Genomic DNA, 57,671 nt, shown 5'->3' on the forward strand with positions numbered 1-57,671 from the left:
GATCATTCTGCGTCGCGCTGCATTGATGCTCAGAAATATGACAGGCGTGCCGCTGGAACCGGCAACTCATGACGGCTCTGAAGTCCATTGCTGCTGAAATGAGAGTCGGCGGATCAGACCTACTTCAGGTCATCTTGTGCGAGTGGCTCGAAACAAGGATGCGTTGACCGAGGGACTACGGGCAGCCGGAGACGCCCGCGGAGTGGGTAACCCAGAAGGGCCGATGCCGCTGGTTGTGCTGAGCGCCGACCACCCCTGGGGACCGCTCGTGGCGGGATTCATCGCCGAAGGCCGGATGGCTGCCGACCATTCCTCCGGACGTCGGCTACGTCACCGGGCCCAAAAGGGGCGGAGCTCGCGGCGGCCGTGCCTGGCGCGAAACACCTCGTCAACACCGACAGCGGCCACGACATCCACAAGGACCAGCGGCAACTCGTCCTCGACTCGATCCGCGAAGTCGTCGACGCCGTGCGCACCGGAAGACAAGCCTGGAGCCGTAGCGGCCTCGCCTGTCCCGCCCCGGTGTCATCGCTTCGCTGGCGTTAACGGTGAGACCGCATAGATCTGGTCCAGTATTTTCAGCATCAGAGCGTTGGCGGTCGGCTTGCCATCACGCGAGAGCGTCAGGCTGGTCCAGACGATCAGCGTGACGTCGTTGTCCGGGTCATGGCCCATGAAGGAGTTGTAGCCGGGCATCTCGCCGCCGTGGAAATAGATCTTGCTCGGCCCGAAGGCGATCAGGGCGATACCGTAGCCATATTTCTGGCCCTCAGGCTTGCTGGGATCTTCCGCTTCGGGACTATCCGGCCATTGGCGCTGGTAGTCGGCGTTGAAGACCTGGCCCCCGACCAGCGCGCGCATCCAGGTCGCGAGGTCATCCGCCGTGGAGATGACGCCGCCTGCCGCAGAGTAAGCGGACGGGTTCTGCCACGTCTCGTCATCGGGCTTGAGCGTTCCCGCCTTGGCCGCCGCCTGAAGATCGTCCGGATAGGGCGCATCGACCAGGGCATATGACGCGCCGCCGTAAATGTAGCCATGCGCATAAGGCTCGGGGATGGTGTTGGGCGTGCTGACGGGCAGCAACGTGTTTTTCATCCCCAGGGGCCCGAATAAGCGCTCCTGAAAGATGGTCGCCAACGGCTTGCCGTCGATCTTCTCGGCAACGAGGCCGAGCAGATAATAGTTGTTGTATTCGAATTCAGCACCCGGCGCGAAGTGCGGCGGCCGTTTGAAAGCCATGGCGAGGACCTCCTCCGAGGTCCACGCCTTGTCCGGATTGTTATCGAGGCTTTCCCAAGTTCCGGTGCATTGGTGAAATTGTAAAGGCCGCTCCGCATCTTTGTGAGCTGGCGAATGGTGATCTGGTCGCCGTTCGGAACACCATCAACGTATTTCGAGATCAGATCGTCGAAACTCAGCTTCCCTTCCTGGATCAATTGCATGATCACCGCGGCCGTCATAGTCTTGATGTTCGATGCGGGCCGGAAATGAATATCGGCGCGCGGCGGGTTCGTGACGCCGAGTTCGGTCGTTCCATACCCGAAGGCGAAATTGCCCTGCGGAGTCTTGAGGAGAACCATTGCGCCCGGCAGCAGGAGTTCCTTTGCCGTGCCTTCCACCATTGCCTGAAGCGCGACCGGGTCGATCGGCTTGAGCGCCGGCGCAGAAGCGCCCATGGCGCGCACACCGCGACAACCACGGCGCCCAGTGTTCTCGCTACCATTGTTTCACTCCCTGGCCAGATCGATGGGACGAACTCCACCGGAAACGCAGGCTTCCGCCTGTGGCCGGAATATCAGCAATGGAGGGATGTCGCAGTTTGTGCTTCGTCCGCGGTCGAGCCGATGCGGACCTCGCCTACTCAGCAGCTGCGAGCGCGGGCAAACGGCTTGGTTAGGTGGTGAGCCAATGTTGGCGCAAGCACGATCGCCATTATGGGACCGACAGTTTTACGATGCGGCGTCGTCCATCGGTCTCCGCCTCGACCGAAAGTCCTTCTCGCTCATAAATTTCTGCGCTGGATTGGTCGTTTAGGACGCTCAGCTTGGTAGGCAACCCACGCTTGGCTGCCTTACTCTCGGCCGGGCACGAATCTAACAAAGCATCGTCGGCTCTGCAGCCAACGGCGGTCATAGAACTGGCAAGCGAGGTTGTCCGACTATCGTTGCGCCTTCAGCAGACGCTCTAGCGTTGAAAAGTCACTCATGTCGCGGTAGGGCGTCAGGTCAAGATCCTTGGGGATCTTCTTGAGCTTCTCTTCGGAGATCGGTTTTTCGTGCCTTTTGTTGCCGGCCTGGTAAGCGGACCAGCTAACACCCGCCGCCTTCACGGCGTCGCGTTCGGCCCGAAGGGCGATTTGATGCGCGTGCAGATAATGAAGCCCGAGTTTGTCTATGAGCGCCTTTTCAACGATCTCGTGCGTTAGCAGAAATGGGGCAAGCCGGACCTTGGCCGATTTCCAATCCATAGTGCGAGGCATATGGCGATCGATATAAATCGTCCTACCATCTTTGCTGTAGCCAGCAATGTAAGGGATATCGAAATCATGAACGATCTTCACCCGACGATGCAGCGCCCGCACAGCGTCACCCAGTACATCATCGTCCAAGTCTTCGGAAACGTGGCGGACTTCATCTTCAAGCTTCATTTTTTCCACACTGACACCAGCGGCGCTTTGCTCCCATAGACCGGGAGCCTTCCCGTGGACGGCCAACTTGGCGACCGGTGCCGGCCGGAAGAACTGCCACGTCGCCGGCCTTCAAGGACAATGTACGGCTCCAGTTGCCCCCGAACCGAACCTTGCCGGTTTCGCGCGCAACCCTAAGCACTTCATTTTTGCGGGAATGGTAATGAACGTAGTGGTAGATGTCGTCCCGCCAGCCGCTACTCCAGCCATTGGCCTCGAAAAGCTCTTCCAGCACGGCTGCGGAGTCAACCTCAATGTCAAAGGCATGGGCCCGAAGTTCATCCGCAAGGTGCTTTCTGCCGGCGAATCGGGCTCTCCCGGCACTTCGTTGCAGGCAGGCAGCGGGTCTGCGCCCGCTGCTGCCACATGGATGTCATCTCTATGGCTGCGGATTTCGTAAGGCGGGTTTCTCAAGCACTAGCACATGACTGCCAAGAGGCGATGTGTGAGTGCTCTTGACCTGGAACCCCTCGTCAGAAAGCGTTTCGATAAATTCGCCATCCGTTCCAGGCGGAACGCGGGCAACGACGTTTGAGGTGCGCCTCACAATATTGGAAAGCACCCTTCGCGCCTTGCCTGGGCCGATGTTGCGCTGCATGTGCTGATAGACGGCCAGCAGCAGGACGATATCGTATTTCGGTAGGAGGATGTTGCCGAGGCGCCGGCTGCCAAGATTCAGGCGATCGAACCGGGCATGTACCGGGGAGCCGCTCAATAACATTTTTGCAGTCTCGATATGCGGCTTGGCGATGTCGATCCCGTGGATCGAGCTCGGTTTCAGCTTGGATATCTCATAGGCGACAACACCCATATTGCAGCCAACATCGAGAATGGATTTTCCGGCGTAGTCGACCTTTGCGGAGAATAGCCCGTCAAGTCTGTCGTCCCACGTTCCGGCAAAACCCCTTTTGAATCTTGACCACCACAAATCATCAGCTCCTTTGAGAAGAGCCCCCTTGAGCGCCTCCTACCACGAGAGAATTAACGGTCGATACCCGTTCAACTGGAATTGATGACATTGACGAACCAAGGCAGGGACGTGTGCGGCCGCCTCACAACCCCATCACCTTGAGTGCCGCGGGAACCGCATAGCGGCTGCCGTCATAGCGCAGCCGGTAGGTACGCTTCACAGGCTTGCCGGGATGGGACTGGCATTCGCCATTCTGGTCGGGGTAGGGATTATCGGTATTCGACCGCTCAACCGCGGTAATATCGTGATAGCCATGATGGCTCGCCGGACTTATCGCCAGGCTGACCTGGCTGGAATGAAAGTATCCGGCGCAACTACCATCGCTATCGCCGCCAGAGCCGGCCACCACGAGGCCGTCGAGCACCACGCGAAGCGTATCGCCGGTGAGAGCGTATAGCCGCAGGTCGGTTTCAGTGAAGGGAGCGGTCAGCGAATGGTGTGCCAGTTCGATGCTCAGGCCGAAGGCGGTTACCTCAGGGGCCAGTGCATAGCGGCCGGTGTCGAATTCCACCTTACGGATCGCGATGGCATCATCGGTCATCAGTCCAGGCTGGAGCAGGCGCTGGCGCACACGCAGCGTATTCCTGTCGACGACCAGAAGCTCGATATCGCCGACATGCAGGTGGTCGCTGTTAGCGCTGTCAATCAGCGGCACTGCGACCAACAGCAGGTCGCCGTGAGCGGGCCAGATCTTGCAGATCAGGCCAAATGGCGCATCGCTCTCCGGGAGCATTGAGGCGATGCTCGTATGGGGTTCAAGCGTGAACGAGGCGCCGTCGGCGCTCTTTCGGGCCTTGGGATAGGCCTGCTGCACCAGGGCGGCGGCATCGCCGCAATCGCCGGCCGCTGCCCGGGCGGGCGACAGGCTGGCGAGGGCGGCGCCGAGCAACAGGACAGGCAACACTATTCGCATGGAGTTCTCGCGTCGCAGGGCCGGGTTCGGCCAGGGCCCTTCTACGCGAGATGGGCGGCGACGCACAGGGTGTAGGGAAGTGACGGCTAGCTCCACCCGTTGCGTCAGGACCATAGGTATCCTGGAAAGCCGTAAAGTCCGAGCTCGCTTAGGGACGGTGATCATGAGAACGCCGCCCGAGCAGCCAATTTTGGCAATGCTGTTCGAGCTACCTGAGACACAGATACTGACAATGTGATCTCGATTGCCTTGTCGCGCTCCGATTAGATAAAGAAGCGCTCCGACAAGAAACCTCTACAAAACCGGACCTCGCCGATCCGTCAAGCGCACCTTCCAGGGTGTACACTCCAAGATTAACTCGGCATGACCTCCGTTTCTGACCCCCTGAGCCGGGCGCGTTCGCTGTCGGCGCGGTATCGAAGCAAAACCAATGCCGCGCTTGCGTCGGCTTTCCGAAACCCCAGCTTGTCTTTCCTTGAGACTTGGCAGCACGGCGCGTTCAGTCGGAACCGTGCTGTCTTCAATGCACAGCCAGTCCAATCATCCGGCGAGCTTGTAACGCCGCCAGCCTTTTTGGCAGCTGCGAGCGTCGCATTCATGTCGAGTTCTTCGAGGACAACGAGGTCGTTTATCCAGCCGCTTGCCCGCACCGCCAGTGCTAGGTCCACCCCATCGGCCTGGTCCGGAACCTCAGCATTGATGACAATATCATAGGCATCATAGGCGCCGCGAGTAAACATCATACCGGACACCTTGCCACCAACGCTTCCCAAAACCGCCTTGATTGCAGCTTCTCGGTCTGAGCCTTGTATCAGTCCCTTGTAGGCATGGCGCGGATAGTTTCCCAGGATTGTCACTTTCATGGGTATTCCTCCCGATCTTGTACTAGTCTCGTTATTGGTCGTTTGACCAACACGGAGCTATGGCGGACGGTTGCGTCAGCCGTAACCCTGCATCGCAACGCTTTTGCTCAGATCCAAAGCTGGCAGCGGGAAAGGTTCGACTTGCCCTGCGGTCTTGTCCAGATACTGCATCAAGGCCGTCACGAGGTGGTAGAAAATGCTCGCGGGCACCTCCGTCGCCAGTGACCTTCCGCGCTCGTCAATTCTGTCGATCCACAAGCCTAGCGGTGCGGGATCGATATGCCATTTGAAGAGGCGGGCGACACGAGCTTCGATCTCAGGTTTCAGATCAGGCCCGCCGATGCCGTCCAGCGCGATGGCCGCCTTGATGGCTTCGCATTGTGGCCAGCTGCGGGAGAGCCGGTCGAAGGGAATTCCCTGCCGCGACACGGCTGAATAAGCCAGGCCCGTGGCCCGGTTCAATCCGCTGGCGATCGCCGACGAATAGAGCTTCCTGGCGTAGGCCGCCAAGTCTTTCTGCCCGCTTGCCCGCGCGAACTCGACGAGGAGCGAAGCCCATTCGAAATGGTGCCCTGGTTCGGTCCACTGTCCCTCCTCTCCCGGCAACGGTAGCCAATCGACATCGAAATGTTCCCCAAGCGTCCAGCTCTCCTGATCGAAGAAATGGCACCGGAAGAGATCGACGACACGTGCCGCCCGACGGAGATATGCACGCTCGCCGGTGACGCAATACCAGGCAAGGAAGGATTCCAGCATGTGCATGTGTGGGTTCGAGAACCGCACCCCCTTCCAGCCGGGCGTCTCGAGGAAGCCGTTCAGGCTGACGTCCTCGAGATGGGTGTCGATGAAATGGAACGTCTCTTGTGCCAGCTGCAGGGCATCCTGATGGCCGCATCGGTGAGCCTGGGCAAGCGCCAGGAGCACGCAAGAATGGTCGTAGGCGTCCTCCGTCGGGTCAGCCACGCTGCCGTCGGAATTAAGGGTGCGCACCCAGCCACCGCGATCGGTGCGGCCGTGTTTGGCGATGAACTCGATGCCGTGGTCGATGAGCTTGTCGGCCGGTCCAACCCAGCCGCGTTCTTTGGCTACCGCGAACGCGTAAATCTGGCGAGCCATCGTCCGCATGCGCTTGGGTTTGCCCAACGGCCTTGCATCGAAACCGAGCGCCTCGTGGAAGCCGCCATACGCATCGTCGACACCTGCAGTGGACCACAGCGGCAGGGTTTCGTTGAAGAGCCAGTGCTCGACGCGCTTACGCCATGACCCGCTGATGATGACCCGGTCTTCCGACGCCGTGAACTTCGTCTCGAGTCGTCCGCTCTTCTCGAGTTGTTCGACGACTTTCTTCACGTTCTGGCTGTGGCTGACAGGAGCGACGAATACTGCGTCCGGTGTCGTCACCACCGCCACATGCTTCATTCCAATGACTGTCAGCAGTCTGCCCTGGCTCCGGAGATAGGAGTTGCCGCAATCCATGGCGACAACGTCGCCCATTACGACATTGCCGTCGCGGTCCGTCGGGCTGGCTTCCAGCAGCGATTGCCACGATCCAAGGTCGTTCCAGCGGAAGGAAGCCGTAATCATCGCAATACCGCGTGCATGCTCCATGACTGCGTAGTCGATCGACGTCGACGGGACAGCCGAATAGAAGCGCTGGGGCAGGTAGATGCCCAAGACGTCGGTCCGTGCAGCCTTATAGGCCCGTTCCGCGGTGTCCCAGATGTCCGGCCGGAAGTCGAGAAATGCCTTCCGCATCGTGTCGGCACGAAACAGGAAGATGCCGGCGTTCCAGTAGAACCTTGCCGAAGCCACATATTTGCGGGCCGTCTCGGCATTGGGCTTTTCGACAAAATGTGAAACGGCGGCCTGGCCGTCACTATTTGCCGTAACCTCGATATAACCGTACCCGGTTTCGGGATGCGTCGGCTTGATGCCGAATATGACAATGCTTCCCGAATCGGCGGCAGGCATGCCCGCCTCGACGGTTTCCCAGAATTGCGTTTCGGTCGATATCTGATGGTCGGAGGGGACCACGAGCACAAGCGCGTCCCCGCCATATTCGGAAATCGTGTGCAAGGTGGCTATGGCCACCGCAGCGGCGGTATTGCGGCCAACGGGTTCGAAAATCGGTCTGCCGCCGTTCAGGCCGAGCGGACCTATATCCGATATAACGCGGTCTGCATGCCGTTCGGAAGCTAGCAGGTAGATCGGCGTCTCACCGTCCGGCCGCGCTTTGAGGCGTCCGACAGTCTTCGCGAGCATGGAGCCGTCGCCCGAAAGGTCGTGAAATTGCTTGGGATTGTCTTCGCGCGAGAGCGGCCACAGCCGTGAGCCGACGCCCCCGCTCATGACAAAACTTATGATCCGGTCCGACATGGTCCAGTCCCTCTCAGAATGTCTGGTTGTAAGCTCCGACCTCTGGATTGCGGCAGCACGGCATCGAGAACCCCGAACACCTCGCGAGGTCGCTCGGGCGACTGGGCCTTCCACGACGACAATTTCCGGCTTGTTCAACATGGCCCTGACCAGAGCCCAGGTGCCGTCTGGGCAACGACACGCACCCATTCACGGTGACGAGATTGGCCAGCGGCTGGCCAGCGAATTCGATCCCGTCCGCCTTCATTTTCGTCAATTCCCCGACAACTTTCGCGACCACACCGTATTTGAGCTCGTCGGCGCAGTGTGGCGACATGGTCGGCGTGCCGAAGGTCAGCGGCAGATCGCGATAGAGGTCGGCCATGCTGCTTTGCGGGCTGCGATCCAGCATCTGGCAGATGGCGATGGCCGTGACCAGGCCATCGTCATAGCCGCGGCCGATCGGCGGATTGAAGAAGAAATGGCCCGATTTTTCGAAACCGGCGGCGGCGCCGAGTTCGGCGACGCGCCGCTTGATATAGGAGTGACCGGTTTTCCAATAGTCGGTGACCGCGCCATTTTCCCGCAGCACCTTGTCAGTCATGAACAATCCGGTCGACTTGACGTCGACGACGAAAGTCGAGCCGGGATAGAGGTGCGAAATGTCGCGCGCCAGCATGACGCCGACCTTGTCAGCGAAAATCTCGTTGCCTTCATTGTCGACCACGCCGCAGCGATCGCCATCGCCGTCGAAGCCTAGCCCGACATCGGCGCCCGTTTCCAGCACCTTGTCGCGAATGGCGTGCAGCATCTGCATGTCTTCGGGGTTGGGATTGTAATTGGGGAACGTATGATCGAGCTCGACGTCGAGCGGGATCACCTCGCAGCCGATCCTTTCCAGTGCCTCGGGAGCGAAAGCCCCGGCGGTGCCGTTGCCGCAAGCGGCCACCACCTTGAGCTTCCTGGCGATACGCTTTCCCGCTGTCAGATCGTCAAGGTAGGTTTTGCGGAAATCCGCAACGAAGTCATAGGAGCCACCACCGACAAGGTCGAAATCGCCGGAGAGCACGATCGCCTTCAGCGCGCTCATCTCCTCCGGACCAAAAGTCAGCGGGCGCGCCGCGCCCATCTTGACGCCGGTCCAGCCATTCTCGTTGTGCGAGGCAGTGACCATGGCAACGGAGGGCGTGTCGAGCGCGAACTGGGCGAAATAAGCCATTGGCGACAGGGCCAGCCCGACATCCTTGACCCGTGCGCCGGCGGCCATCAGCCCGGAAACCAGCGCCAGCTTGATGGCAAGCGAATAGGAGCGGAAATCGTGACCGGTGACGATGTCGGGTCCGGCACCCAGGCGACGGATCAGCGTGCCGAGCCCCATGCCGAGCGCCTGGACGCCGATCAGATTGAGTTCCGGCGTTTCGTTCGAGCCGGGATGGCCGAACCACCAGCGCGCATCATATTCGCGAAACCCAGACGGCTTGATCAGCGCCGAGGTTTCAAACTCAAAAGTGTTTGGTCTGGCATGGCCGACTATGTTCAGGGTCACTTTCTGCTCCGCAATTGCGGGCAACAATCCTAGCACGCTGCCGGGCGCAGGCCCCTTCGGGAATGGGGGTAGCCCCAACGCCCTGGTTCGCCGCCCTCATTCAATATAGGAGCATGCCGCCGATCCCGAACGAGGTCTCGTCCAAGTATGGCCGTCCCGACAATGTCGACGAAAGGTGTTTCGGACGCTTGGCTCGGCTTCTCAAAGAGGAAATCGAAAGCTATCCGCCGAACTCCGCCCGTAAGATCGACTGTGCCGCGTTCGCCTTGAAGGCGATCGGAACACGGGCAAACCCGAGCGCATGTACGTGAAGATCAATTCCCTCACGCGAACGGTCAACCGCGGACGGCAGGTCTCTCTGGAACAGCAGATGTCATTCGTCGACAGGACGAGAGCCTGTTTTCGGGCCGATATCGACGACCATGATCTCCGGCGACACGCCGAAGCGCACCGGCAGCCACGATACGCCCAAACCCCCGGATACAATCATGTGCCGCCCACCCTCGACGACATGCCCGTAGGCGAAGCGCTGTCCGTAGGCTGAATTGATGATGGGGGGTCCGATGAATGGCAAGCGCACCTGTCCGCCATGTGTATGGCCGCATAACGTCAGGCTGACACGGTCAGGGACAGTAATGAAGATGTCCGGTTCATGCGCAAGGAGCAATATCGGATTGCCGTCGTCGGGTATTGCGGCCATTGTTCCAGGCAGATCGTCGACGCCCTTGTACACGCCGCGAGAAAACTGCATGGCCCACTGGTCGCCAAGACCCGCGAGCCAGAATGATGGGCCATCCTGCTGACGGATAAGCGTGGCAGTGTTCTCGAGGACCGGAATGCCATTGTCGACGAGGGCTGCGCGGACGCTATCGACACCGTGCCACCAGTCGTGGTTGCCGAGAATGGCGTGGCAGCCGAGTGGCGCGGAAAGTTTCGAAAGGGAATTGCCCCAAACAGTGTCGGGCACGATCCCGGTGGCATAGCGCGGCAGCACGCCCATCACATAGTCGCCAAGGAGAAGGATGATATCGGGCTGTAGGCTATTCGAAATACCGACGATCTCGTCGATCCTGGAAACCGGCATCCAAGGCTCGCACGCGTGGATGTCAGCGATCACGACGATGCGCAGAGGCTTGGCAGTGGTCGGCCAGCGCGGCGGTAGGACCTTGTAGCGAGTGACGCGCAGTTGAAACCGAGGTTCAATCGCGAGGGCATAACTCGCCAGACCGAATGTCGCGAGCGACACGGCGCCAAAGAGCTTCAGGAATGAGCGCCGCGACGTCAGCACTTGTATTTCCCAGCACAACGAGGTCGGTTTTAGAGATCGCCACGAATTCAGCTGCGGCAGCCTGAACCAAATCAACCGGGTGAGAGGCCTCGCGGGGTCAATAGTTTCCCAAATCGGCATCACCTGCAAGCATTGGTGTTTGTTGCGCAGGGGAGGAGCTCGGACACCCGTCAACCGCTCCGATTTGCGACTGATCTCGGAGGGCGAGTGTAGTACCATTCCGGATGGAATGGGTCGCCTTTAGATCGTCGAACGCTTCCATCTCGGCATCGCTCACTTGATACCTTTCGTCGGCGCGGCATCGACTGCGCTCCCGGCTTCAGGCCAGTGACTGCGATCAGCTCGACCACGCCTATGCGGTCGACAAGGGACCGTCCACGCCAGGTTTGGGTGATGTGGCAGACCAGGGTTGTTCGATGTTGCTCCACACGTGCCCCGCGGATAGGATCCAATGTGGAGTGCGAGGCCTGTCTCGCGAGCCCCTTGGACGCTCCACCCAACCGCGCCACGATCTTGGCCGACACACCATAGACCGCGTGGCAAGGGTTGGGAGAAACATCCCTCGATGACCGAAGGACCAGTTCCTCTCGCCGCCACGGCGTCAGACAGGTATTCTTGTGGATGTACATTCGGACCCTCCGGTGAGTGCTGAAGCTTGGTAACTCCAGTCTCCTCGGTTCGGTCCGAATGGACAGCCCACAGAAAGCTCGCAACTAGACACTGTTCCATCCCGATGGCATCGGGATGGAACTCCATCTCTTTTGTTTGAGCATGATCTTCTCCGAAAACCGGCTCCCGTTTCGGTCGGGATCATTGCTTCGAGGTGCTGTTTATCCAGTCATTGCTTGATCACGGCAGTCCCTCGCGGGAGTGTTATTTCCCCGCGTAGATCCTTCAGGTCACATAGAATGAGGCTGCGGCGAGCGAGAGATGTGGGGAAAGGCTGGCGAACTGTATTTGAGACACGCCGCCGGCCCCGTCACTGTCGAAAGAGAGCGCCCCGGTTGCACTGTCGTAGATGATATGATCGGAACTGTCATGCGCGGCTGCACCAACAAAGAAAGCTTTGGATGGAAGCCCTCCCGGCTGAAGCCCGGCAAAAACGGTATCGCTGAGATGGAACGTGTCCTGGGAGCGCTTGAAGTCGGTGATCTTATCGACATTGCCGGCTCCAAGAGCAGTATTGAACGAGAAGGCATCGTGGCCTGCGTAACCGGTCAAGACGTCGGCGCCGAGCCCGCCGTTGATGACATTGTTGCCGGCATTGCCCTCGACGGTCTGGGCGAACTCGTTGCCGGTGAGGCTCATCGCCTTCGTGCCGGACGGGTTGTTGGTGGCGAGATGCTCGATCTCCGAGCCAGCCGAAAGCGCATAGCTCACCGAGGCGATCACACTGTCGTTGCCGCCGCCCACTGCCTCAACCGCCTTCTCGTTGGCATTATCGACATAGTAAGTGTCGTTGCCGCCATAGCCGATCATCGTGTGGCCGCTGGTTCCATGCAATACATCGGCGCCGCTGGTTCCGTATAAGGTGCCATCGCTGGTGCTGCCGGAAGCAGTCCCGGTCCCAGACCCAGTCTCGGTCCCGATCGAGCCAGTGGTTGGGGGAGTGACGTTCGCACCCGTGACGGTGTCGCCGCTGCCCGCCTTCTGATAGAGCTGAACCCCATCGACCTGCATCTGCATCGACGAAGGGGTCGAGCTATCGAGAGCCGTGTGCCATCCGGCCGCGTTGGAGGTCGCGACCCCGTTGTTCATGATCAGTTCCATCGGTTCATTCGGGATCGGCGCCTGTGCGCTGGTCACTTGCGCCATCTGTTTCCCGTCGAGATACCAGGTGATCGATTGACCGGGATCCCAGTTGATACCGTAAGTGTGGAAGCCGGCCGTGAGGTCGACACCGCTGTCGACGACGCCGCCGAACGTCCCTGACGGCGTGTGAAGGTGATAGGAGAACGCCTGGTTTGCCGGACCCGAACCGGTGAATCCACCTTCCTGCATATCGATCTCAAAATTGTCGCCGCTGCCGCCTGCGCCATTGCCGGGCAGCAGCCAGAGGGCTGGCCATGCACCATCGCCGCTCGGCGCCTTCATGCTGATCTGAAGATAGCCGCCATTGAATTCGAAGTTGCCATAGCTGCTGACCACACCGGACGCCATCGGGTATGTCTGTGCCGTCCCCTGATTTATGCCACCGACGGTCTGTTTGACCGCCGTGAGATTCAACAGCCCGTTGGTCACGGACACCTGGCTCGGCATATCGTAGTCGGCATAATACGGCCCGCCCGGCCCGCTTCCCCCTGATCCATTGTCGTTCCACGGCCAGCCGTTGGCGGCATTGCTCGTGATGTAGGTATTCCAGTCGCTGTCGAGCGCTGTACCGGAGAAGCTGTCCTCGAAGACGACGTCGCTAGAGGCAAAGCCTGCGGGTGCGGAAAGGGTCATTCAGTCATCCTCTTTGGCGTTGAAACAGGGAATTCCACTGCCGCGCATCGCCAAGGCGCGCGACATGTCACCTGCTCGCAGTTGGGCACCGCGAGCAGATTTCAAAGTAGCGGAGATTTGCAGGTCTTCGCCCCAGACATTATTGTCGAGCGAGCTTAACGTTGAACTCGCCATCGAAGGCGGGTTTTGTCGACGGGAATGCTAATCAGGCCCTCGTCCTTGAAGCCATAAACGGTGTCGCTGCCGACGCGCGCAAGGGGTTCAACGGATCGAGCCGCAGCCGGGTTGAAGTCGAGCCCAGCTGTTCGGGCAGAAGTACCACCTAGCTTGCCGTATAGTATAAGCACAGTATACCCTTAGTTAGTTGCGTTTTTTTTGCGTTCAACCTGAATATAATAAGTAAAAAGCAGGCGCTTCTGCTTCATGGCTTACTCGCGCACGCCGCCTTGTACCTACGTGAATTGATCACTCGAGGACGATGTACGTAACCCAATCGACCCTACTGCCATTTGCGGCGAGAATGAGGCTAGGCGAACACTTATTAACACCTTCTAATGTAGGAAGCGTGTCGAACGGCCGCACCGAAACAGCCTTCCGGACGCCCTACGAAAACCCTGTCCGTCGGCTGAAATGTTGCGCTGGTTTGGGCGCCGGTGGTTCGAGCGGGTCGTTCGCATATGAGGTCGTCGAGAAGGACGGCACGAGGGCGCTTCGTCGCAGCGGGACGGCCCCGCGGATTGTCAAATTTGAACCGCAACCAGTCACCAAAGCTCCACCTCGTGGCCGTCTGCCAACCGCCTGGCGTGCTCTTTCGCCGCATCGTCGTCTGTGCAGGTAAGGTCGACCCCGCCCATAAACTGGCCGTGTTCGTCCAGAACATAGACAGGATAATGCGGCATCGCTTGTCGCGACCGGGGACAACATTCTAACAGTCAGCCTCGCTGAACCGCGAGATTTTGGTTCCTACGAGTTACCTGCGATGGGCCGTGTGCGGAGTGAGGGGCGCATGAAAATCGCTGGCCCATTCGCTTTGCGGTGGCAGATCGACGCACTCGATCGAACCAGCGCCGCCGGTCAACAAGGCCATCTCGGAGACTTTCCGTATCGGCCAAACCGGCGTCCCTGCAATCCTAAATTGGCGCCGGCTATGCTCTCCAAACTCGGACCCGCGATAGCAAATGCTGTGACAAAGCTTCGGCGGCCCCGCCGAGGCGCGTCGTGGCGTAGGCGAACGCAGTAAGGGCCAAGCCCGCCATGATCGCTCCGGCCCGCCGGGCGGCGCCTGCCTTGCCGCGCATGGCCGCCTTCAGATCGCTCGCCACGGCGCGCGGCAGCACCTCCCGGACGTATCGCCATTCGGCTCCAAGAGCGTCTTTGGACCCTGCGAGTCCGCTCAACACTGCCTTGGCGGTGCCCTCGACGAGACAGCGGTGAACGAAGTATTTCCACGTGGTGCGCTGGACCGGCACAGTGTGGAGCACATGCGCCGCTGGCCGATACGCCCAATAGCCTCCAGGGTATAGACCGGCGGCCCGGATGCAGAACTCCGTCTCCTCGCAGCTCTCAGCCTTGCCGCCGATCCTTACTCGGCCGCTGACGGAGAACCCGAGCTTACGGCGCCCGAGATCCGGCGCGAAGCCGCCGGCGTGCCGCAGCACGTCGGCCCGCACGGACATGTTGGCCCCGATCGGGTTGCGGATGCGCCCGTCCCGCACGTGCATGCCGGCGTAGGTGCAGCCGACGACCCAGTGGAACTCGTCAGGAAACCAGGAGGGCGGCGGCACTTGCCACAGCGGCTCAACCAGGCCGCCAGCGCCCAACACTGCTGGATCCCGATAGGCCTCCAACAGCTCCTCCAGCCAGTGCGGGTCGGCGACAGCGTCATCATCGAGGAAGGCGATCACCGGGGCCGTGGTGTATTCCGCTCCTGTCATGCGCCCGCCCGACAAGCCCGCTTGCCTGGCATTGGGGAGGACCGTAACGCCGGCAATCTCGCGTGCGGCGCGCTTTAGCAACGCCTCGTTGTTGTCCACGACCACGATGATTTCACGTGGGACATGCGTTTGGGCGCGGACGGACCCGACCGCACGCTTCAACTCGTCCCAGCGGTCGAGAGTGTGTGCGCAGATCACAACGGAGGCTTCAGTCATGGGGCCTCCCGGATGGTTTCTGAGACCGGGCTGGTTTCGCGTGTCTGCGTCGCCCGAGCCGTGGCGGCTTTGAGGATGTTCCAGAGCGCACCGCCGTCATGGTGAACATCGAACTGGTCGTGTTCGTCGACGGGATAGCGTCCGCTGTCCTGCCGCGAGACCAGCCGCCACACTATCCAGCCGGCGCACCTGGGATCGCGGGCAATCGTATCGAGCCACATGGCGTAAGCATCGGCGGAGTCCCGATTAGAGCGGGCATAGCCGAATTCCTCCAGAAGCACCGGCTTCCCGGCGCGCTCTGCCAACCGGCAGAACTTGGTGATCATGTCGTTGAATTGCTGGATCGTGAGCTTGTAGTAGACCGGGTAGCCGTGCCAGGTCCCGAAATCGAGAGTCGGGATGGTCAAATCGGATAACTTCCGGTGGAGAATGTTGGCGTTCCCTGAGCTGACAAGGTGATTGGAATCGAGGGACTTCACGTAGGCCGACATTTCGGCAGTCCAGGCCAACCGCAAAGCCTCTGGGCGCGCATTGCCTTCGTTCATCAGCTCCCAAGCCATGATGGTCGGGTCGTCCCGGTAGGCACGTCGGGTGAGCGGGTTGACGCGCTGCACGACGTGGCGGACCCAAGTCCTGTAGTCTCGCTTCGTGCGCGAGTCATCGAAGAAAAACGTGGCCTCGTCCCGGCTTCCATACCAGGCCCGCATCTGCTGGGCGCCCCCCGTGTAGGCCCAGAAATCCAGAACGGCGATGATTAGCCTGAGGCGTCGCTTGCCGGCCTCGGCGATGAGGAAATCAACCTTCTGGATGCCGTTGGCGCCGTCATTGATCGCCATCTTGTTTTGACTCGGATCCCAGTGGAGCAGGTATGTGCTGTTGACCGCGAGATTGCTGGCTTCGCCTTCAAGCCGCCAATCCCAGATCGTAGGCTTGCTTCCGTCGAGCGACCCGATCACCGGCTGGAGGAAGGTGCGGACCACATTGGCGCCCATCGCCACGGCGTCGTCGAGAACGCGGGTGACCTCATCCTGCGACCCGTAGGTCAGATAGTGGTTGTTTACGCCGGTCACGAAGAACGGCCTGCCGTCCAACGTGAAGTTCGTTCCGGAAGTCTTGATGAAGGACGTTGCCAACGGATCGTCCGCGGCGCTCGCGACTGCCGGAACGGATACGAACGCGAACACGAGCGCACACAACCACGCCTTGCGCAGTCCGTATTTCGCCCGTTGCCATTCGATAATCATCCCTTCACATGACCCTTGCCGGAGGCACAGCACAAGAACCCCGAAGGATTACCTCCTTTGACCTCGCACAGCCCGGCGTCGTTCAGGCATAGTGGTGCTTGGCCGCTTCCAGCCGCTCGAGTATGGACCCGTGCTGTCAGGCATCTCCCAATCAAGTGTTCGGCTCCCCACATGGCGAGTCCCTGCAACCGCAGTAGGTGGAAACCATCCTCGCGCTGCCGCTTTCCATCTGCCGCCTTTGGCTCGCCGGCCCGCGGCGGAGTCCAGGGTAGGCCGATCGCCTGAGGTGGTTCTCGTCGAAGCTGTGAGCTGGCGTCCTTTTGAAATCCGCCGTGAGAACAACAATGCGCATTTGCCTGAGTCTCGATGCGTCCCGGCTACTGCGGTGGCACCTCTGGCTGGCAGAAGCGCTTGCTGAGGTTCCCGGCAACGAAGTATCCTGCGCTTTGGCGGCCGGTAGCCGCCCGCTGCCGTTAATCTGCCGTCTGCTGCTCGAACTCGAACGACTGGTCTATGGCTTTCGCGGGAACGGCGCCATCGACCCCGTCGAGGCGGCGCTGCGGTGCCTGCCGCCGCTTCATGCCGACCAAGTGGACGTGGTGATCGATTTGAGCGGAGAGGACCCCCTCCCGACGGGCCGGCGCGTGCTGACGCCGCTCTTCAACGGCGTACCCGGCGAGATCGGAGTCATGGCGGCCTTGGCGAATGATCAGGACCTTCTCGTCGACCTGCACGACACGGCTCGCCCGTCGCAGCCGTGGATGGCGCGTCCGGCCGTTGTAGATCGTGAAGTGTTCGCAGCGAGCCTCGATGGCGTCCTCTCCTGCACTGTGGCGCTGATCCTCAAAGCGTTGCGCGAGGAAACCGGCTCAGCTGCGTCCGGTGTCCCCGGCCCATCCACGGCTGTGCCTTTGCTCGGCGCGCCTCCGGCCCTTGCGAGAGCGACACGCGCAGTGACATCGAAGGCAATCAGGTTCTTGGACATCCTGGCGAGAGGCGGCAGGATGTGGGGGATTGGCTGGCGCTTCGATGAATCGGCGAGCCTGCTCGATAAAGGCGAAGCAGCCTTCCGGGTGCTCACCGGAAATGCCGACAGCTACCTTGCCGACCCGTTCCCGTTCCGGCACCAGGGGCAGGATTTCATCTTTGTCGAACAGTACCTCTACTCGAAGAATCGGGGGTGCATTGCGGTCGTGACAGTGAACCGGGACGGGACAGCCGGCGCATCCCGGATCGTCGTGGAGGAACCGCATCACCTCTCGTACCCGTTCGTGTTCGAGCAGGATGGGCAGATCTGGATGATCCCCGAATCGGGGGCGGCCAGGAATGTCAGCCTCTACCGGGCAGTGGAATTCCCTTACCGGTGGACGCGGGAGGCCTGCCTCATGGAAGGCATTGAGGGCTACGATACCACGCCGCTCTGGCATGCGGGCGGCTTTTGGTTTTTCGTCAGCCCAAGGCTGTGGAGGTCCACGTCCTGGGATGTCCTCAGCCTCTACCGTGCCGAGAGCCTGACCGGGTCTTGGACGCCCCATGCCGCCAACCCCGTCCTGATCGATGCCAGGCTCAGCCGCCCCGCAGGCGCCGTCATCCGACACGGCGGACGCACGCTACGCCCGGTCCAAGACTGCGCGCGCGGCTATGGCGGCGCGGTGACGTTCTGCCAGATCGATGCGCTCGGAGCGTCGGAGTTTGCCCAGACCCCGGTCGGTCGCATTTGGTCCGGAGCGTTGGGGTGTCACACCTACAACCGCCGGTCTGACTTGGAGGTGATCGACCTGTTCGGGCATATCCGAGGTTTGCGAGACGTCACGACCTCCTATCGTTTGCTGGTACCCGACGCGCCGGTCTCGGGACCGCGTGGGCAGTCCCTCTCTTGGCCGGTCTCGTCCGGGTCAGCCAGCCGTAGCCAGGTGGTCGAGCACAAGGTACCCCGCCCGAGAAGGGCCGGGCGCGCCCGACCCTTCTCGGGCACAGAATAAGCTCGGAAATCACGGCCGAGTGAAGGAGCGAGCCCACCTGCACATCGCAGCTTCTGGCCAGTGGCAATGTCAGCGTTGCGCTGGACGTTCATTTCTTCGCGCCGACGACCTTCGCTGCCTTCCGCACGGCTCGCTCAGTAGAAATTGTCGCTTGTGAGCTAGTGTCGGCCGCGGGTCGATGGATGTCTTCGCCGGCGTCGAAGGTGGCCCCAGAGGTCTAAACGGGTTTGGCAACGCTGCCAACACGGCTGTTGAAGATGATCGGTGCCGCTGCCGCGCTATCCGCGCAGGTGATATGGGCTGGAAATAACCTGAAGGGATACCCCAAAAGAGCTAATCATATATTGTCTTTTCCTAACCATCTATAGTCCTTCCATTCCAGATCTGAATCAGTAATCGTGCATAACAGACTAAGATTAGGGGACTGACAAGAGTACCGATCTTCTTTCATCTCATCTTCATTTTATTATGGCCGGGAGTCCGCATATGGTTGGGTCAAGCACATCCGTGGATGTGGCGGTCATTGGAGCTGGCCCCACGGCTTGTCGCCAGCGGCGCATTTGCGTGCGCGCGATATGGAGCACCGGACGTATCACGCGGCCCATCATCTCGCCCGATACCTATCGTCAGTCCTGGCGCGCTTTCAGCCCGCCCCCTGGGTCCCACCGTACGACCTCGAAGTGCTGCCATGAACGCCGGTCTCTCTAGCATTCTCGCCCCTGTCGGTGCCACATCGCCGCCTGACCCGATCAATTTCGCGCTGCGGCGATCACTGACTCTGCCCCGAGTCAGCTTCGTCGTCCCGACGCTCAATGAAGCCGAGAACCTCCCTTGGCTTCTGCCGCGCATCCCCAACTGGGCGCATGAGGTCATTGTCGTGGATGGTCGCTCGACCGACGACACGGTCGCGGTCGCGCGCCGCCTGCGCGAAGACGTGAAGATTGTCATGGAGTCCCGGCGGGGCAAGGGTGCTGCACTGCAAGCGGGATTCCTGGCCGCCACAGGCGAAATCATCGTCATGCTGGACGCCGACGGCTCCATGGTGCCGGAGGAGGCGATCGTCTTTGTCAGTGCGCTGATGGCCGGGGCGGATCTCGTCAAGGGTTCACGCTTTATCCAGGGCGCCGGCACCGACGACATGTCGCTGTTCCGGATGTTCGGCAATAAGGGGCTGACCCTGTTCGTGCGGCTGCTCTATGGCGGTTGGTTCTCCGATCTATGCTACGGATACATAGCCTTCTGGACCAAGCACGTCGCCACGCTGGACTGCGATTGCGATGGGTTCGAGATCGAGACCCTCATCAACGTGCGGGCCTTGAAGAACCACCTCAATATCGTCGAGGTGGCGAGTTTCGAGGCTCCGCGCATCAGCGGTGTGAGCCATCTGCGCGCCATGCCGGACGGCTGGCGCGTCCTGAAAACCATCCTGCGCGAGAGGGTGCACCAACAGCGCAGGCGGAGCGCGACAGCCTGTGTTGTCGGTGGACAGACCTGATGCGAATCCTGATGGTTGCCGCTCGCTGCTGCCCCCTCATAGGCGGCATCGAAACTCACATCCAGGAAGTCGGTCCCCGCTTGGTGGCGCACGGCCACGCGGTCGACGTGCTCACCACCGATCCCTCGGGGGAGTTGCCGGTCGAGGAGGAGGTGAGCGGCATGCGGGTGCAGCGCGTGCCGGCCTGGCCGAGGGAGGCGGACCTCTATTTTGCGCCCGGCATCTATAGCGCGATCCGGCGCGGGGCTTGGGATCTGATCCATTTCCAAGGTTACAACACCTTCGTGGCGCCGATCGGGCTGCTCGCGGCCATCCGCGGAAACCTGCCGTTCATCCTGACCTTCCACAGCGGCGGGCATTCGTCCCGGCTGCGCAAGGCCGTGCGCGGCACCCAGCACGCGCTGCTCCGGCCGCTGGTGGCCCGGGCCGCGCGGCTGATTGGCGTCTCCGAATTCGAGGCCAACTTCTTCAGCGCCAGGGTGCGCGTGCCGCGGGAGCGATTTGTCGTCATCCCGAACGGCGCCGCAATGCCGGCCGCGAGCCCCAGCGTTAAGGTCGATCCGAACCTGATCGTCTCGGGCGGCAGGCTGGAGCGCTACAAGGGCCATCACCGGGCGATTGCGGCCTTGCCCGAACTGATCCGCCGGGTGCCACACGCGCGATTGCACGTCGTCGGAACAGGCCCGTATGAGGGAGAATTGCGGCGCCTCGTAGCGACACTCGGCCTCGAGAGGCGGGTCACTATCGCGAGCATCCCCGGATCCGAGCGGCAGAACATGGCTGACCTCCTGGCGAGCGCCGCGCTGTTCGTGCTGTTCAGCGACTACGAAGCCCATCCGCTCGCGGTGATGGAAGCCCTGTCGCTGCGCCGTCCGGTCCTTGTCAGCGACACGTCCGGGCTGCGGGAGTTGGCCGCCAAGGGCCTGTGCCGAGCTGTCCCGCGCAACGCTGGTCCGAAAGAGCTGGCCGCCGTCATGGCCGAGGAGCTGGAGGCCCATCGGGAGGTCCCGGATTTGGCGCTACCGGACTGGGATGCCTGCGCTCGAGCGCTGAGCGACGTTTATTGTGATGTCCTGAGCAGCCGATCCATGGTCCGCTTGCCCCCCGGCAGCGTGATGTCGTGGCCTCCTGCGACGGGGGTATGAGGCTGATAATGCCGGCTCATTTCACCGCGGGAATCAGGATCAACCCGCTCCGGGCCGGGATACGATTCGTCTCGGCCGTTATCGGTCCCGACCTTCGCGGCGGCAGCGCCGATGCCCCGCCGCAACGGGCCAACTCCGGATGGATCGCGGTTCTATGCCTGATGGTCGCCACGGCTCTGCTCCTGGTCGTGGCCGGACACGCGGCCGGGCGCCGGGGCTATGACGTGGCGCCGCCGCTCTTCTGGTGCGGTGTCCTCCTCCTGGTCGTTCCGACCACCCTTCGCATCGCCTGGCCGACGACAGCCCGGGGAGAGCGCCTGTTCCTGCTCTTCCTGCTGGTCGAGTCCCTGCTCTATTTTAAGGCGGTCTATTCCCCGACGAGCTTCGTCGGTCACGACGAGTTCTTGCACTGGATCGCTGCCGACGATCTCATTACGGCCCGCCGGCTATTCCTGTCCAACCCGCTTTTCCCTATCGGGCCAACGTATCCCGCCCTGGAAATCCTGACGATGGCGATCGTCAATCTGACGGGACTGTCATCGTTTGTGGCGGGGACCCTCTTGTTGGCGATCCTCAGGGGCACGTTCATCGGTGCCCTGTATCTGTTCTTCGAAAGCATAGTCGGATCGCCGCGCATCTCGGCCATCGCCTGTCTGGTCTATATGGGCTGCTCAACCTTCGTCCTGTTTGACGCGATGTTCTCCTACGAGAGCCTCGGCATCGTGCTGTGCGTGCTGGCCCTCGCGGTCGAAGCAGCGTCCAGGGATCTCGTCGGGCGACCGAGGCTGAAGGCGCTCGGGCTGATTGCCTTGCTGTTGGCAAGCCTCGCGGTCACGCATCACCTCACGGCCGCCTTCGCCGCCATCTATTTCGGAGCGCTGGCGGCCCTCGAAGCCTTTCGCCGGCACGACCCCCTGCGGATTGAGGCCAGGATCGCCGTGGGCCTCACGGCGATCCTGGCCGTAGCCCTGCCGCTCCTGTGGATGCAGGCCCGTGGCATCCCTCTCACAGGCTATCTCGGCCCGGTGATCGAGGGGGGCTTCAAGACATTGCTCGGAAAGATCCTGGGCGCGCCCACCCCAATCTCGGAGCACCGCGGAGCGCCGACCCAGCCCCTCGGCATGAAGCTGACCACCTTGCTCGCGATCCTGCTGTTGGCACTCGGGCTGGCGACCGGCTTCTTTCGGTCGCTGGCCATGGCAGCGCGCAGTGGTGCGCGGGCAGGTTGGCGTCCGATCCAGGACATTCTCAAACGTCGCTGGCGCGACAGCCGCCTCGTGCTCCTCACCTTCCTGGCCTTCGGGCTCCCAGTCTCGGTGGCCTTCCGGCTGACCATCGCCGGATGGGAAATCGGCAACCGCATGGGAACGTTCGTGTTCATCGCCGTCGGGCTGGTCGTCGCGGTGAGCATCGTCCACTTCTGGCAGGGCCGCACGCCACACGGGTGGCGCCGCATCGCATCGACCCTTGCTCTGGCGGTCATCATCCTGGGCGGCGTCACCAGCGCTACGCTTAATCCGATCCGAGGGCGATACAGGGTGGCGGCAGATCAGGAATCAATCGAGCCCATGGGGATCGAAACGGCACGCTGGACCAAGGAATGGCTCGGTCCCGGCAACCGCTTCACCTCCGACCGCATCAACCGCCTTCTGCTTGCGGAATACGGCCGGCAGGACGCCAGGGTCAAGATCAAAGAAGGCGTCTTTGCCGCGCGCATATTCGAGGGCGAGACGTTGGGGCCCGACAATTTTTGGGCCTTGGCGAGAAGCGATATCGATTTCCTGCTGGTGGACCTGCGCCTGTCCACGGCTCCGCCGGTGCTAGGCTTCTACTTCGAGCCGTGGCAAGGGCAGCAGGAAACGCCGCCCGCGGGCGCAGAGCTGCTCAAGTTCAATGACATCAAGGGCGTCACCCGCATCTACGACAACGGCTGGATCGTCATCTACGACGTAAGGGCATTGCATGAGAATTCCTAGCAACCGGGATCTTCTGGCCGCCTGTCTGTGGGCGGGGGCTGCGGTGGCGGCTGTTGCGGTCAGCGACAGCTTGCTTATCCGTACTGCCCTGGGCGCGCCCATGGTGTTCCTCGTCTCGGGCCACACCGTGCTGCGGGCCATTGGCGTGAGGACCCGCTCCGCGTTGCAACACTTCGTCTACGCGGTCGGAGCAAGCCTCGCCGCCGGCATCGCCGGGGGCTTTGCCCTGAACGCCGCGGGCTTCCTTACGCCGCTCGGCTGGGCGCTGTGGTTCTGGGCCGTGACGGCCGCCGCGACACTGGTGGCCGCCGGCCGCCGCGACACTCCCGATCTGCCAGCCTGGCCGGCTCCGGCGCGGGTCCGGCTGTGGCAAGGGGCCGCGTTCATGCTAGCGCTGCTTGTGGCGACCGGAGCCTATGCGCTGGCTGTCCAGGACGAAGCGGCCTTCCGGGAATTCAAATACACCGCGTTCTGGTTGTTGCCATCGCCCAATGGCGGGCCCGACCTACTCACCGTCGGCATCAGAAGCGCCGAGATCCGAGCTCAGCGATTCGACCTGGAAATCACGCTCGACGGGCAACCGTTCGCCATCTTCCGATCGCTCACCATCGCGCCAGGCGATACCTGGGCGCGGGAAATCTTGGTGCCCGTCTTGGCAACTCGCCAGACGGCCGAGGCGCGGCTCTATCGGCCGGAAGACAACCGACTCTACCGCAGCGTTTCGACGCTGGTGCCGCACATCTGAAACGGGGTCTGACCATGCGAATCCTGCTACTGTCGCAGTTCTACCCTCCGGTGATCGGGGGAGAGGAGCGGCACGTCCGCAACCTCGGCGCGGCGTTGGCGCAGCGGGGCCATCACGTGAGCGTCGGCACCTTTATGCATCCCGGATCGCCCGAAACCGAGCTGGACGGCGCGGTCCGCGTGCACCGCCTGCGCGGCACGCTCCAGCGCCTGTCAGACCTCCACAGCGATCCCGAGCGCCGCCACGCACCACCCTTTCCGGATCCCGAACTGATGCTGGCCCTGAAGCGGCTGGTCGCCCAGGAGAGGCCGGACATCGTCCACGCCCATAACTGGATCTACGCGTCCTTCCTGCCGCTCAAAGTTCTGAGTGGGGCACGCCTCGTGGTTACGCTCCACGATTACGGCCTTGTCTGCGCCAACAAGAACTTCATGCACTTGGGCACCCATCTCTGCAGTGGCCAAGCACTGGCGAAGTGCCTGCCCTGCGCTGCCGGGCATTACGGGGCCGTGAAGGCAGCCGTGACCACGTTTGGCAACTGGGGGTCGAGCTTCGCCGCCCGGCGTGTGGTGGACCGTTTCATCGCGGTGAGCCACGCGGTGGCGCGTTACAACGGCCTGACCCAAGGCCGCGCCCCCTACGAGGTCATCACCAATTTCGTGCCCGACGATGTCGAGGTGCTTGGCCCGGAAGATCCCTGCCTGCGGGAGCTACCCGGGGATGGATTCATCCTGTTCGTCGGCGATATGATGCGCCTCAAGGGCATTGACGCTCTCCTGCAAGCCTATGCCGACCTCGAGCGCGCGCCTCCGCTGGTCCTGATCGGGCGCCCGCTCGCCGATACACCGACCGAGTTTCCGCCGAATGTCCATGTGTTCACCATGTGGCCTCATTCCGCCGTCATGCACGCATGGCGACGCTCACTGTTCGGCGTGGCGCCATCGGTCGGCCTGGAACCCTGTGCGACCGTCATCATGGAAGCGATGGCGTCCGGCAAGGCCGTCGTCGCAACCGACGTCGGAGGCATGCCCGATATGATCGATCACGGCGAAACGGGACTTCTCGTGCCGCCCGGTGATGCGCCAGCCTTGGCCCACGCGATGCAGACACTTCTGGACGACCGCGCCTTGCTGGCCCGCCTGGAGGCGACAAGCCTCGCCAGGGTTGAGCGCCTCAAGGCCGGAGCGGTCGTGACCCGGATCGAGCAGGTCTACCGGGACGTCCTGCCAACCGCCAGCAGGTCCGCGGTGCCGGCGCACCAGGGTTCGGGAGAGCCATCATGCCGGTAGGTCTCGTCGGGACGGCCGCTATTCGCGCCCGACGAGAGCTTCGAAAGAGCGCCGCGCTCGTCCTGAATTCCGGCGCTCTGGCGATCGGAACGATTGCAGCGGCCGGTCTTGGGTTTGTCTTTTGGTGGCTCGCGGCCCGGCTGTTTCCGCCGGAGGTGATCGGCAACGCCTCCGCTCTCCTGTCAGTGATGGGGCTCGTCGGCCTGCTGGGGGAGGCCGGGCTCGGGCCCCTGCTGATGGGCGAAATCGTCCGGCATCCCGGCAAGGAGCGCGGCCTCGCGGCCGCAGCAGCGTGCGTCGGGGTGGCGCTGGCGGTCGGCCTGGCCTTGTTGTTTGTCTTCGGGGAGGCGTACTTCAACAGCTCGACCGGGCTGATCGGCGGCTGGTTCGTGGGCGCTGCGTTCGTCCTCGGCTGCGGCCTGACTGGTCTCAGCGTCGTGGCCGATCCGGCGTTCGTCGGCACTCTGCGCAGCAGCGGCAAGATGATCCGGCTGGTGCTGTTCTCCACGTTCAAGCTGATGCTGATCGCCGCCGCCGGGGCCGTGGGCTACGCCTCCACTGCCACGATTCTTCTGACCTGGGTGGTTGGCCTGCTGGCGTCCTGGATCGGCGTCGATCTCTTGACCCGGGGCGGCGCGCGTCACCTCTTTGGGGCCCCCGATTTCCGGCTGCTCCATACGCTCCGACGCAAGGTGTTCGACCACTACGCGCTCGATGTCGCCTTGCAGGCCCCGAGCGTCATCATGCCCTACCTTGTGCTGGTTCTCCTGTCGCCGACCACGAATGCCGCCTTCGTGCCGTTGTGGATGCTGGTCTCCATGGCTTCGTTGATTCCCGCAACCATGGCCATGGTGCTGTTCCCCGTGGTCAGAGCAAGCCCGAAACAATCCAGGCACGATATCCTTTTGTCGCTGACGGCGTCATTGCTCTTCTCACTGGTCTGCGCCGCCTTCATCTTCACCTTTTCTCAGGAGATCCTTGCGGTCTTCAATCCGGCCTATCCGGAGATCGCCGGTTCGAGCCTCAGCTTCCTCGGCTTCAGCCTGTTGGGATCAACGCTCAAATTTCATGCCTGCACGCTGGCGCGGCTGGGCGACAGGATGGGCAAGGCATCCCGCTGGTTCGCGCTTGGCGGATTGCTGGAGCTGTGCTTCGTGGTCGCGGGGGCGAAGCTTGATGGACTTCAAGGCCTGGTCCTGGGCTGGACGCTCGCCGTCAGCATCGAGGGTGCGTGTGCGGCCCTCGTTTTGGCCTTCGCGACGAAACTGGATTCTGCCGCCGGGCCTGTGCACGAAGGCCCGGCTCCGTCGCGGCTCCAGACCTGAGGAGCCGTCCACACACATGGCACATGGTTATCGACCGTAGGATACGTACAGGTATCGAGACGAGTGTATTGGACTTGGCGCAAATAGCCGGGCAGTTGTTGGGTGAGCCGACCATTAACTTTGGTTCGCCCCGACCCGGTGATCCCTATAATTCGATCGGCGACCCGGAAGGCACGCTACCTTTTGGGATTTCAAGCAGAACATTCTCTAGCAGCAGGACTGGCTAAAACTGTTACATAAAGGCACACCCAATGACGACGGCGAATATTGCCCTGCAAATTTTTACCGATATGGACGCGGTGGAAGCTCAGTGGAGAACATTAGAGGAGCGTGCGGATTGTACCGTATTCCAATTGTTTGATTGGCAGATGGAATGGTATCGCCACATCGGCTCCAAAGAGAAACTGATTCCAGTGATCGTGCTGGGTCTCGACGATACCGGCGTGGCGGTTTTTATTCTGCCATTGGCGATCGAACGCCATGGTCTGATCCGCCGGCTGGTCTGGTTTGGATCGGAATTGTGCGATTATAATTCGCCCATTTTGGCGATAAATTTTAGCGATCACGTGAAATATGGGCAATTCGGCTGCCTGTGGAAAGACATAATTCGGGCGATTCAAGACTATCCTCGACTTCGTTTCGACGCTGTTGAATTTTACAATATGCCCAGTGTTGTCGGCTCTCAACCTAATCCCTTTCTCGACTTGCCAGCCTTGGTGGCTAATTGCGCCGGACATGTGGCAACCCTCCCGGAAGCGAACTGGGATCGGTTTTATGCGTCAAAGTTTTCAAATTCGACGCTGCATACCCACCGGAAAAAGGCCAAAAACCTCGCCAAGCAAGGTGGCGGGGCAATTCGCTTTGTAGACGTGCAAGATCAGGCCGAGATCGAGTGCACCATTGCAAAGCTGATCGAACAAAAACGGAGCAGCTTTGCCCGAATGGGTGTTCATGACAGGTTCGCACGTCCGGGCTTTCGCGAATTTTATTTGGCGATTGTCGCCAATCCTCGGTTGCGCGAGGTGATCCATGTCACTCGGCTGGATGTGGACGGGATTCCTGTGGCGACGGGTCTGGGTCTCAAGTTCAATTCCAGTTATTCACTGGTGATGTCGAGTTATCAAGACGAGTTCGCCAAATACAGTCCCGGCCGTCAGCATATTCAGGAAATGATCCAATATGCCATTCGCCAGAAGATGCAGAAATTCGATTTTACGGTCGGCGACGAGCCCTATAAGCTTGCATGGTCAGATATTAATTTGCGCTTGTTTTGCCATTTTGATGGCAGAACTTTGCTCGGTTGTATTGTAATTTCGGTGCAAATAGCGATTCATTATGGATATGCTTGGTATAATCAAACGTCGTTATTAAAGCCGCCGCTGCGGCAGGTTCTTCGCAAGACAAGACAATCCTTGCATCGCATGTTTCTCTGATCGGCCGATCACGAGTTTTTGACCTCGGCGTGCGATACAATCATTGATCTTCGCTAAAGAGTATAGTCCACGCTCGGAATGGGGGTCGAGAAAATTCAGACATACCACAGTGATCCCGTCAAAGTTGCCTGTGATGAATGGTCGGTTAGTGAAGCATTTTACAACCGATCACTGGCGTCCGATACGACGCTTTTATTGCATATTCGTCGGATGGGCTGGATTGATCTCGATATGATGGGAATCTCGATCCACAAATTCGCTTGATGGCCGGCAAGCGCAGTTCGTGGAGGAGCAGGCTGAGCTTGGCGGTATCGACAGCGTTGTTGGTCTTCATACCGCGTCTCCCGTCAGGCTGGCGCCGATCAGGGCTTCATAGGCGTTGAGCGGAGCAAGGCGCACGACGACATTGGGGAGCCGGGATGGATCGGGGGCGAAGCGTTCCCGCAAGGCGGCCATATCGGGCAATCGCCCGGCCTCGTTATCACCGACGAATTGGCCCTGCTCACCATCTCAGAGCATCGCGCGGAGCTGGAAGAGCTCTACCGGTTCCGGCTACCGGCCCATGAGACCGTCCTGATGCTGCACGACAAGGCTAGCTTTCACGAGACCGCGAAGACGAATGGCTGGCTGATCCCGAACGGAGTCGTGATCCGCGATGCTCGGACATCCCGGGCATCCGCTCGCTCGGCCTGCCGGTGATCATCAAGCCGGCCGACAAGCGCCACTTTCACGAGGGCAATGCCCCCCGCCTGGTGGTGGCAGCCACTCACGACGCGGCGGTCACCACGTGTCGTGGTCTTCTGGACCGGACCGGCGCAGTCCTCGTGCAGGAAACGATCGACGGACCCGATGGCAGCATCTATTTCTGCCTATTCTACCGCGGCCGAAACGGGGCGACGCTCGGCATGTTCACGGACCGCAAGCTGGCCAGCACGCCACCGGGCACTGGAAGCACTGCGTTCTGCACACTCGCCGTCAGCGAGACCTTGGAGCGCACCACAGCGGCCTTCCTTGACCGGGTGGACTATTTTGGGTTCGGCGGCGTTGAGCACAAGTGGCATGCAGGTACCAAACGTTTGTCATTATCGAGCCGACGATCGGGCGCACCGACTGGCAGGAGGAGGCGGCGACGCTGGCGGGGATCAACATCCCGCTGGCGGGTAGCGCTCGCGCCCCATCGCATCCAGCCGGCAGCGAATGGAGGCGACCGCGAACTGTGCCGTATCGCTCGTGATTCCGACGCTCTCCCACCCCGCATTTGGCGCCAATGTCGTACACGCCATACGGCACGACCTTGCCCAGATCCTTGTCCTCGAAGTCGTGCACTTTCACGCGCCACGGATCGCTTTTCAGACGGCAGTCGGTGCCACCATTCTTGGAGTTGCCGATCAGCTCCTTCTTCGTGGTGTCGACCGAGATGACCGGTTGCCCCGCGGTCTGTGCGGCGACCGCCTTGGCGAGGCTGGGCTACAGTCGGCAGTCGAACCGCAAGGCTGACGAGGGCTTCAAGCATCCCGACCGTGACGCGCGATTCGAGCCCATCAACGCCAAGGCGGTCGCCGCACACCATCCGTCCGAGATCAGCCGCCAATCGGAGCGGTCGATATGACGGGTGTCCTAAGTCGCCTGGCGTGTGCGGTATCGCGGATCGGGCGGACCGTCCCATATGGCATTGATATAAAAAGGTGATTTCGGTCGACAAGTCGGCTCCGTGTAACATACTCTCGCTCACTGGGAAATGGCTGAGATGCTGCGATGGCTTAATCCATATGGCGCGCGATCAAGCTATTCCGCAGTGCCGTTGAAAAGTCGAACGGCGAAGGCCGCGTTGCTCCAATCCAATGCGCGAACCAGTCGACCAAAAACAGGGCTCACGTCCGACCGTCGGCGCGATGTTACGCTGACGATTCATCCGAGCCACTGTTCCCAGTTTCGTTTCGTCTCAGGGCAGGAAAGAAGGAAACAATCAGGCGGCCCGATCAGCGTGCCCGAACTCTCGAGCGACGATGTTGATCGCGCTGGCCATCACCGAAGGCCGGGGATCCTGCGCTGCAGAGTGTAAAAGCGATCCCGCCAGGGGCCGATACGATAGCCTGCTGCGCTAGCCTTGGCTTCCGTGAGCACATCGTCGTAGGGGACGCTGAGGAACTCGATGGTCATGAGACCGGCGTCGAAAAGCGCAAACTCGGCAAGCCTTGGCGCGTTCTTGCGCGAGGCGTCGAGAGACCCCGGATTGATAAAGTATTCCCGATCCGATCGCAGCCTCGCCTTCCCGTTGGCAGGAAGGTCACGGATGCTGCCATCCTCTTCGACCTCAAACAGTCTCTGCTCGTGCACGTGTCCATAAAAGCAGATCCGGCGGCCCGGGAAGTCGGCTCGGAGGTACTGCACATTCTTGGCGATATCGTGCGGAGTTCTCATATATTGTTGCACATCGCGTACCCCGCCGTGCACGAGTACGAGATGAGCCTCAATTGAAAGAGAGCGGGGCAGCACGCGCAGGTATTTGACGGTATCGGGATGGAGAAGCTGACGCGTGCGCTGGAGCGCGTGCATTGCATTGTTTGAGCAACGCTCGAACCCGAGCAGGCCGATGCCGATGAGATCGTGATTTCCGGCGATGGAGATGATTCCGCGCTGCTGCAGGATCATTGCGCACTCATTGGAGTCCGCATTGTAGCCGATGACATCGCCGACGCAGAGGAGCCTGTCGACGCCATGGCAGTCCAAGGCCGCCAGCGCGGCGAGGAGAGCCTCCCGGTTGCCGTGGATGTCGCCTAAGATGCCGTAAAGCGCCATTGACGCGGCCCCGCCATGATGAGCCTGAGCAATTTTCGTAGCTTGCGTATGAAGGTCATCACCAGCGGCGCGGGATCGCGCCAGGCGAAGACATTGTAGACGATGCGCGTGGAGAGGATCGAGGTGATCCAACCAACCAAGCTGAGCTCGCGACGAGCCGCGAGCTGACGATAGGCGCGATAGTCGAGCGGTAGGCAGAGCCAGCGGGTGTCCGTGCGATAGGACAATGGCGGAGGACGTTTGCGCGCGACCAGGTAGTCGTAGGCGACGGCGAGAAGATTGACGCCGTTCTCGGCGCCGAGGCAGTTCCACAGATTGAAGCGCGCATTCACCTCGAGCAGGAAGTGCTTGCCGGATTTCGCATCGGTCTTGAAATCCATCTTGAAGATCCCCTTAAGAGGAACCTGCTCCGCCATTCGCTTTCCGAATGTGGCAAGCTCATCGTCTTGGATCAGTTCGATGAAGGAACTCTCGCCCGTGAACGGCGGTGACGTCCGCAGCTTACGGCCGACGAAGGACGCGAGCACTGTCCCATGCTCGTCCGAGACGCCGTGAAAAGACCAGAGCTGGCGATCGTCTCCACCAATATAGGTCTGGAATGTCAGCTGGTCGCGAAAACGCGCGATGCCCGCCTGTGAGGCTGCCTCGCGACCATTCTCGAAAACGCGAGCCTTGCTGCCGTCTCCAAATAGCTCGTCCTGAATCGGCGAGTGCTTCCAGACGGATTTGGAACGTGGCTTGGCAAGCACGGGGACGTCCGTCTCGGGGAGTTCCTCCCAAGGAATGCTGCGAGGAACCGGAAACCCCCTGTCGCGCGCGAGCGCTGAGAATCTGTCCTTCGTGAGCAGAGCAAGCCCGACCTCCGGTTCGGACAAGAGGAGCAGAAAGGTTTTCGTAAAACGCTCCCGGTGCGCATAGATAAGTTCCAGGAAGTAGTCTTCGCCGTACACAAGAGGCACGCGCCGGCCGACCAATTTGCAAAGCCGGTCGCCGACATCGAGCAACGCGTCGACCAGTGCTTCGGGTTCCGATCGGGGCGGAAGAATGCAACGTCCGTTGCAATAGCGGGAAGCGAATGTCGGGTCGTTTGCATCGCTTGATGCGACGATCGCTGGAATGCCCGCCATGGCGAGAGGGCGTAGCAAAACCGTGCCAGCCGCGAGAAGGACCGGAGGCCGTTCTGCCGTGAGCTTTCGGCGGTCAATTTCGAGCATTGCGGGTATTCCCCCAACTGCCTCTGAACGGGTTGATGTCTACGGGTTTTCGGCTGGTGGCCCGTTCCCATTCCCGGTCCGAGCTGTTTGGGCCGTAGCGTCGAATAGTGCCCCTGCGGCCCCGGACCATAACTCACCTATTATGCTAATCCTCGTGGAAGAGTCGAGTTGTCCACTGGCGATCCAAATGGATATACCCGGAGTATCTATCGGCCAAGCACGTCGAAGGGGAACAAAAGTCGAGAGCGCACTCGATATCGGACCTACGAAAAGGGTATCAAAGTGAGCGATGCCGAAATGGAGGCGCTCGAAATCTAGAGCGACGCCATCCATCCGGAATGGAACTACACCATCCGTCCGAGATCAACCGTCAATCGGAGCGGTTAATTTGGCGGGGTGTCCTTATCTCTCGCGCGAGCCGGCCACCATTTACAGTGGCTGGTGGGGGCTCCGGCTCGCACCCGGTGCTACGCCGCCTAGCATGCCCGTTTCTAGAATCGGCCCGGGTTGGAAACATTGACTGCTTGCGGACTTGCCTTGGCTCTTTCGGTATTTCCCCGAGTACTATCGACTTGAAATGGCAGAGATGTTTCCCGCTCCGTCGAGAGGGAAGCCAATGAAAGATCGGGCAGCAGCTGTTCCTTTACTTGTGGGACGCTCGCCGCAGGAGGTGAGAATATCAGAGCATGGAGTGCAATTAAGCTTAGTTTCCATGGACGGCAACACTCAAGTCGTTGAGGCAGATCATGTAATCGCGGCGACCGGATATAAGGCCGATGTGCATCGTCTACCTTTTCTAAACCACACAATTATCGAGCAGCTGCGTCTTATCGAAAAAACTCCGAGGTTGTCCACGAACTTCGAGTCGTCCATCCCGGGGTTGTATTTCGTCGGGCATGGGTTAAAGTGCTGATTGTCTCCGCGTCATCTCTGCCATGGAGTGCACTTCATGGGCCTGTCGGCGGCGACTGGTTTTGACCCCGGTGCCATTGAGAGGCTCTCGCAGCAGCGCAGCCGCCCAAATGCGTGATGATTCCTTGACTACTCGGCGCATCCTGGTGGTCGAAGATGGTTATTTCATCGCTGATGTTAGCAACTGGAGGCAAGGTGGACTCGACAGCCAAGTTAGTTGTCCGTGGGCTTTTGCGCTGCCCGCGCTGCGAATCCGGCATTGCGGCTGTTCAGGCGGCTGCGCCAGCACGCGCTTTCGTATGCCAGGACCCTGACTGCGAAATGTCCCAAGCCGGATTTCCGGCTCTCGACGGCATTCCCGTACTGGTCGACTTCGACAACTCCGTCCTGTCCCGGGAGGAGGTGCAACTTGCCGGGGGAAGCTCTTACAAGGATCGCAGCACGGGCTTTCTCCAGAAGGTCCACGACTTCTTCTGGCGATCCGCCAGCCCGACCGCCGCCAATGCCGACCGCTTCATCGCCGAGGCGAAGCGCCTGGATCCCCATCCCATCATCCTAGTCATCGGAGGCGGCACAATCGGCAGCGACGCGGAAGCGCTTTATCGAGACCCCGACCTCACTTTGATCGGAACGGATATTTACAAATCCGACCTCACCTTGATCATCGCGGATGGGCATCAGATTCCGTTGGCCTCGGGGGCGATCCACGGCATCTGGGTCCAAGCCGTCCTGGAGCATGTCCTGACGCCCGAGCAGGTCGTCGCCGAGATTCATCGTGTTTTAGTCCCGGACGGGGTGGTCTATGCAGAGACGCCCTTCATGCAGCAGGTCCACGAGGGACCCTACGATTTCACCCGTTTCACCCCCAGCGGACATCGTTGGCTGTTCCGCCATTTTGACGAGATCGACGGCGGCATCACGCGCGGCCCCGCGATTGTGATGCTCTGGTCCATCCGCTACTTCGTCGGCTCTCTTTTTGGGAGTTATAAGGTCGGCACGATGGCGGCCACGGGGCTGTTCTGGCTTCGTCATTTCGAAAGACTTTCCCGGCCGAGCTATGCAGCCGACGGCGCGAGTGCAGTCTATTTTCTTGGCCGGCGTTCGCAGCGTGCAATGAAACCGAAGGACATCATTGCCTACTACAAGGGCGCGCAGCGATAGTTACCGCCAACGAGGGCATCGAGTGCCGCTGACGACAGCTGTCTTACGAACGAATCTTAATTCAAGTGCCACGCCGTCGATTGGCTTGACGCACTGAGAGAGCGTATCCTGCCAGATTTTTTCGTAGGATAGCAGTGCGACTGTTGAATGCCATTCTCGAGACGCGACGTTCCAAGACCATGCTGCCTAGAAAGTAGTGACCGCATCACCTGGCAGGAGCCATTCTGGCAGCAGACAAGCAGCCACATCAATTCGGACCGATCCTCTCCTCCCTCACCACGCGGGAAAGCTCGACATCGTTGGGGTTGGACGCGGCCGGCAAGCTCTCGCTGGTCGGCGACGAGGTCGGGACCGGCGAACCGGCCGGCTCTCTTGGCCCGTTTTCGCCCACGATGATGTTGACGAGGTCACCTGGCTGCAACGGGGTCATCCCGACGGACTCAATGCTGACCGGCCCGGCTGCCGATTGCCGCACGATTTGATAAGTTGCGCTGTTCGCGTCCTTAGCAAACTGGACGCGGGTCACCGGCAACGTGTACAGGACGCCTTCGCTGACGTTCAACTCGCGCACATTGGCCTCGATCTGGCTCTCCATGGTCTCGATCTCGACCTCCAGATCGTTCCTGAGGTCGGCCCGGGTCCGCAACACCTCAGACTCCAGCGAGGCGAGGCGCTGCTTGGCGCTCGCGTACTGGTTGAGGGCGTCCTGCCGACGCTGTTCCGCGTCGGACAACTCACTCTGGATCTGATCCATCACCGTCATGCTGAGAACTTGGCGGTCCACGAGCGTGCGCATGCTGTTGACGCGCTCCTGCCGCAGCTTGACGAGTTTGTCGAGCGACTCCATGCGCCCATAAGCGGCAACATCCTGCTTGGCCGCCTCCAGCGCACGAAGGTTTGCGCGCTCGCGATCCTTGCGGGCCGTGGCGACGGCCTTGCGCCGGTCGCTCTGCTCGTTGACGAGGTTGGCCGCTTCGCTCGCGCCGGCCAGTTCCAGCAACTGGCGCGGGATAGTGGGTGCCGTACCGTCGCGCTCGGCCTTCAGCACCGCCTCGCGCGCGAGCAACTTCAACAAGGCATCGATCGCCCCGCTCCGCTTCTGGGTCTCACGAACGGCTTCGATCTTCTGCCACGGCTCGCTCTCGGCTCGGTCCAGTCCGCCGGCCAGCGCGATCGCGTGCAGGATCGTCATGCCGGGCGCGTACTTGAACGAGCCTGGATTCTTGACCGGCCCCAGCACGTAAATGGGCGGGCGCTCCAGCGGCAGGATGTTGACCAGCCCCTTGCGGCCCAGCAGTTGATTGAAGATTTCCGCCAGGTCGGCCTGCACCTGTTGCGTCGACCGGTTGGCGACCGGAATGGAGCCAAGCAAGGGCATGGAAATTGTGCCGTCCTCTTGGACAAAATATTCGCCGCTCAGTTCCGGACGCTGCAGGATGCCGTGCAAGGCCGAGGACGCGCCCCCCCACTTGTCTTCCTCGACGTCGACGCGCTCGTAGAATGCGACCTTGAGGCGATCGCCGACGCCGAACAGGGCTCCGGTTGGCATGCCTGGCGCCGTGCTGAGGGTTTTGGGGCGCTCGGCACTGGTGGGGACGGCAGGGACGACGGGGCGCTCGACCAACGCCGCGGTCGATGCATCCTGTCCCGTGTTGAGGGTTTTGGGGGGCTCGGCACTAGTGGGAACCGCAGGGACGGCGCTTCGTTCGACCGGCGCCACCGCCGACGCGTCCGGTCCCGACACGATCGCGCGGGAGGGTTCGGCCGTGGCGTGGGCCGGTTGTCCTTGCCGGCTATCGATAGCAGCAGACATCTTCTGCACCATGGCTCCGGAGACATCCTGGACCCCCTGCACCACGGTTGCGGAGAAATCCTCGACCTTCTGCACCACGGTTCCTGAGACATCCTCGACCTTCTGCACCACGGCAGCGGAGGCGTCCTTGACCTTCTGCCCCACGGCTGCGGAGGCATCTTCGACCTTCTCCATTACGGCTCCGGAGGCATCCATCACAGTTCCGGAGACATCCTCGACCTTCTGCGCCACGGCTCCGGAGGCAGCCTCGACCTTCTGCGCCACGGCTCCGGAGGCAGCCTCGACCTTCTGCGCCACGGCTCTGGAAACAACCTCCATGGGCTCCCAGTTTCTGACCGCTCCCGCGCCCAGGACGGCGACCCCGAAGACCCCCAAGACAAGCAGGACGGCCTTCATTCCCCTGCGGCGGGCCGCCTGTGACGAGGGAGTGACGGGCTCGGAATTGTATTTTGCATCCATGGCCATGGCCCGTGGCTTTCACTTTCAATGGTGGCCAGCCCGTCCCGAACTGGCGAGCATCGGTCGACGAGGAAGGCTCTGCCTTATCGTGATCCTTCACCGCCAGCGGCACAACTATCCCTTTGTAGGCACTCCTTCCGGATAAACACCCCTCGGGCGAACTTGTCCAATGAGCAGATTGCTGCGCTGAAGGGGAACCTCTTTGATGGCAAACGGGACAAAGGCGATCGAACGCAACGAAGAGCCGGAGATAGTGGTCCGACGCAGCGTCTCGAACCGCCTGCGGCCCCAACATGCATTCGCAGAATGGCTGGGCCATCTCCAACTTCGTATCCAGGCCCTGGAGAACGAGCCGATCACGATCTCCGGCTCCTAGTCGCAAAGCCGATCATTCTGCTACGTCGATGACCTGATCGACGGCTTGACTCGCCTGATGAATGAAGAGGCGGCCTCGACGAAGCCGTCAATCTCGGCACCTATCGAGGTAGCAATAGCAGAACTGGCCCGCCCCATTTTCTCTCGCCGGATCTCACCAGGCTCGAATTCCGGTCCCTGCCACAGAACTCCCGGCAGCGCTGCCCCGATATCGGCCGCCTCAGGGGCCGCGCTAGGCAACTCCTCTATTGCCCTCCGCAGGTGCAACGCAAGGAGCGGCTCGGCAGAAAATCGCCTGTTTCGATGCCCGGAAGGTATCCGTGCAGTTGTGCGCGCTGCGCCTCATCGCCCTGGCCCACGCCCTGTCGCCCTGCCAGCTGTGGCACGTTGCTCCTCAAGCTGGTGAAGCTCGGGCGCTGGTCAGGATCAGCGCGCGCCGCGTCAAGATCGCCGTCTCCTCGGCTTGCGCCCTCATCCCAAAATGGCGGCTGCTCGCGGCGCGGCCCCCTGGGCCCGCGGTTCTCCCGCCTGACACGCCGCACCGCCCCAGACCGGCGGCACCACCCGCGCGCCACGGGAGACCAGGCCCGGCAACTCTCGTGGCCCGCGCATCCGGCGCCACGATGGTGCTGGCTGCCGCCCGGAGCGGCTGAAAGCCAGGGCTCGCACCCTCACTAAGGCCTCAGGCTTGAGAATCCGGGGTACCTCTCGACGAAGCTACCCTACGCCTAAAGAGGGTGTTCTTGTCTAGGGTTTTCCTGGCGTAAGGTAACACGGTCAAAAAAGAAACTATGCGAGGAGCGCCTTGCGAGACGTGCGTCCCTCAATCGCGTCAGGGGAGGCTACGATGACAACGAAATCCTTGATGACCACAAAGTCTTTTACAACAGTGCTTGTCAGCTCAAGCGAGTTACTCCGAGAGGGCCTTGTTCTAATTCTGGATGCAGCAAAGTTTCGCATTCTTTTCTCTGCGGCTTGTGTTCACGACCTTGTGCAGAAGCCGCTACCCAAGCACCGGTCCATCTTGCTCATCATGGATGTCGACGGTACTGACGCGGATGCTGGATTCGCACAAATTGCAGAATTTAAAGCGATTTATCCGACCAGCCATGTCGTTGCGCTAGCCGATCACTGTCGACCGAACGATATAGTTTCAGCCCTTCGTGCGGGGGCGGACGCGTATTTGACAAAAGTTGCCGCTCACGACACTTTCATCAAGGCTCTCGAATTGGTTATGCTAGGTCAGACGGTGCTACCTGCAGAAACTTCGACGTTTATTCAAGACATAAGACATCGTCTGAAACATGATGCGGTAAATAATTTTACAAATGTGGATGTTACAATGGAGGGCGCTGATCGAGAACCATCAATGTTGTCAACTCGGGAAGATTGTATTATACGTTGCTTGATCGGAGGAGAATCTAACAAAACAATCGCGCGCAAGATTAACATCGCCGAAGCGACGGTGAAGGTGCACGTGAAGGCCATCCTTCGAAAGATTCGGGTCGGCAACCGCACCCAGGCTGCAGTTTGGGCGATGAACCATGGTATGCTCACTTCCGCTCCTGGCAATGGCCCGTCAGGGACCGAAAAGACGGCAACTCAGCCTTCTCCCCATCCGCAAGAGCTACTTGAAGCACAAAAGGAGTACCACCTTGTCAAGAACACTCATCCGATGTGACCGCCTCCGCGTCTTGACATATCGTCCTTCGGGCTGGTGACCTGTACGCTGCATTATGCTGCCGCACGAAGAAGACCCCGGTCGAACGATGCGACCAGCTACCCAGCACAGTAGATGCCGATGCTGAAAACCGCAATTTTGAGATGGTCTCAGGTCCCCGCAACCACACCTTTCTACGATGCGCTTTCCAAAGCTGCGCCCTGATACGAGGTTCTGCGATCAAGAACGCGTAGGTTCAAATCACCCCCGGCGATGGTAGCGTAAGGAGGGTGCAGTAGAGACGGGATCGCAATGGGGGCGCTGCGGTGGACCCGCAACGGGACCGCGACCCGGCCTTTGTGATTGCCGTCGCGGATTTCGAAGACAGCTACTTCCCCGCCCACAGCCGATCGATAAAGCAGCGGCTGATCGATGCAAGATCACGGTTTCATCCCGACGTGGTGTTAATCCAGGCCAGGTTCGACGCCCATCAGGGCCAGCGGGAGGTCAACCAACTGACCTGGACGTCTTCCGTGATCATCTGGTGCTCGAATACGAGATCCCGAAATTGGGACTGCGACCTTTGCCACCCCAATGCCTACGTGCCGCTCACGGCCGACGTGCTGGAACGCAAGATGAGCCCCTCGACACGCACTTCGGATCGCTGCGCTCCAGGGACTGGTTCGACCGCCAGACACTCGGTGGGCTTGCGAGGTTGCGCGGGATGGAATGCCGGGCACCGGAGCATTTCGCCGGGGCTTTCACGCTCCGGAAGGGCAAAAATTCTTTAGCAGTTTGCACACATTCTCTCGCAAAAAACTTGCGGGGCGACCATCGAAAAATGGAGTGGGCCTTGAACCCATCGGGCGATCTGCTAAATATTCGTCTACGACGGTCCGGCAGAAAGACGTCTACAAGGAAAGATAGTACAGAACTAGCCATTCAAGCCGACCGTTTTACTATCCATTTTGAAGTTGAGGGATTCATCAAAGTGGGCAAGGCAAAAATTGCTCCTGGATTTTCATTCAAGAAAGCCCGGATCGGAACGGTCGAGGGCGGAGAATCCGGGGTTCTGGTGTGGAAATGGGACCAACTGGTCGCGGTCCTTACTCAGATCGACGAGGAAGCCTACTCCACGAAGGGCAAATGGTTCCTCGAGACAGGCTTCGGGCTGCTGAGCGGGCAGCACAAGAATTTCGATACGATCGAAGAAGCCATAAGATGGGTGGCCAGACACACTTTCCCTGACACTGCAGATGGATCGCCGGATTCAGCGGCAGAAAGTTAACCCGAATCGCGGTCAGCTTCCGAACTGGCGGAAATCGCGCATTTCCCTTTTCAAGCGGTCGTCCTCCAGGCCAGTTTCCTGTCGGCCGGAATCTTCTTGGCTTTGCGTGCCGCCCTGTGCAGGTCCCAGCGAAGCCCTTCGGCGACACCTAGAACCGTTTGTCAGACGGCCGTCACCTTATTGGTCCGCAACCGAAGTGAGGCGTGCTATCACCGGCAGTGCACCGTCGGCGGCCTATATCTTCTTCCTGACAGCCGCCTCGGCGCGGTGTAGCTGACGACGGGCGCGGCATGAGCACTCCACGCCTGAACATCCTGCAGGAACAGGGGACGGTATGTCTACGCCGGCCTTGCCGTGGGGTCGAGCGCAGAGAGCTTCTGCGGCCGCATGCTCGCCGGACCCGGGGAGCATCTGTATTGGACGCACTTGTTCCCGTCGGCGTCCCAGACATGGCACCCCAAACCGCGCTCGAGGAAGCTCGGCGCGAGGACGGGACACTGGTTCTCGCCTTTCGTGGACGTGTGGCTGCCTGCCCGGGATCAGTTCACGGCCGCCTTCCTGCAGGGGGACGGATTTGGGCAAACGAAGGCTTTGCTCAGACATGCGGACCCCTCCATTCCGGCAGCAAGGTCTACATGCTCGGCTGAGGATTTACGCCTTCCCTGTAGGGTCTCGGATAGCATCTATGGTGGAGGCCCGAGGCGGACACACTGCCGATACTGCGCCCCTTGGAACAGTTTTCCAGAGGACTGCAGAACAAGATCATCGCGACGAAGCCGGGGCTTCGGAGCACCCCGCCAAAATCCCCTACAGCATGCTATCAGGAAGCTCGGGGCAACGAATCCGCACCGGGGCCCCCTGTATCTCGGGCGACTTCCGGATACCATTCAATGCAACGGAGATCCCGCGACTGTCACTAAGACGGCCTGCGGGATTCACCCGAGGCGGGCCGTCACATTGCTTGGGAACGCTTCAGGAAGAGTTCCTTCTCGCGAAGAGATCGTTGACCTTGTAGGCGACTTCCGTGCGGTTGGTCGCCTTCAGCTTCTTCATGATGTTTCGGATGTGGACCTTCACGGTGCTTTCGCGCAGGTTCAGTTCGTAGGCGATGATCTTGTTCGCTTTTCCGCGCCGGAGCGCCTGGGCGACCTCGGCCTGCCTGAGCGTGAACATGCCTTTCAAAGGCTGCGTGTCGCGGCTGTCCGAACCTATCAGGTGGCGCATGCAAAGGACACTGCTCGCAGTGACGAAGATGCCTCCCGCTGCCGCAAGGTTTATAGCCTCGACACAGACATCAATTCCGACCGAGGTCGGAATGTAGCCGCGCGCGCCGCATTCGAGAGCGTTCAGTATGTGTGCAAGATCTTCGGTGTCGGCCAGGATAACCACAGGGACTGATTTGAATTCGGACGAAATATGCCTAATCTCGTCTGCGATGCCATGATCGGTGACCTTCCGGCCGCCAAGGTTCAAGAGTATGGCTGCAAGGGGTGGGACCGAGCCCTTCTTCACGCGCCATTCATCGATTGAACCCATGGCCGCGATTTCCATGCCGAGCTCGTGGTCCGCGAGGGCAAGTGCGAGACACTCGCGGTCTAGGGCCCTTCCGTCCAGGACGAGGAGGCTTCCCCTGCCTGCTTGGCCGTGGACGCTTTCCGTTCCGCTGGACAGGACTCCTGACCGATTGGCCGAAGTGTAATTATGCCGTCCTGCTGCGGAACCCATGTCAATCCCCAATCTTTTCGCACACAAGCCGCGTTGCGGCTGCCAAAACTCCCCTCATTCTCTCGCAATCTGAAAGTTTGAATACCCAGCCCTGTCTTTGAATGCGCTCGTGTGTGAATACCCAGCCCCTGTGAAAGCGTGAGGTTCACCCAGCTCGGGCGCCTTCAGCAGTTCTTCGCCCCCTAGCGAGAACAGCTTGTGCAGCCTATCGTCTATTTATAAGCGTTCTCTAACATAAGTTAATTTTTGGGAAATTTCACGTCGACGGTCTCGCTTGAGAGGACACGTGTTGAGACCGCGTCACCCGCCCTGAAGGTCCCGCGAGTTCGATCGTGACGCGCGCGGGACCGGCGAGATTCAATTCTTTGGCCATGTGCCACCGGTGAAACGATATCCGACCCCTCAAGGAATGCCAAGGAAGGGGATACCTCTAGGAGGTTGATTAACCGGGTTGGCGAAGATGCCATTCTCAGGAATGGGACCGCTTAGCCAAGCCCAATCCCAGCAGCCATTCGAGGAGGATCGGTAGTTCCTCGCGATTGTAGAGAATTCCTGAAGGTGGATATTGGCATCCGGGGCCCAGCGTTTTAGGTCCGAGAACATTTGGCTGTATCTGCCGTAACGTATGAGCAGCTTGCACGTATTGCGGCAGCACGTTCTCCTCATGTGATAGGCCATTTTGCCGTCGGTCATGATAGCCGGGCCTTTGCGGCTGCCCTCGTCAAGATAGACTGCGGCCCCGCCAGGTAAGCCGCGCACTAACCGGCCGGAAAACTCGTGTGGAACTGCTCGAGCGACGGCGCACTGTCGTCTTCCAGCAGAAATTTTGCTGACGGCCCATGCACTGGTGCCCCGCACCGCGCCGCAGGGGGCAACGCGAAAGCCCCGCTAGGGACGATTGAACCCGAGCTAGAGGGGAATAACCTTTACCTGAGGTACTCGCTGTCGAATCCGGCTGTTTTGACCAGCTTCTTGCGGTTGATCACCTCTACACGGCCTGCCTTGAAAGCGACGAGATCGGCCTTGCGGAGTTCCCTCAACGTCCGATTGAGGTGAACGGTGGTCATTCCCAGGATGTCGGCCAATTCGTGCTGGGTAAGGGGACACTCATATCTTCCATGGGCCGACAGGCCAACGATCGAGAGCCGCTCCTCCAACTCGAGCAGGAAATGGGCGGTGCGACTCATCGCGTTTCGCCGCCCGGCATTCATGAGGTGTTCGGCAAGGATGGCGTTCAGGCGGGCCAGGGAGCAGGCGATAGTCTTGCCAAGGCGGCCTTCCGACAAGATGGCCTCTACTAGTTTCTTGCTGGAAATTTCATATGCAGCTAGTTCGGTTATGGACGCCAGGGACGCTAGACGGGGTCCGTCTACGGAACGGAACCCGACAATGTCCCCCGGCAGAGGAGTGTCGATGATCTGCCGTTCTCCGTCCAGTAGTCCGCGGTAAAGTAGGGCCCAACCCGATTTTACGATGAATATCCCATCGTTGTTGTCATCCTGGCGGCATATCACCGAATGGGGTTTGTAAATTCTTGGGGTAACACCGAGAAAATCGTTGTTACCCCAATCGTCCTTCGAGAATGTCCCCCCTAGGGGATGCGAGTGTATGAACTGCAACAGTGTTTGCATGTTGCTTCAATTTCCGCACAACCTACACTAATTGCTCCCGCACGAGTTTGACAGAAGGACCACCGACGGTAGAGGCAGGATTGCCTACTGTCCTCGTCTGTTTGAATGAGGTAGACTCCCTTGAGATCAAGGGATTGCAAGCATCATCAGGCAGTTAAGTCTTCCGGCTTCGGCGAGACGATCCACGCCGAGGCCCGCAGAAGTGTGGTAAGATCATTGCTCAGCAGCAGCTGGCCTGCGACCGGCTTCCTAGCTCTCGCCGGACCAAGTCAAATGTCGGATCATCGGGATAAGTCGGCACAGTGAATCCCATGTCGCGTCGATCCCAATAGCAGCCAGATTTTCGTCTTGAGGCCCAGTCCTCCGGCACATCTTGCTAAGTGGGCGAGCGGATCTCGCGGCGCTGAAGCGCAGATTGCTGACCAGCAGTCGGACCATCGGCGCGACCGGAAATGGTTATCGCTGCTCCGGTGCGGCTCCGGGAGCGGCGGGAGCGGAGCCGGCGGAGGCGGGGAAGGCGGCTGGGGAGGTTGATCGGGTCAGGTTTTGAGGGCCAAAGAAGGATCGCACGACCCTAGCGTTCCGTGGCTTTTGATCGATTCAGGAGGACGCCGAAGTATGATGTGTCAGAGCCGCAACTTTGGCAACGAACTCTCGCGAAGGTCGCTAGACGCGTGCCCTCGCAGTGTCTTTTGGACCGCATCACTATAGTTACGAGCGCAACACCAGTTGGGCATGAAGGGTTGATCACGGATCGCTTCGTCAATCCCGACTACGCCGGCGAATGGACATCAACGTGTCAATCGGCTCGGAACATTGACTCCACATTGGACTGGGCGTGAGCCGCATGTGATTTCACCCATGTCAATGATGATGTCGCTGATAAGTCGCAGGTCAGACTCTGTGTGAGACGTGACGGCAACGACCTTGTGAGGGCCTAAATGTCGGGACAACTCCACCATTTCCACCACCTCTCGGGTCTTTCCAGAAGTGGAGAATGCAAAAAGGCAATCTTCAGGGCCAATTATACCCAAGTCGCCATGTGCTGCCTCGCCCGGATGCACAAAGGCCGCAGGTGTACCATGCCCGTGATGTTCACTTTCCCCGGCAGGCTTCTACGGTTTTGATGGCGGCATCAAAGGCCGAGTTTAGCTCCACGGCTTCAATAGCTGCCGCTTCAGCCCGCAAAATTTGCTGTGCCCGTTCTTCGATTTGTCATTTTCCATTTCCGATGACACTCACGACGACAACCTGCCTTCCGTTCGGAGTCTGCAACGGGTGGTTTCTTTCGCATTCACCAAGGGCGAAGAAACGCGGAAGGCTGGCATCTGATCGACGGTCGGAAAGCGCGGTCGCGCCAGTTGTTGCACCTCATTAGACCGTTTCGAGCCGGCTGAACCGAACCGGGATCAGTTTCCGAGTCTTCAGTTGCCCTGCCGAATCCTTGTCGATGACCGTCAGCAACTGCACATCTTCAGGTCCCACAGGCAGAACCAGCCGTCCCCCCGGCTTGAGCTGCTCAAGCAAGGCCGGCGGCGCGCGCCCAGCTGCGACGGTGACCAGGATCTTGTCGTATGGGGCGTGCTCAGGCCAGCCGCGCGACCCGTCTCCGACACGAATGCCGACATTGGATAAGCCGAGGCCCTGCAGCAGAGCCTCGGCATGGCTTGCGAATTCCTCGATGATTTCCACGCTCCAAACTTGCCAGGCGAGTTCCGCGAGGATTGCGGTTTGATAGCCCAGGCCAGTGCCGATCTCGAGCACCGCCTCGTGCGGTTGGGGAGCGAGGAGATCGGTCATGAGAGCGACGATGAACGGCTGCGAGACGGTTTTATCGAAGCCGATCGGCAGCGGCATGTCCTGGTAGGCATAAGGTGCAACCGAGGCTGGCACGAAGAGATGCCGCGGCACTCGCCGCATCGCTGCAATCACCCGCTCATCGAGCGCGGCCTTGCCGAGTTCTTCGCTTGCAAGGTCGGTATGGATTGCAATCATCTCGACCATGTGCCTGCGTAGGACCGCGAGGTGCTCTTCGTTCATTGGCTTCATGACGGTGGGGCTTTCCTCAACCAGCTTGCTGCCAGTGAGCATTATATCCTGTTCGCCACGGTAACGCCCGCCATCGTTTCCATTACGGGTGCCCAGGGCAAGCGTGAGTGACCGTCTTTGCAGGCTATCGCCGGCGGCGACCCTGGAGATTCTGGGCGCTATATCGCCATAGTGGCCAGCACCGGCCGGGAGAGCGAGGCGCCGGAGCCGTGCTCCTGGTGGACGAGGCCGCAGCCAGCCGCCTTGACCTCGTCGACTTGGCGTCGGTCGCCCGATCCTCGGTCGAGACGCGCGCATCCCAATGAGGCCGCAGCTGGGGGCACTCGCGATTGTGCGCGCATTCGGTCGTTTTTGACAGGGCTTTTTTTGGGGTGTTTATACACATAAGGAATGTGCCAGAAAACGAACGTATGAATGCGTCTGGTGAGGCCTCAAGACGTCCCATCAGCCGACCGAGGCTCGTAGTCCGTCGCACAATTCCATATCTGGTGCACAAGAAATGTGTTTCTGAATATGGCAAGGGAGACAGGGTTGACCCAAGCGTTGAAAGTTCCAGTTCAGAACGAACCATTGTTGCTGTCCTATATGGGTCGGGCTGGGAAGATCGCTATCGCCCAGGTTGCGGATGGATTCGGTATGTCCAAAGGTCAGCTTGCCGAAACGGCGGGTCTTGCACGGGAAACCCGCTATAGGGTTGAGCGTAGCCGTGCTGCAAAGACGTAAGGTCGCCTTCGTGAAATGCTTGAGATTATCAGCAGGGTGATCGACTGGGCTGGAGGCAAGGAGCAGGCGATGGCCTGGTACCGGGCCCAGCCGATCCCGGCATTCGGCGGGCGGACGGCGGAAGCTCTGGTTAAGGACAGGCAAGGCCAGCGCGGTTCGCGACTACCTGGATCATGTCGCCGTTGGTGGCTTTGCTTGAGGTTTGCCGGAATTTGCTACCGCACCCGTGATCCGCGTTGGTCGTTCCAGCCGATCTCAGGCGACGGAGCGGCTATTCGGGGTGCCAGATTCAACCCGAAAGGTGTGCCTACGCTTTATCTGGCGCTCGACATCATGACGGCCGTGAAGGAGGCCAATCAGGGTTTTGCACATCGCATTGATCCCTGCGTGCTTTGCTCATACGAGATCGATTGCGATGACATTGTCGATCTGAGGACGGCGCAAGGCCAGGCCGACGCCGGGAGAAGGTCAGCGGCGAAGGATCTGCGGACGTCCCGTTCGCGGCTAACGGCTCAGGCAACTCCCGATACTTGAATCCATCGCGCGGAGGTAATACCATAATTCCAGGTGTCCTTACCGAGGCTGCAATGACAACGACCGTAACCGCAAAAGGTCAAGTGACCATTCCCAAGCCCGTGCGCGATCTCTTGGGGATCGCACCGGGCAGCCAAGTGGATTTTCGCCGCGCCGCCGACGGCAGCGTGGTGTTGGTTCGTGCGGACGAAAAACGGCCGGCGAGCCGCTTTGCCAAGCTGCGCGGTCATGCCGGCAAGGGGCTGAGCACCGAGGCTATCATGACCTTGACGCGCGGCGAAGCGTGACGCTGGTCGACACCAACGTTCTGCTTGACCTCGTCACCGACAATCAGGACTGGGCAGAGTGGTCGATCGAACAGTTGGAGGCCGCCTCGCTGCGCGGACCGTTGCTGATCAACGACGTCGTCTATGCAGAGCTCTCGGTCCGCTACAGCCGGATCGAGGATCTCGACGCCTTTCTTGACGCGGCCGGCCTCGAGATCGTGACGATGCCGCGGCCGGCGCTATTCTTGGCCGGAAAGGTGTTCACCCAGTATCGCAAATCGGGCGGATCGCGCACCGGGGTGCTGCCGGATTTCTTCATCGGCGCCCACGCGGCGGTCGGTAAGCTGCCGCTGCTCACCCGCGACGTCGGCCGTTATCAAACCTATTTTCCATCGCTGATGTTGATCACGCCAGCCTCCTGAGCGCGCCCGGCGAGGCCTCGAACCGCGCCGGCAGGAGAGGGGGCGTTTTAGAGCCCGGACGCTTTGGTCAGGTCGACTCGGAAGCGATCGCGGCGGCGTTGGTATTTGCGGGCGTCGGTTTTATTTCCCGATTTCAATTGAAGTCGTAAGCTGAAATGCGGAACCGCCGTTTACACCTTACGGCTTCAAGCGCGAGGAGGGGACCGTCAGAGCCTTTGGTGAGGTCGACGCGGAACCGATCGCGCGCGGCAGCTGGTAAGGGCGAGACGTGCCGGAGTCATGCTCCGAAGTCAGTTCGCAGCCTGCCGAATGCTGCTCGATCCCGCGCGCTTCTGTAGCTCGTCCGTCTACGCGCGCCTGACCGCTCAGGCGTCACTGTGGTCGACGGAAGGACGATTGTGAGCCTCGCGAGCCATTTTGCAGTGCCCGAGTCTCGCAGCTTGTGCCCATCCACGAATTGACTATTTTGCATGGCTATGAGCGAGCATCTGGTCTTGGTTCTGACGACAGTTAACGCGCCCTACAGCGAACAGCTCGACGGGGTGGCGCCGGCTCATTGTCTTTCGGATCTAGATCTGGCGAAGCAGTATCCTGGGCAGGTCAGTGCCTTCCGTGGAGAAGTGCCGTCGAGCAGCAGATGGAGTTCGCCGCCGCGCACCAGATAGCGGTCGATTATCTGAAGGCTTTCGCGGCCTTCTCTGCCTGGTCCGGCGCGACCTATCAACTCGCTGCTTGATGATCGAGGTCCATAGCCGTCGTCCGTCCGAATGGCGGCGGCTTTTCGCCATTGCTGCCGATCTGATCGACCAGCTCCGGAAGAAGGCCGGAGGTTTTGAATTCGAATGGTCGTTTGGCGGCGGCACGGCGATGATGATCCAGATCAACCATCGCGAAAGCCACGACGTCGATATCTTCCTCGACGCTTACGCCAGATCAGTTTGTGAAAAGTCATTGCCCTTGTAAAGCAGGGCAAGCCGGTGAGCCTTCGCGCAAGCATAGGCAAAACAATCGCCGAAATTGAGATCGGCTTTGTGCCCGACTGCTTTGCCGTATTTCATGCTGGCTTCGATAGCCCGGTCGCCGATGTCGCCGGATATCATGATTTCTTTGCCGGCGATCTCGATCAAAAAGGCGTCGACGGTATCACGGGCTTGCGCCAGCATGTCGGCCGTGGGCTTGGCGTTCTTTTTGATGGCTTCGGCCGATGCTCGCGCGAGACCCTGGACTGCCTCGAACCGGACGAGCGGGGAGATATACAGCGGCTTGGTCGCGGCCGCGAGCCGCTTTTCCAGTTCTTCCGCGCCAGGTTCCTCGTTCAGGATGGCAACGATCACCGAGGCATCGACGAACATCAGTCGTCGCCCCACATTTCGTCGGTGAATTTCTTCATATCGAAATCAGGGTTGGCCGGCCCGATCCGCCGCGCCATTTCCTTGACTTTGGCAAGTCTCTCGCGCAGCGGGACGCTGCCGCGGTTGCGCTCGATCTCATGGCGCAAGGCGGTTCTGACGGCCTCGGTCTTGCTGCGCGCGTTGGTAATGTGCTGCAGCTCGACGGCCATGGCGTCGACGTCGGGATCGCGAATGAAGAGCGGCATCTGTATATCCTCCGAGTGATATATGTATATCATACCGGAGATATACTCGCCAGCGAATTCGCGAGCGGCGGTTTTGATAAGGAGGGGAGGGAGGAATGCAGCTCGCGAAAATCCGTCGGGAGGGTCGGTTCTGGTGCTCAGTCGGGCGGATTGCCAGGACGCCTGACGCAGCCGAACCTTCTTTCGATCTCGTCCGGCCGGTCAGCATGAGCTTTTTGCTGCAGCTTGATATGCAGCTTCGATATCACGATCGTGTGCCGAAACATCCCAGACAGCGTGCTGCGGGGAAGGGGCCATTTATGAAAACCTGGATGGTCGATTTTGGGGTCGTACCAAAGGAGTTAGCATTCGCACAAATGCCAAGCCCGCTGCCCCGGGAAGGTGCAATGGTCCTGCGATGGCTTCAGCCGATCGTCACGGCCACGTCGATCGAGCTCCTCGCTAGACTGAGACTAGGTGTTCTGAGCGCGGAGATGGCGACCAGCAGCAGCGGTCCTCCGCAAAATCGACCTCGGCCGTTCAAGGAGGGCGGAGCGAAACGACTATTCTTGCACTGCACCCGGCTGACGGCATCACCGTCAACCGAATATCTTTGCGCTCGGACGACTCCGGTCTGTGGAGCAGCACTCGGCGCGGCCGGTCTGCTTGGGAAGATAGAGTCACGCATCCGTCTGACACTGAAGATGCTCCGGTGAGATGGCCTCGTCGGCCGCCTGAACCGCAACTACGATGCTGACGGTGACGCGGTGCGACACGCCAGGTGCAGGGCTCGGAAAAGCGGCGGCCTCAATGTTCCCGCGAATTTGCTCTGCCACAGCTTCCTTGTCCAACCCGGGCAGGACTACGAGGATCGCCATAGAGCGCCACATGATCGCGATCGCGCCTCACATTGTTTCGGATAGTGCCGGCGGTCTCGACCAGACAGCGATCGCCGCTCCAGACCGCGGCGCGTGCCCTCGACTTATGGCCGAACCGTGCTTCTCGCGTGTGCGTCGGAACCCGAGGCAGGACAAGTGGGCTTTCCGAATTTTTCAGTAGCAGCACGGCAAATCTCAGTTGCGCACAGCGGGTCGAAGGTCAACCACCGCAATTCACCTCGGCGATGGATCGACAGCCGCGACGTCCTCGATGACGAAGAAGCGGTTCGATTATGAGGTGCTCTTTCCTCCCGGCTCAAAGATCGTTGTCACCGGTGGGCTCGACTTTGACGATTACCGGCTGATTTGGGCCAAGCTCGACCAGGTCCATGAAAAGCACTCCGGCTGATTAACTGCCAAGCGGCAAAACTGACGCTCCGCACTGGCCTCTCATGCGCTTCAACGGTCACGTTTCAGATCAGCGACCAACCTTCTTCTATCCCGTCGATTTCTGATTTGCTCTGTTTGGAGCTCTTGGCCCCGAATGACCCATTTGGCGGCATTTTCAACCACAACGAAGACCCTGCGCGCGCCAATGGGAAGGTCTTCCGAGCCGTAGTGGCCTACGATCTCAATCGACTGGTATCGAGCGTTCGAGGCGGACGCCAAGAAGAACCTGCGGCATAAGCGGATCAGGACGCCCATGCTTTATCTGCGCGGCGACGCGGACGGCCGCGGAATCGAGGACTATGTTGCTGGGATCGAGGCAATTGGTGCCGAGGCCTTGACAGGTAAGGTCATCAGCGGAGCTGGCGAGGTCATGCCCCTCGAAAGACCGGAGGCATTCGTGCAGGTCGTGCGCGACTTTGCGAAGAGCGCTGTGTCGGCTAGGGCCAAGGCAGCGTAGCGTTGTACTACCCGACGAGCCACAGCGATGTCGTCACCGCGAGGGTTCACTCATGGCGCATAGAAGGGCCGAGGTTCGCTTGTGGCGAAGCTGACGATCCGTGGTTCCCATTATCATCATTATTCATGGTCTTTTTCCGAGAGCAGCCGATATCACGCCGCTCGGTTTCCGGCGGCCAATCGTCACCCGTCGCAACTGGCTCAGGTGCTTTTCAGCGTGCCGTTCATCCCTTCCGGATAGAAGCCGCCCTTGCTCACTCCGGCCCTGTCGGTGAGATAGACGATCCGGAGCACCTGTTGCGGTGTTCTGGTGAAAGCGATTGCGTCTGGCGTTGAAGGAACGATGTTGGCTTTGCCGTCCACCTGGATCCCCTGGTCCTTATCATCCGATCCGTCGATTTTGTCTCGGGCATCGGAGACAGCGTTAGCGGCCTTCCAGGCTTCCTCTCCCTTCCGGTATAGCGTAGATCGCGCCATTCCCATGTGATAGGCCTCGACCGCCAGGATGCCTGCGGCGGCGGCGAGGAAGTCTTTGTTTTTCAGAACTGTCGCCGCACCCGCATAGGCGGTGACGCCGACATCCTCGAACAGCATGCCGCCGAGAACGAAGTTCGTTTCGTTACCGAAGGGGTCGAAGTCCCGCCCGAGGCCAGCTGCCTCCGTAACCGCCTTGAACCCCGCATCGAAATCTATGGCCGGCCTGTCGACGGCGTTCTTTGCAAGCGTCTTGCGGTAGAATCGGACGTGTGCGAGCTCGTTTTCAGCAACTTCCTGCATGAATTGGCCGATGGCGGGTGTTTCGAAGGACACTTTCTTTCCGCCGACGACATCGCCCGGTTTCGAGCCGGCATCGGCGTCGTCGATACCCTTTCCGGTGGTGCCGCGGAGGTAGTATTCAGCCTCCATATATTCGAGATTGAGCGCAAAACGGAAAATGTCCTCGTCCGATATGTCCTGTGCCAATACCGGAGAAGGCCGCGCGATTCCACCGAGTGCCGCTCCGGCACCGAGTACGACAAGTCCCTGAAGCGACTGACGCCGGGATAGGTGAAGTGCGCCCTGCATAGCGGTCTCCTATGTTTGTTGATTCAACACCGCTGTCAGCACCGCGGCGCCGAATGCATTTGCCGACGATTAGATGGTCCGGGGCGCCAAAATATTCCCGTGTCCCGCCACAAAAGCCCCGCGAAAGGAGCCGGCGTAATCTCGGCGTGGACTGCGTCTACGTGCGCTCGGTCGCCACGTTCAACTGATGAGTATTCTTTCGAACCAGGCTGATTGCGAGCCGATCTAAGACTGATTGCGCGAGGCGGTCACAACGGGCGCCAGCGAAGAGAAACGTATCCGTGAACACGGTGGCGAGCTTGTCACGCAGCGCCTCGCGAAGCAGCCGGCGTGCGCGATAAAGGCGGGTGCTCACTGTCTGAGGTCGCAATGCCAAAAGAAAAGCCGTTTCCTCAATGCTCATTTCCTCGACGTCCCGCATGACAAAAACGATCCGAAAGGGCTCTGGCAAGCCACCGACGGCTCGCTCCAGGAGGCTGCGGATTTCAGCGAGAGCGGCCGCCTCTTCGGGATCAGGCTTGTGGGCGCTGAAGGGAGCGACCATGCCTTCGATGACTTTCACGTCGACAGTGGGCCGCCTTTTCCGGCGGCGTCCCAGCGCCTCGTTCAGCGCGATCCGGGTGAGCCAGGTCGACAGCCGCGCCTCCGCGCGGAATTCGGCCAGATGGGTGAAGGCGTGGATATAGGTCTCCTGAAGTACGTCCTCCGCCTCAGTGTCGTCATTCAGGACGGCGCGGGCGACCCGGTGAAGCCGCTGATTGTGACGCTTGATGATTAACCAGAATGCGGCGGGGTCACGCTGTCGCGCGTGTTCAACCAGCCCCGCGTCGTCAAGGTCTTCGATCCTCACTGCCTCGTTGGATCCGGTCGGCTTCATCATAGGCGCTCCAGATGCATCAGCTTACTGTGAGATAAGCGTTTTCCGGGTTTCGGTCTGCAGCCCGGTGGAGACTTGGGACTCTAGCGAACCAGAGGTCTGCTCACCACCCAACCGCGACTTAGAACGCTCCACGGCAGTAGGGTGGAGCCGAACCCTTCGGCCGGCTATCGCTTGACGACGGTCGGCCCCGGCCTGACGACGAAGAACTTGGCGCAACGTTTGAAGGCGGACGTTGGCACCCCTTCCGGGCGGACCCATCGGCTACCCGGAAGGGCAGCTCAAGAATCCTGACAGGGCGCTGTATCAGGCCGAGGCAAGGGGCCGAGGCATATGGAAACCCTTTTGACCCGACTGGACAGCGATCGCAGCTCGACGCGGGTAACAACGCTCCGCGATTTAATCCGGCTCGCGCGTGGGCGGTTCTGGTATACAAGTGGGGTGCCTAACGGAGGTTCAATGGTTGAAGAAGGCGACAACCGCCGCGAACGGAGACAGCGCGTCCTGAAGGGTGCCGCGATCATTAACGGCATCAACAACTCCGAAATCAGCTGCACCATTCGAAACCAGAACGTCGGCGGAGCCGAACTCAAGGTGCCGGTCGAAGCCCTGGTGCCGGAGCATTTCCTTCTCTACGTGCCCACCGATGGCGTTGCCTATCGGTCTGTGTTGCGCTGGCGCAGGAACGACCGTGTCGGTGTGCAGTTCACCGAAACAGTGCCCAAACCGCGCCTTCACTATGGCTGAAGTTCTCGTCGCACCAGCCGAGCACCACCGGCAGCAACAGTTGGCACTGACCTTCAACACAGCAAAGGAAGCCGCCGCACGGCTATGGGCAAAGGCTCAACTCACACGAGCCGTCGATTGTCTCGTCGACCTTCAGGTTCTGACCGCTCAGCGCGGCATCGCGCCAAAATGTCGCCGCATCACGTTGATCAGGAAACGGACGATGATTGGAACCGAACTCGCCAGCGCGGGCTCGCGACGGTAGACGACCGAGAGGCTCTGCCGCCCCAGGATTTCCCGGTCAACCGCCGCAACCCCGGCCCGCTATCCGATGATGCGGGGCAGCACCGCGAGGCCGAGCCCCGCCACGGCCGCCGCGGCCATGTCGGCCATCTCGCGATTGACCAGCACAATGCTGGCGCCCGCCCCGTGCTCGGCAATCCATTTCGCGCCGGGCGTGCCGGAAAGCCTTGCATCGAAGTAGATCGACAATTAGGTCGACGTCGTCAGTTGCCCTGACATCCTCGAGCGTGACGGCATCGGTGGTGAAAAGAGCGGTCGTACATCCGCCGACGAGTACAAGGGCGCTCGCGCAGGTCGTCGCGTCCGCCAACAGCCGATCAGTTGGCAGGCCGCGGGCGCGGTCCCGGGCCGGGCTCGTAAACACCAATAAGACCTTCGACGTTGTTGCATTGATAGGCAATGCCAGCGCAAGCGACATTCGTACATAAGAGATGGCTTAACTAAGAGTTCCCTCAACCACGCCCGGTTCGAGCAAGGATCGGGTAAACCGGCTCGGGACCCTACTCCTTCGGCCAGCTCTGTTCCGGAACCTATTCAGCGGCACCAAAGTTGGGGTGGAGGTCAGGAGTGTGCGATGAGTTCCAAAACTGGGGATGGTCGGCTCTCTTTCATTGAGTTTCAGTCGCCCACGCTGGTCGAGAATGCGCCCGAGGGCGGCGAATGGCTTCATGAGATCAAGTACGATGGCTACCGCACCGAACTGATCATTGAGGGCGGCAAAGCGCGAGCCTTCACGCGCCGTGGCTACGACTGGTCGCACCGATACCGACGAATTGTTCAAGCGGCGGCGGATTTGCCGGTGAAAGCGGCGATCATCGACGGTGAGGCTGTCGTTCTCGGCGACACTGGCCTGCCGGATTACCAAGCGTTGGAACGGGAGTTGGGCAGCCCAGACTCGGCGAGGCTCATCTTCTATGCATTCGATCTGCTGCACCTCAACGGGCGCGATCTGCGGCAGCAGCCGCTGGTGAAGCGCAAGGCAGCCCTTGAGAAGTTGCTGAAGAACTCAGCGCCGACATTGACCTATGCAGAACATTTGGAAGTGGGCGGCACGGACGTGTTTGAACATGCCTGCCGTATGGGGTTGGAGGGCATCGTCTCCAAGCGCACCGATGCCACCTACCGCTCAGGGGTCCAGACCAGTTGGCTCAAGGTGAAGTGCATCAAGAGCGACACTTTCCCCATCGTGGCATTTGTCGAGAAGCTGGGCGCTCACCCGCGCCGCATCGCATCCCTCTACATCGGTCGCCGCGAGGGCGACCGACTGCTCTATGCCGGGAAGGCTCGCAGCGGCTACACCTTGAGCGCTGCGCACCTGGTCCGAGAGCGGCTCGACCCGCTGATCATCAGCAAGTCGCCTCTGTCAGAGCCCATCGTGAAGCCGAAGGCGACGTGGGTCAGGCCAGAGGTGCTGGCCGAGGTACAGTTCAGCGGCGTCACTGATCGCGGCGTGTTGCGCGAGGCAGTATTCAAGGGTCTGCGAGAAGACCTCGTGGCGATCCCGGCCAAGCCTCCGGCGCCATCAAAGCGACGTGGGCCAGCCCAGGAACATGGCATTCTCAGCGAGAACATCCTGCAACTGCTGCCCGACGCGGTCTCGCCCTCCAAGGAAGAGCTTGCGCGCTATTGGCAGAGGGTTGCCGATCACGCACTCGTCCATCTCGGCCACCGACCGCTGAAGCTGGTCCGCCATGCTCTCGGGGCAACCTTCTACCACAAAGGCGCGCTGCCGACGATCCCAGCAACAGTGCATCAGTTGCGCGTTCAAAAGCGCGAGGGTGGCGAAGGTTTGCGCGTGTGGGTGGACGACCTTGCCGGCTTGCTGGGGCTGGTCGAGATGGATGCGGTAGAGCTGCATCCTTGGAATGCCACCGTTGACGACATCGAGCATGCCGACCGCATCGTTCTGGACCTTGATCCGGGCGAGGAGGTCGGGTGGGATGAAGTCATCGAGACCGCGCTGGCACTTCGCGACACCATGGAAGCGGAAGGTCTGGAGAGCTGGCCGAAGGTGACGGGCGGCAAGGGCATTCACCTGATGGCCCCACTTGAGACGAAGATCACGCATGACAATGCCCGGCTCCTTGCCCGATCGTTCGCCAAGCGCCTCGCTGAAGCTCATCCTGATCGCTATCTGCTCTCCGCCGCGCCGGCAGCCCGAAAGGGCCGCATCTTCATCGACTACCTTCGCAATGGGCGCGGCAACACGGCTGTCGGCGCCTTCTCCCCACGAGCGCGACCCGGCTTCCCAATCGCCCGTCCCGTGACCTGGAGCCAGGTTGAGGCAGCCATCCGTCCAGATGCGTTCACCATTGACCGTCCGTTTAGGGCGGCCGCCAGAAAGGCAGCGTGAGCATCAAGGACAGGGGACGAACTTCCCATAAGGCATCTGTTAGCAGTGGGCGAAGACGCCCGCCGAACAATGGATGACTCAATTCGTTGCCGACAGGTCGATCTGTATCCAGGCGGGCACATGATCACTCGGCTTGTCCCAGCCTCGCAAGTCAGCGTCCACGCCCGCGTCACGTAACCTGTTCGAAAGTGATGGGCTGACGAGGAGATGATCCATCCGCAGGCCGGAGCTCCGATCATAGCCGCCCCGGTAGGAGAAGTTCCAGTACGTGTAGATGCCCTTCTCCGGATGAATGCAGCGGACGGCATCAATCCAGCCATTGTCTAGCATTTCGGCGTAGGCCTCCCTGCTCTCCGGAAAGTAGACTGCGTCGCCCGTCCAACGTCTCGGCACCACGGCATCGATCGGCGTTGGCACGACGTTGTAGTCGCCGCACAGAACGCTTGTGATCCCCTCCTTGAGCAATAGCTGGCCGTAGCTGATCAGACGGTCGAACCAGCGGAGCTTATAGTCGAATTTCGGGCCGGGCGCTGGATTGCCGTTGGGCAGGTAGATGCACCCCACGACGATCCCATCCACCTCTGCCTCGATATACCGGCTGTGAGTATCGTCAGGGTCACCCGGCAGGCCGCGTCGACGCTCCAGGGGCTCCTTTCCCCGTGCGAGTATAGCTACGCCGTTGTAGGACTTTTGCCCGTGCCAGATCGCGCCATAACCGGCGTTCCTGACGGCTTCCGCGGGAAATTTCTCATCCGAAGTCTTCAATTCCTGAAGGCACACGATGTCATAGTCGGTCTGACCCAGCCACTTGATGAGCAAGGGCAGGCGACCGTTCACGCCGTTGACGTTAAAGGTTGCGATACGGGTCATCCGAAGTTCTCAACAACTCTTGGCGATTTGAGCATGGAACGCTCAGATGTTGATGCTTGCATCATGCCGGCAAAGGGAGGCCTTGTCAGTCGTCTTTATAGAATGGCGGTCGAGCGGTTTCAGCAAGCTTTTCCGCGTGCCAGATGGAGCGATGAGCGCAGGAGCTGGTCGTCGGGAGCGTGGTAGGCGAAATCGCGAGCGGTAGATGCGGCGCTCACATCGGGCGTTAGGGCGGCCGCAACGCACGGACTCTTCGGACGGGTGGAGCTTGGGCAGGTCTACTGCGGACTGAGGGCGACCGCCTTGGGTCCAGTGGGTTTAAGTAATGCTTGAAGGAATCCGATATGGCCGAGCCACAGCTCTCAATTCGTAGCGGCAAGGCGGGCGATCTTGCGAAGGGTGGCACGGCTCGACCTTGTGGACCACATCGGCCGTGGGTCTTGTCCGACCGGACCCGCTGCTTGTGCTGGACGGCATCCTTGCCCAGCCCGGCAGTTCGGCCGACTTCGTCGCTCGTCGTGCGAAAGGCGTCGGCAATCGTGCGCGGAGCGAAGAAGCCATTGTCGGAGTACTGGACCAGTGCCATTCTCACTGCCTAATCGCAAAATGCCTCATAACCTGACGAGATATAGCGCCAAACGGGAGGTCTTTGAGAGAACAAGCTGATAATGGGGAATCATAAGCCGTGACCATGCGGTGTTTAGCTGGTCTATTCACCGCAGAAATTGCGGCAAATGATCTTGCATATACGACGATTGAGGCCCATATTCGACGCAAAGAGTGCGGAGAATGGCGACCTATATCTACGAGCTTGAAAACTGGCCGCAGTTCAAGTGGCGCAGTCAGGACCTTGCCGATCAACTGGCGACGGTGCGCCATCGGCAGGGCCGGCTGCTGGGGCGGATGGAGGCGCTAGGCTTCGAATTGCGGGCCGAGGCGGTGCTTCAGACCCTAACGGAGGACGTTCTCAAATCCAGCGAAATAGAGGGTGAAATTCTCGACAAGGAACAGGTGCGGTCTTCCATCGCCCGCCGACTGGGCATGGATATTGGCGCACTGGCGCCGGTCGACCGCGATGTCGAGGGCGTGGTCGAGATGATGCTCGACGCAACTCAGAACTATCAGGCGCTACTTACGGATGAGCGGTTGTTCGCCTGGCATGCGGCCCTGTTTCCGACGGGTCGCAGCGGCATGACGAAGATTATCGTCGGTGCGTGGCGGCATGAAGCCTCTGGT

The 57,671-nt window shown here is 60.5% G+C and carries 46 protein-coding genes and 8 pseudogenes (1 of these 54 running past the window's edge); 25 read left to right on the forward strand and 29 right to left on the reverse strand.

All coding sequences use genetic code 11. The features are described 5' to 3' along the window. The first annotated feature begins 366 nt into the window (after positions 1–366). Entirely contained in the window at positions 367–546 is a 180-nt protein-coding gene (locus NKH16_RS15140; RefSeq protein WP_352900149.1) for a hypothetical protein, read from the forward strand. Here NKH16_RS15140 and NKH16_RS15145 read toward each other — a convergent pair. The 3 genes and pseudogenes from NKH16_RS15145 to NKH16_RS15155 all read right to left on the reverse strand — a co-directional run. Beyond that, positions 526–1,263 (reverse strand): annotated as a pseudogene (locus NKH16_RS15145) (serine hydrolase domain-containing protein); the annotation flags it as partial. The gene NKH16_RS15140 and the pseudogene NKH16_RS15145 sit on opposite strands and share 21 nt — an antisense overlap. Before the next feature lie 50 nt (positions 1,264–1,313). After that, positions 1,314–1,676 (reverse strand): annotated as a pseudogene (locus tag NKH16_RS15150) (serine hydrolase domain-containing protein); the annotation flags it as partial. 482 nt (positions 1,677–2,158) lie between these two features. Continuing rightward, positions 2,159–2,647, reverse strand: coding sequence for a hypothetical protein (locus tag NKH16_RS15155; RefSeq protein ID WP_352900152.1), 489 nt, complete (start codon positions 2,645–2,647; stop codon positions 2,159–2,161). Positions 2,648–2,714: 67 nt separating this feature from the next. Here NKH16_RS15155 and NKH16_RS15160 point away from each other — a divergent pair, with 67 nt between their 5' ends. Beyond that, positions 2,715–3,086 carry a hypothetical protein gene (locus NKH16_RS15160; RefSeq protein WP_352900155.1) on the forward strand — a complete coding sequence of 124 codons (372 nt, stop codon included), beginning with the start codon at positions 2,715–2,717 and terminating at the stop codon, positions 3,084–3,086. Here NKH16_RS15160 and NKH16_RS15165 read toward each other — a convergent pair. The 9 genes and pseudogenes from NKH16_RS15165 to NKH16_RS15205 form a co-directional block, all read right to left on the reverse strand. Next, positions 3,066–3,614, reverse strand: coding sequence for a class I SAM-dependent methyltransferase (locus tag NKH16_RS15165; protein ID WP_352819735.1), 549 nt, complete (start codon positions 3,612–3,614; stop codon positions 3,066–3,068). The two genes, NKH16_RS15160 and NKH16_RS15165, sit on opposite strands and share 21 nt — an antisense overlap. A 124-nt stretch (positions 3,615–3,738) precedes the next feature. Continuing rightward, positions 3,739–4,560: a PA3715 family protein gene (locus NKH16_RS15170; RefSeq protein WP_352900158.1), complete on the reverse strand. Its 822-nt coding sequence runs from the start codon at positions 4,558–4,560 to the stop codon at positions 3,739–3,741. A 362-nt stretch (positions 4,561–4,922) separates the two neighbouring features. Next, complete coding sequence (locus tag NKH16_RS15175; protein WP_352900161.1) at positions 4,923–5,432, reverse strand: GYD domain-containing protein; 510 nt, start codon at positions 5,430–5,432, stop codon at positions 4,923–4,925. Positions 5,433–5,507: 75 nt separating this feature from the next. Then, the gene (locus tag NKH16_RS15180; protein WP_352900164.1) at positions 5,508–7,808 is read right to left on the reverse strand and encodes an AGE family epimerase/isomerase; all 2,301 of its coding nucleotides are present in this window, start codon (positions 7,806–7,808) and stop codon (positions 5,508–5,510) included. A gap of 13 nt (positions 7,809–7,821) precedes the next feature. Next, positions 7,822–9,333 (reverse strand): annotated as a pseudogene (locus tag NKH16_RS15185) (phosphomannomutase/phosphoglucomutase). Between the two features lie 373 nt (positions 9,334–9,706). Continuing rightward, positions 9,707–10,621, reverse strand: a complete 915-nt coding sequence (locus tag NKH16_RS15190; protein WP_352900167.1) for a metallophosphoesterase — start codon at positions 10,619–10,621, stop codon at positions 9,707–9,709. 894 nt (positions 10,622–11,515) lie between these two features. After that, on the reverse strand, positions 11,516–12,862 hold the full coding sequence (locus NKH16_RS15195; protein ID WP_352900169.1) for a family 16 glycosylhydrolase: 1,347 nt from the start codon (positions 12,860–12,862) through the stop codon (positions 11,516–11,518). Between the two features lie 1,349 nt (positions 12,863–14,211). Beyond that, positions 14,212–15,216, reverse strand: coding sequence for a glycosyltransferase family 2 protein (locus tag NKH16_RS15200; protein WP_352900172.1), 1,005 nt, complete (start codon positions 15,214–15,216; stop codon positions 14,212–14,214). Next, positions 15,213–16,460: a glycoside hydrolase 5 family protein gene (locus tag NKH16_RS15205; RefSeq protein ID WP_352900175.1), complete on the reverse strand. Its 1,248-nt coding sequence runs from the start codon at positions 16,458–16,460 to the stop codon at positions 15,213–15,215. The genes NKH16_RS15200 and NKH16_RS15205 overlap by 4 nt, the downstream gene beginning before the upstream one ends. A gap of 344 nt (positions 16,461–16,804) precedes the next feature. Between NKH16_RS15205 and NKH16_RS15210 the strand changes: the two genes are divergently transcribed. From NKH16_RS15210 to NKH16_RS15245, 8 genes are all read left to right on the forward strand, one after another. Beyond that, positions 16,805–18,442, forward strand: a complete 1,638-nt coding sequence (locus NKH16_RS15210; protein ID WP_352900178.1) for a glucosamine inositolphosphorylceramide transferase family protein — start codon at positions 16,805–16,807, stop codon at positions 18,440–18,442. 688 nt (positions 18,443–19,130) lie between these two features. After that, positions 19,131–19,937 (forward strand): glycosyltransferase family 2 protein, encoded by an 807-nt coding sequence (locus NKH16_RS15215; RefSeq protein ID WP_352900181.1) that lies wholly within the window; start codon positions 19,131–19,133, stop codon positions 19,935–19,937. Then, a complete protein-coding gene (locus tag NKH16_RS15220; RefSeq protein ID WP_352900183.1) occupies positions 19,937–21,082 on the forward strand; it encodes a glycosyltransferase family 4 protein in 1,146 nt (381 codons plus the stop codon). Before NKH16_RS15215 ends, NKH16_RS15220 begins: the two co-directional genes overlap by 1 nt. Before the next feature lie 8 nt (positions 21,083–21,090). Continuing rightward, complete coding sequence (locus NKH16_RS15225) at positions 21,091–23,058, forward strand: putative glycosyltransferase family protein (RefSeq protein WP_352900186.1); 1,968 nt, start codon at positions 21,091–21,093, stop codon at positions 23,056–23,058. Next, complete coding sequence (locus tag NKH16_RS15230) at positions 23,045–23,803, forward strand: hypothetical protein (RefSeq protein ID WP_352900189.1); 759 nt, start codon at positions 23,045–23,047, stop codon at positions 23,801–23,803. The genes NKH16_RS15225 and NKH16_RS15230 overlap by 14 nt, the downstream gene beginning before the upstream one ends. A gap of 14 nt (positions 23,804–23,817) precedes the next feature. Next, complete coding sequence (locus tag NKH16_RS15235; RefSeq protein ID WP_352900191.1) at positions 23,818–25,092, forward strand: glycosyltransferase family 4 protein; 1,275 nt, start codon at positions 23,818–23,820, stop codon at positions 25,090–25,092. Then, a complete protein-coding gene (locus NKH16_RS15240) occupies positions 25,083–26,417 on the forward strand; it encodes a lipopolysaccharide biosynthesis protein (protein ID WP_352900193.1) in 1,335 nt (444 codons plus the stop codon). Before NKH16_RS15235 ends, NKH16_RS15240 begins: the two co-directional genes overlap by 10 nt. Before the next feature lie 251 nt (positions 26,418–26,668). Next, positions 26,669–27,850, forward strand: coding sequence for a GNAT family N-acetyltransferase (locus tag NKH16_RS15245; protein WP_352900195.1), 1,182 nt, complete (start codon positions 26,669–26,671; stop codon positions 27,848–27,850). A gap of 145 nt (positions 27,851–27,995) precedes the next feature. Here NKH16_RS15245 and NKH16_RS15250 read toward each other — a convergent pair whose 3' ends face one another. From NKH16_RS15250 to NKH16_RS15260, 3 genes and pseudogenes are all read right to left on the reverse strand, one after another. After that, positions 27,996–28,184, reverse strand: a complete 189-nt coding sequence (locus NKH16_RS15250) for a hypothetical protein (RefSeq protein ID WP_352900198.1) — start codon at positions 28,182–28,184, stop codon at positions 27,996–27,998. Beyond that, the gene (locus tag NKH16_RS15255) at positions 28,181–28,306 is read right to left on the reverse strand and encodes a hypothetical protein (RefSeq protein ID WP_352900201.1); all 126 of its coding nucleotides are present in this window, start codon (positions 28,304–28,306) and stop codon (positions 28,181–28,183) included. Before NKH16_RS15255 ends, NKH16_RS15250 begins: the two co-directional genes overlap by 4 nt. Positions 28,307–29,001: 695 nt before the next feature. Beyond that, a pseudogene (locus tag NKH16_RS15260) lies at positions 29,002–29,296 on the reverse strand (ISAzo13-like element transposase-related protein); the annotation flags it as partial. On the opposite strand from NKH16_RS15260, the gene NKH16_RS35010 reads away from it, so the two are divergent. Beyond that, positions 29,268–29,459 (forward strand): ISAzo13-like element transposase-related protein, encoded by a 192-nt coding sequence (locus NKH16_RS35010; protein ID WP_502911706.1) that lies wholly within the window; start codon positions 29,268–29,270, stop codon positions 29,457–29,459. The pseudogene NKH16_RS15260 and the gene NKH16_RS35010 overlap by 29 nt on opposite strands. Positions 29,460–29,875: 416 nt before the next feature. Here the strand turns inward: NKH16_RS35010 and NKH16_RS15270 are convergent, their stop codons facing one another. Beyond that, a complete protein-coding gene (locus tag NKH16_RS15270) occupies positions 29,876–30,649 on the reverse strand; it encodes a metallophosphoesterase family protein (RefSeq protein ID WP_352900204.1) in 774 nt (257 codons plus the stop codon). Then, a complete protein-coding gene (locus NKH16_RS15275) occupies positions 30,628–31,863 on the reverse strand; it encodes a carboxylate--amine ligase (RefSeq protein WP_352900207.1) in 1,236 nt (411 codons plus the stop codon). Before NKH16_RS15275 ends, NKH16_RS15270 begins: the two co-directional genes overlap by 22 nt. 1,068 nt (positions 31,864–32,931) lie before the next feature. Here NKH16_RS15275 and NKH16_RS15280 point away from each other — a divergent pair. Further along, positions 32,932–33,936 (forward strand): class I SAM-dependent methyltransferase, encoded by a 1,005-nt coding sequence (locus NKH16_RS15280; RefSeq protein WP_352900209.1) that lies wholly within the window; start codon positions 32,932–32,934, stop codon positions 33,934–33,936. A 247-nt stretch (positions 33,937–34,183) separates the two neighbouring features. Here the strand turns inward: NKH16_RS15280 and NKH16_RS15285 are convergent, their stop codons facing one another. After that, positions 34,184–36,214 (reverse strand): polysaccharide biosynthesis/export family protein, encoded by a 2,031-nt coding sequence (locus NKH16_RS15285; RefSeq protein ID WP_352900212.1) that lies wholly within the window; start codon positions 36,212–36,214, stop codon positions 34,184–34,186. A gap of 199 nt (positions 36,215–36,413) precedes the next feature. Here NKH16_RS15285 and NKH16_RS15290 point away from each other — a divergent pair, with 199 nt between their 5' ends. The 4 genes from NKH16_RS15290 (at position 36,414) to NKH16_RS15305 (ending at position 39,531) form a co-directional block, all read left to right on the forward strand. After that, the gene (locus tag NKH16_RS15290; protein ID WP_352900215.1) at positions 36,414–36,584 is read left to right on the forward strand and encodes a hypothetical protein; all 171 of its coding nucleotides are present in this window, start codon (positions 36,414–36,416) and stop codon (positions 36,582–36,584) included. An 846-nt stretch (positions 36,585–37,430) separates the two neighbouring features. Then, a complete protein-coding gene (locus NKH16_RS15295) occupies positions 37,431–38,264 on the forward strand; it encodes a LuxR C-terminal-related transcriptional regulator (protein ID WP_352900217.1) in 834 nt (277 codons plus the stop codon). Between the two features lie 305 nt (positions 38,265–38,569). Further along, positions 38,570–39,034 carry a PIG-L deacetylase family protein gene (locus NKH16_RS15300; RefSeq protein ID WP_352900219.1) on the forward strand — a complete coding sequence of 155 codons (465 nt, stop codon included), beginning with the start codon at positions 38,570–38,572 and terminating at the stop codon, positions 39,032–39,034. A 62-nt stretch (positions 39,035–39,096) separates the two neighbouring features. Further along, positions 39,097–39,531, forward strand: coding sequence for a hypothetical protein (locus tag NKH16_RS15305; protein ID WP_352900221.1), 435 nt, complete (start codon positions 39,097–39,099; stop codon positions 39,529–39,531). Positions 39,532–40,503: 972 nt separating this feature from the next. On the opposite strand, the gene NKH16_RS15310 is transcribed toward NKH16_RS15305, so the two are convergent. From NKH16_RS15310 to NKH16_RS15325, 4 genes and pseudogenes are all read right to left on the reverse strand, one after another. Next, the gene (locus NKH16_RS15310) at positions 40,504–41,256 is read right to left on the reverse strand and encodes a LuxR C-terminal-related transcriptional regulator (protein WP_352900224.1); all 753 of its coding nucleotides are present in this window, start codon (positions 41,254–41,256) and stop codon (positions 40,504–40,506) included. A gap of 926 nt (positions 41,257–42,182) precedes the next feature. Beyond that, positions 42,183–42,887 (reverse strand): Crp/Fnr family transcriptional regulator, encoded by a 705-nt coding sequence (locus NKH16_RS15315; protein WP_352900227.1) that lies wholly within the window; start codon positions 42,885–42,887, stop codon positions 42,183–42,185. 791 nt (positions 42,888–43,678) lie between these two features. Then, positions 43,679–43,957, reverse strand: a pseudogene (locus NKH16_RS15320) (SIS domain-containing protein); the annotation flags it as partial. 304 nt (positions 43,958–44,261) lie between these two features. Further along, positions 44,262–44,936, reverse strand: coding sequence for a protein-L-isoaspartate(D-aspartate) O-methyltransferase (locus NKH16_RS15325; protein WP_352900386.1), 675 nt, complete (start codon positions 44,934–44,936; stop codon positions 44,262–44,264). 513 nt (positions 44,937–45,449) lie between these two features. Between NKH16_RS15325 and NKH16_RS15330 the strand changes: the two are divergent. The 4 genes and pseudogenes from NKH16_RS15330 to NKH16_RS15345 all read left to right on the forward strand — a co-directional run bounded on the left by NKH16_RS15330 (position 45,450) and on the right by NKH16_RS15345 (position 46,881). Then, positions 45,450–45,858: pseudogene (locus NKH16_RS15330) on the forward strand (antitoxin Xre/MbcA/ParS toxin-binding domain-containing protein). Then, positions 45,855–46,121, forward strand: a pseudogene (locus tag NKH16_RS15335) (RES family NAD+ phosphorylase); the annotation flags it as partial. The pseudogenes NKH16_RS15330 and NKH16_RS15335, both read left to right, overlap by 4 nt. A 125-nt stretch (positions 46,122–46,246) precedes the next feature. Beyond that, complete coding sequence (locus NKH16_RS15340) at positions 46,247–46,480, forward strand: AbrB/MazE/SpoVT family DNA-binding domain-containing protein (RefSeq protein WP_352455481.1); 234 nt, start codon at positions 46,247–46,249, stop codon at positions 46,478–46,480. Continuing rightward, positions 46,477–46,881, forward strand: a complete 405-nt coding sequence (locus tag NKH16_RS15345; protein ID WP_352900231.1) for a type II toxin-antitoxin system VapC family toxin — start codon at positions 46,477–46,479, stop codon at positions 46,879–46,881. Before NKH16_RS15340 ends, NKH16_RS15345 begins: the two co-directional genes overlap by 4 nt. A gap of 720 nt (positions 46,882–47,601) precedes the next feature. Here NKH16_RS15345 and NKH16_RS15350 read toward each other — a convergent pair. The 3 genes from NKH16_RS15350 to NKH16_RS15360 are packed head-to-tail and all read right to left on the reverse strand — an operon-like array spanning position 47,602 to position 48,478. Continuing rightward, on the reverse strand, positions 47,602–47,781 hold the full coding sequence (locus NKH16_RS15350; RefSeq protein ID WP_352570973.1) for a hypothetical protein: 180 nt from the start codon (positions 47,779–47,781) through the stop codon (positions 47,602–47,604). Positions 47,782–47,804: 23 nt separating this feature from the next. After that, positions 47,805–48,233, reverse strand: coding sequence for a type II toxin-antitoxin system VapC family toxin (locus NKH16_RS15355; protein ID WP_352451707.1), 429 nt, complete (start codon positions 48,231–48,233; stop codon positions 47,805–47,807). Next, a complete protein-coding gene (locus NKH16_RS15360) occupies positions 48,233–48,478 on the reverse strand; it encodes a type II toxin-antitoxin system VapB family antitoxin (protein WP_352699631.1) in 246 nt (81 codons plus the stop codon). The genes NKH16_RS15355 and NKH16_RS15360 overlap by 1 nt, the downstream gene beginning before the upstream one ends. Positions 48,479–49,542: 1,064 nt before the next feature. Here NKH16_RS15360 and NKH16_RS15370 point away from each other — a divergent pair. Together NKH16_RS15370 and NKH16_RS15375 are read left to right on the forward strand one after the other, a co-directional pair. After that, positions 49,543–49,735 (forward strand): annotated as a pseudogene (locus NKH16_RS15370) (SLOG family protein); the annotation flags it as partial. A gap of 303 nt (positions 49,736–50,038) precedes the next feature. Further along, positions 50,039–50,242, forward strand: coding sequence for a hypothetical protein (locus NKH16_RS15375; protein WP_352821864.1), 204 nt, complete (start codon positions 50,039–50,041; stop codon positions 50,240–50,242). Positions 50,243–50,442: 200 nt separating this feature from the next. Here NKH16_RS15375 and NKH16_RS15380 read toward each other — a convergent pair whose 3' ends face one another. After that, the gene (locus tag NKH16_RS15380) at positions 50,443–51,306 is read right to left on the reverse strand and encodes a ferritin-like domain-containing protein (protein WP_502906221.1); all 864 of its coding nucleotides are present in this window, start codon (positions 51,304–51,306) and stop codon (positions 50,443–50,445) included. Between the two features lie 157 nt (positions 51,307–51,463). Beyond that, the gene (locus NKH16_RS15385; protein WP_352746529.1) at positions 51,464–52,186 is read right to left on the reverse strand and encodes an RNA polymerase sigma factor; all 723 of its coding nucleotides are present in this window, start codon (positions 52,184–52,186) and stop codon (positions 51,464–51,466) included. 456 nt (positions 52,187–52,642) lie between these two features. Between NKH16_RS15385 and NKH16_RS15390 the strand changes: the two genes are divergently transcribed. Further along, positions 52,643–52,930, forward strand: a complete 288-nt coding sequence (locus NKH16_RS15390; RefSeq protein WP_352592868.1) for a PilZ domain-containing protein — start codon at positions 52,643–52,645, stop codon at positions 52,928–52,930. Between the two features lie 303 nt (positions 52,931–53,233). Here NKH16_RS15390 and NKH16_RS15395 read toward each other — a convergent pair whose 3' ends face one another. Further along, the gene (locus tag NKH16_RS15395; protein ID WP_352746681.1) at positions 53,234–53,401 is read right to left on the reverse strand and encodes a hypothetical protein; all 168 of its coding nucleotides are present in this window, start codon (positions 53,399–53,401) and stop codon (positions 53,234–53,236) included. 385 nt (positions 53,402–53,786) lie between these two features. On the opposite strand from NKH16_RS15395, the gene ligD reads away from it, so the two are divergent. Next, positions 53,787–55,565: a DNA ligase D gene (gene ligD / locus NKH16_RS15400; RefSeq protein ID WP_352900236.1), complete on the forward strand. Its 1,779-nt coding sequence runs from the start codon at positions 53,787–53,789 to the stop codon at positions 55,563–55,565. 78 nt (positions 55,566–55,643) lie between these two features. On the opposite strand, the gene xth is transcribed toward ligD, so the two are convergent. Next, on the reverse strand, positions 55,644–56,435 hold the full coding sequence (gene xth / locus NKH16_RS15405; protein WP_352746536.1) for an exodeoxyribonuclease III: 792 nt from the start codon (positions 56,433–56,435) through the stop codon (positions 55,644–55,646). Positions 56,436–57,224: 789 nt separating this feature from the next. On the opposite strand from xth, the gene NKH16_RS15410 reads away from it, so the two are divergent. Beyond that, positions 57,225–57,671, forward strand: the beginning of a protein-coding gene (locus NKH16_RS15410) for a Fic family protein (RefSeq protein ID WP_352900238.1). It continues 696 nt past the right edge of the window; 447 of the gene's 1,143 nt are visible here — the first part of the coding sequence; it begins with the start codon at positions 57,225–57,227; the stop codon falls past the right edge of the window.

The sequence above is a fragment of the Mesorhizobium sp. M1307 genome (assembly GCF_040318155.1).
GTDB lineage: Bacteria > Pseudomonadota > Alphaproteobacteria > Rhizobiales > Rhizobiaceae > Mesorhizobium.

What these genes read in the sequence shown, in the direction of transcription:
- NKH16_RS15180 (WP_352900164.1), bottom strand. Translation starts at nt 7,808, where the DNA reads ATGTCGGACCGGATCATAAGTTTTGTCATGAGCGGGGGCGTCGGCTCA.
- NKH16_RS15210 (WP_352900178.1), top strand. Translation starts at nt 16,805, where the DNA reads ATGCGCATTTGCCTGAGTCTCGATGCGTCCCGGCTACTGCGGTGGCAC.
- ligD (WP_352900236.1), top strand. Translation starts at nt 53,787, where the DNA reads ATGAGTTCCAAAACTGGGGATGGTCGGCTCTCTTTCATTGAGTTTCAG.
- NKH16_RS15240 (WP_352900193.1), top strand. Translation starts at nt 25,083, where the DNA reads ATGCCGGTAGGTCTCGTCGGGACGGCCGCTATTCGCGCCCGACGAGAG.
- NKH16_RS15285 (WP_352900212.1), bottom strand. Translation starts at nt 36,214, where the DNA reads ATGGCCATGGATGCAAAATACAATTCCGAGCCCGTCACTCCCTCGTCA.
- NKH16_RS15315 (WP_352900227.1), bottom strand. Translation starts at nt 42,887, where the DNA reads ATGCAAACACTGTTGCAGTTCATACACTCGCATCCCCTAGGGGGGACA.
- NKH16_RS15200 (WP_352900172.1), bottom strand. Translation starts at nt 15,216, where the DNA reads ATGACTGAAGCCTCCGTTGTGATCTGCGCACACACTCTCGACCGCTGG.
- NKH16_RS15355 (WP_352451707.1), bottom strand. Translation starts at nt 48,233, where the DNA reads ATGTTCGTCGATGCCTCGGTGATCGTTGCCATCCTGAACGAGGAACCT.
- NKH16_RS15310 (WP_352900224.1), bottom strand. Translation starts at nt 41,256, where the DNA reads ATGGGTTCCGCAGCAGGACGGCATAATTACACTTCGGCCAATCGGTCA.
- NKH16_RS15225 (WP_352900186.1), top strand. Translation starts at nt 21,091, where the DNA reads ATGCCGGCTCATTTCACCGCGGGAATCAGGATCAACCCGCTCCGGGCC.
- NKH16_RS15270 (WP_352900204.1), bottom strand. Translation starts at nt 30,649, where the DNA reads ATGGCGCTTTACGGCATCTTAGGCGACATCCACGGCAACCGGGAGGCT.
- NKH16_RS15235 (WP_352900191.1), top strand. Translation starts at nt 23,818, where the DNA reads ATGCGAATCCTGCTACTGTCGCAGTTCTACCCTCCGGTGATCGGGGGA.
- xth (WP_352746536.1), bottom strand. Translation starts at nt 56,435, where the DNA reads ATGACCCGTATCGCAACCTTTAACGTCAACGGCGTGAACGGTCGCCTG.
- NKH16_RS35010 (WP_502911706.1), top strand. Translation starts at nt 29,268, where the DNA reads ATGACCGGTTGCCCCGCGGTCTGTGCGGCGACCGCCTTGGCGAGGCTG.
- NKH16_RS15325 (WP_352900386.1), bottom strand. Translation starts at nt 44,936, where the DNA reads ATGAAGCCAATGAACGAAGAGCACCTCGCGGTCCTACGCAGGCACATG.
- NKH16_RS15380 (WP_502906221.1), bottom strand. Translation starts at nt 51,306, where the DNA reads ATGCAGGGCGCACTTCACCTATCCCGGCGTCAGTCGCTTCAGGGACTT.
- NKH16_RS15340 (WP_352455481.1), top strand. Translation starts at nt 46,247, where the DNA reads ATGACAACGACCGTAACCGCAAAAGGTCAAGTGACCATTCCCAAGCCC.
- NKH16_RS15175 (WP_352900161.1), bottom strand. Translation starts at nt 5,432, where the DNA reads ATGAAAGTGACAATCCTGGGAAACTATCCGCGCCATGCCTACAAGGGA.
- NKH16_RS15215 (WP_352900181.1), top strand. Translation starts at nt 19,131, where the DNA reads ATGAACGCCGGTCTCTCTAGCATTCTCGCCCCTGTCGGTGCCACATCG.
- NKH16_RS15385 (WP_352746529.1), bottom strand. Translation starts at nt 52,186, where the DNA reads ATGATGAAGCCGACCGGATCCAACGAGGCAGTGAGGATCGAAGACCTT.
- NKH16_RS15155 (WP_352900152.1), bottom strand. Translation starts at nt 2,647, where the DNA reads ATGAAGCTTGAAGATGAAGTCCGCCACGTTTCCGAAGACTTGGACGAT.
- NKH16_RS15275 (WP_352900207.1), bottom strand. Translation starts at nt 31,863, where the DNA reads ATGCTCGAAATTGACCGCCGAAAGCTCACGGCAGAACGGCCTCCGGTC.
- NKH16_RS15205 (WP_352900175.1), bottom strand. Translation starts at nt 16,460, where the DNA reads ATGATTATCGAATGGCAACGGGCGAAATACGGACTGCGCAAGGCGTGG.
- NKH16_RS15255 (WP_352900201.1), bottom strand. Translation starts at nt 28,306, where the DNA reads ATGGCCGCCTTGCGGGAACGCTTCGCCCCCGATCCATCCCGGCTCCCC.
- NKH16_RS15245 (WP_352900195.1), top strand. Translation starts at nt 26,669, where the DNA reads ATGACGACGGCGAATATTGCCCTGCAAATTTTTACCGATATGGACGCG.
- NKH16_RS15295 (WP_352900217.1), top strand. Translation starts at nt 37,431, where the DNA reads ATGACAACGAAATCCTTGATGACCACAAAGTCTTTTACAACAGTGCTT.
- NKH16_RS15220 (WP_352900183.1), top strand. Translation starts at nt 19,937, where the DNA reads ATGCGAATCCTGATGGTTGCCGCTCGCTGCTGCCCCCTCATAGGCGGC.
- NKH16_RS15290 (WP_352900215.1), top strand. Translation starts at nt 36,414, where the DNA reads ATGGCAAACGGGACAAAGGCGATCGAACGCAACGAAGAGCCGGAGATA.
- NKH16_RS15375 (WP_352821864.1), top strand. Translation starts at nt 50,039, where the DNA reads ATGCTTTATCTGCGCGGCGACGCGGACGGCCGCGGAATCGAGGACTAT.
- NKH16_RS15360 (WP_352699631.1), bottom strand. Translation starts at nt 48,478, where the DNA reads ATGCCGCTCTTCATTCGCGATCCCGACGTCGACGCCATGGCCGTCGAG.
- NKH16_RS15230 (WP_352900189.1), top strand. Translation starts at nt 23,045, where the DNA reads ATGAGAATTCCTAGCAACCGGGATCTTCTGGCCGCCTGTCTGTGGGCG.
- NKH16_RS15280 (WP_352900209.1), top strand. Translation starts at nt 32,932, where the DNA reads ATGGTTATTTCATCGCTGATGTTAGCAACTGGAGGCAAGGTGGACTCG.
- NKH16_RS15390 (WP_352592868.1), top strand. Translation starts at nt 52,643, where the DNA reads ATGGTTGAAGAAGGCGACAACCGCCGCGAACGGAGACAGCGCGTCCTG.
- NKH16_RS15250 (WP_352900198.1), bottom strand. Translation starts at nt 28,184, where the DNA reads ATGAAGACCAACAACGCTGTCGATACCGCCAAGCTCAGCCTGCTCCTC.